Here is a 57,671-nt window from a genome sequence, read left to right as displayed (position 1 = left end):
ACAGAGTGAATTGCCCATATCAATCTACGGTCTCAACAAAGATGAAATCGTCTATAAAACGTGGACAAAACCGGTGGACAGCATAACATCTATTACCATTCCTGCTGAAAATATAAGAAAACTTGCCCTGGATTACGAAGGAAGAATACCTGAATACAACCGAAGAAACAACTTTAAAGCGGTAAAGGGCTTACTGAACAAACCCCTTCAGTTTCGTCTTTTTCAAGATGTGGAAGACCCCAACTACACCCAATTTTTCTTTATGCCAATCTTTGAGTATAATCTTTACGATGGTGTTTCGGCTGGGCTAAGGCTTTACAATAAAACAGTTCTTCCCAAGGCCATCCACTACAGCTTGGAACCTCAATTTGGTTTTCGTTCCAAGACCCTCGTGGGAAGTGCTTCTATAAGCTATACCCAAACTATGGATCAGGCAAATCTGTACGCAATGCGCTACGGGTTCTCGGGAAATTACTACTCTTACGACCGCGGTTTGTTTTATAAAAGATTTACACCCTACATAACTTTTGCTTTCCGAAATGAGGATTTGAGGGATAATGAAAAGCAATTTATAAACCTGCGGAACGTAAATGTTTATCAAGACGAAGATCCCAATAATCCTTTGCAGGAGCCAAACTATAGTGTGTTTAATATGCAATATGTGTATTCAAACCCTAACCTTATTAATTATTTTAGGGGTGTAGCGGACTATGAAATTTCTTCAAAATTCAGCAAACTTTCCGTGGATCTTGAATACAGGAAACTCTTCTTGAGCAATCGCCAATTGAACCTTCGTTTTTTTGCTGGCGTGTTTCTTTTTAATGATACTCGCGAAAATGAAGACTTTTTCAGCTTTGCACTGGACCGTCCCAACGATTACCTCTTTGATTATAATTATTATGGTCGTAGTGAAGATTCTGGGCTTTTCAGCCAACAATTAATTATTGCCGAAGGTGGTTTCAAATCGCAATTGGAACCGGCCTATGCAAACAGTTGGATGGTTACCGCAAATGCCAGCACCAACATTTGGAAATGGATTTACGCTTATGGAGATGTAGGCCTCGTAGCGAACAAAGAGCGCGGAGTAAATGCCGTATTTGACAGCGGGATTCGTCTTAGTTTGGTTGCAGATTATTTTGAGCTGTATTTCCCCATCTATTCAAATTTGGGCTTTGAACCAAATCTGCCACATTATGATGAAAAGGTGCGGTTTATAGTAACTTTAAGTCCCAAAACTTTGCTTAGTCTGTTTACGAGGAGATGGTATTGATCTGTTCAAAATTTCAAATTCATTAAAAAAATGCAACTACTAAACAACTGGCGCATCATCCTTCTACTCTGCCTCACACTAGGTCTAGCTCCTTTTTTCCCTGAGCCACACATTTGGGGAAAGGTAAAATGGATTGCCGGTGGTGCCGAAGGAATGCAGGGCGCAGATTGGTTTGACGTATTACTTCACGGTTTTCCGTTCATTTTACTACTTAGGTTACTGATTGTGAAGTTCATTCCTTTAAAAGCAAAATAGCATTATAAAAAGCCTTATCTTTTAAAATTCCCTATACTCAATTTATCATTGCGAACCACCTTCAATTTCGCTATTTTTGTAATCTTAAAATTCAAATTCATGCACACAGACCCAAAGACCAATAGCGATATTTCCTTTGACGATTTCAAAGAAACAGTTTTAAACGATTATAAGATTGCTGTCACCAGCCGTGAGTGTAGTCTTTTGGGCCGTCGTGAGGTACTTACAGGGAAAGCAAAGTTTGGAATTTTTGGTGACGGAAAAGAGGTGCCACAACTAGCCTGGGCAAAAGCATTTCAAAATGGCGACTGGCGTAGTGGTTACTACCGCGACCAAACATTTATGATGGCAATCGGCAAACTCACTATTGAACAGTTTTTTGCAGGGCTTTATGCGCATACAGATATTAAAGCAGACCCAATGAGCGCCGGAAGACAGATGGGCGGTCACTTTGCAACCCACAGTCTTAATGAGGACGGTAGCTGGAAAAACCTTACACAACAAAAAAACAGTAGTGCCGATATTTCACCAACGGCTGGACAGATGCCACGTTTGTTGGGCTTGGCACAGGCTTCCAAGATTTTTAGAAATGTAAAAGGAATTGAAAATAAAACAAATTTTTCCATTAATGGAAATGAAGTTGCTTGGGGAACCATTGGAAATGCAAGTACCAGCGAAGGGCTGTTTTGGGAAACCATAAACGCAGCTGGAGTATTGCAGGTACCAATGGTAATGAGCGTTTGGGATGATGAATACGGAATTTCCGTTCACGCAAAATACCAAACAACCAAAGAAAATATTTCAGAAATATTAAAAGGATTTCAGAGAACTGAAGATGAAAATGGATTTGAAATAATCCGCGTAAAAGGTTGGGATTATCCAGAGCTTATTGAAGTTTATAACCGTGCTTCAAAAATTGCACGCGAAGAGCATGTTCCCGTTCTCATTCACGTTAATGAATTAACACAGCCTCAAGGTCACAGCACAAGCGGCTCACACGAACGCTATAAAAGTAAAGAGCGTTTAGATTGGGAAGCAAAAAATGACTGTAACGTGAAAATGCGCGAGTGGATGATTACCAGCGACATTGCCACAGAAGAAACCTTGGCTGAAATAGAAAAGGATATAAAGAAAAAAGTTCGCGACGGTAAAAAAGCGGCTTGGGATGCTTTTGTAGCACCTCAGAAAAAAGAGCAGGAAGAAGCGGTTTTATTGCTCGAAAATTTAGCAGAGAATAGTGCAAACAAAAATTTCATTGAAAAATTAAAGAACGAATTGGCTTCGGAAAAAGAGCCATCGCGCAGAAATATTCTTGCCTCCGCCCGTAAAGCATTGCGCTTTGTGGTAGGCGAAGAATCTTCTGAAAAGAAACAACTTCAGGATTGGATCGCAAATTATTTTGAAACAATCCAACCCAAATACAGCGCACATCTTTACAGCGAAGCTGTGGAAAATGGCAAGACAATTAAAGAGGTACTTCCCTCCTATGCTCATGATGCAGAAGAAGTGGATGGCCGTGTAATTATTCGTGACAATTTTGATGCTATTTTCGACAAGCATCCAGATGTATTAATTTTTGGAGAAGACAGTGGGGAGATTGGTGATGTAAACCAAGGCTTGGAAGGTATGCAGGAAAAGTACGGCAAGCTAAGGGTTGCCGATGCCGGAATTCGTGAAGCAACCATTTTAGGTCAAGGAATTGGGATGGCGATGCGCGGCTTGCGCCCTATTGCAGAGATTCAGTATTTAGATTACATATTATATTGCCTTCAAATAATGAGTGACGATTTGGTGACGGTACGTTACAGAACCAACGGAACCCAAAAAGCTCCACTAATTGTTCGTACCCGTGGCCACAGACTGGAAGGTATCTGGCACAGCGGCTCGCAAATGGGCGGTTTGATTCATTTGCTACGCGGAATGTATATTCTAGTACCACGAAATATGACCAAGGCCGCAGGATTTTACAACACATTGCTTGAAACCGACGAACCTGCATTGGTAATAGAATGTCTGAACGGCTACCGTTTAAAGGAAAAAATGCCAAACAATCTAGGCGAACTTAAAACACCAATCGGCGTAGTTGAAACTATTAAAGAAGGAACCGATATCACTTTAGTTTCCTACGGAAGCACGATTAGAATTGTAGAAGAAGCCGCAAAAGAGCTGCAACAAGCAGGAATAAATGCCGAAATAATTGATGTACAATCGTTGCTTCCTTTAGATATAAACCAAGATATGGTTAAAAGTGTTGCAAAAACCAACCGACTTCTAGTTATTGACGAAGACGTTCCGGGCGGCGCTTCAGCTTATATATTGAATCAGATTGTGGAAGTACAGGGCGGCTACAAATATTTAGACAGTAAACCACAAACACTTTCCGCTAAAGATCACCGTCCACCTTATGGAACGGATGGCGATTATTTTACCAAGCCTTCTGTGGAAGATGTTTATGAAAGAGTGTATGAGATTATGCACGAGGCGCATCCAGCGGAGTTTCCGAAGTTAAGATAACGCTAAAGTTCTGTTGTTCTTCAGCTAGGCTCTGTATCTTATAGCTCATTAAAAACATATTGCTATGAGAAACATTTTTACACTACTCCTAATTACAATCATTACGACTATCGTTTACTCGCAAGATGTAAATGATAACGTCCGCTTTATTCCCCAATCAGAAGTGCCCAAAGCAGTCGTGGACCATCAAGAAGAATTGTTTCCCACCAATTTTGTTTCAGAATGGCAGGTACAGGAATTGGATGGTATGCAGGATGCAGGAAATATTAGATATATAGCAAAATTTGAAGAAGATGCCCGACCAGGCTTTTCCGCATCCTATCTTCCCAACGGCATTTTGGTTTTCAACTCTGAATTTATGCCAAGTGAAATTATTCCCTCAGAAGTTAGGCTTAAAGTAGATAGTGAGTATAAAGACTACACAATTCAATCCGCAGATTTCATTACTTTTTACAATCCGAAACGAGAGATTTATATGGTGAAAATATTAAAAGAAATCAGTATGCAATACGTATTTTATAATACCGTAGGAAATAAAATTCCTAGAGAATCACTTCCCCCAGAAATGCTTTTATTGATGAAATAGGCTTCAGAAAAATCTAAAGCTGCAAATTTTCGTAATAATCAAATCCTAAAAAGGGTTTTCAGACCAATTCGGTATAAAAAGTGTATTTCAACGAATTTTTATTTCCTTCAACAATTAATTGAATATTCTTTATAAAATATTAGGAAGTCGTAAATTAATTACATTAAATTAGCATTTCAATTATAAAATAACAAGTTTATGTTTTTCAGCCGAAATACCAACAATAATAATAACCAGCTGCCGTAACAGAAACTTGTCGCGATATATGGCCTGTCAAGTTTTTCTTGACAGGCTTTTTTTTTGAAATAGAACTAACCATTTAAATTATAGAAATTATGTGTGGAATTGTATGTGCATTCAAACTTAAAGAGCCCGCAGACGCTCTCAGACTTCAAGTATTATCAATGGCAAAATGTATCCGTCATCGTGGACCGGACTGGAGCGGAATTTTCAGCAACGATAATGCGATTATGGCCCACGAGCGTCTCGCCATTGTAGATCCCACTTCCGGAAAGCAACCACTTTTCAGTAGTGATCGCAATTTGGTTTTGGCTGCCAATGGCGAAATCTACAACCATACCGAGCTTCGTAAGCAATTCAAAGACTATGACTTTCAAACCAAAAGCGACTGCGAGGTAATTCTTCCTTTATATAAAGAAAAAGGCGTTTCATTTTTGGATGAAATGAACGGCATCTTCGGTTTTGCGCTTTACGATATTGAAAACGACAATTATTTTATAGCCCGAGACCATATGGGCATTATTCCGCTGTATATGGGTTGGGACCAGAATGGAACTTTTTATGTAGCTTCTGAACTGAAAGCTTTGGAAGGTGTTTGTACCAAAATCGAACTCTTCCCACCCGGCCATTATCTGGACAGCCGCGAAGGCGAACTAAAACGTTGGTATTCCCGCGATTGGATGGATTATGAAAACGTAAAAAACAATGCCACCGAAATCGCCGAACTCCGCAAAGCTTTGGAAGCCGCAGTACACCGCCAACTTATGAGCGATGTGCCTTATGGAGTTTTACTTTCGGGTGGGTTAGACAGTAGCATCACTTCCGCCATTGCAAAAAAGTATGCCGAAAAACGCATAGAAAGTGAAGACACCGAAGGCGCTTGGTGGCCACAACTACACAGCTTTGCTATTGGCTTAGAAGGAAGTCCAGACCTTGCCGCCGCGCAAAAAGTGGCAGACCATTTACAAACTGTCCACCACGAAATAAAATTCACCATTCAGGAAGGAATCGATGCGATTCAGGATGTAATTTATCATTTGGAAACTTACGATATTACTACTATCCGCGCCAGCACCCCTATGTATTTGATGGCGCGTGCCATTAAAGCGATGGGTATAAAAATGGTACTCAGCGGTGAAGGTGCTGACGAAATATTTGGGGGCTATTTATATTTTCACAAAGCGCCAAACGCAGAGGAGTTCCATAAAGAAAACGTACGCAAACTGGACAAGCTGCATATGTACGATTGTCTTCGCGCCAATAAATCGCTCGCCAGTTGGGGCATTGAAGGTCGTGTACCTTTCCTTGACAAAGAGTTTATGGACGTAGCCATGCGAATCAACCCGCAGGATAAAATGATAAACGGCGAACGCATGGAAAAATGGGTGCTTCGCAAAGCTTTTGAAGATATGCTGCCCGCAAGTGTTGCCTGGCGCCAAAAGGAACAGTTCAGCGACGGCGTGGGCTACAGTTGGATAGACACTTTAAAGGAAATGGTAAATGAAAAAGTAACCGACGAGCAGCTGGCCAATGCCAAATATAAATTCCCACTACAAACCCCCAGCAGCAAAGAAGAGTTTTATTACCGAAGCATTTTTACAGAACATTTCCCCAGTGATACTGCAGCACTCAGCGTACCATCCGTACCATCCGTTGCCTGCAGCAGTCCCATTGCATTGGAATGGGACGAAAGCTTTAAGAATATGAACGACCCTAGTGGGAGGGCGGTAAAAAACGTACATGCGGATGCTTATGGGAAGTAGTTATGAGTAATGTGTAATGTGTAATGAATAATGAGTAATGAATAATGAGTAATGAGTAATGAGTAATGAGTTTTGAGTAATGAGTTTTGAGTGGTATGGGCTTAAAAAAGTGCCTTTGTTTTTTTTAACTTCCGTACTTTTTCAGCATTTGCCATTATACTAACTCAAAACCAGCGTGCAGCTTTAACGTTTTAAATTATCCAATTAGTTCCGTAAAGTTTTTATAAATTATATCTTGCATAATTAAGTTGCATCTACAACATATTCCTGCTTAAAATTATTAGTAAATGGATTTCACGAACCCTTTAGTTTACGGCGTACCTGTGTTTTTAGGTTTGATTGCATTAGAGCTTTCCTACAGCAAAGTTTTTGATAACAATCAATTATACAAATGGAAGGATTTAATATCAAGTGTATCGCTTGGTGTTGGGTCAGCAATACTGGGTGCACTTATAAAAACGATTTCCATCATCTTAGTTTTTAATTTTGCCTATGACCTTTTCAATCCAATTGTAAATGGGGTTCGAACCAATATAATGGGTTGGGAGTCTTTTGGATATGCCTGGTATATTTGGATAATCTGTATGCTTTTAGATGATTTTACCTATTATTGGTTCCACAGACAAAACCATATGATCAGGTTTCTATGGGCGGCACATATTGTGCACCATTCGTCGGATAATTTTAATTTGGGCACCGCTGTGCGAAATGGATGGTTTACAATTTTTTACAAACCATTTTTTTATGTTTGGATCGTTATTATTGGTTTTCCACCAGAGATGCTAGTAGTTTGTTTGGGCATTGAAGCTTTGTGGCAATTTCAGCTGCATACACAGTATATTAAAAACTTAGGTGTTTTTGAAACCTTTTTAAACACACACACTATGCACCAAGTACACCATGCCCGAAATATTGAGTATATGGATAAAAATCACGGAGGCTTTCTCAATATTTTTGATAGAGTTTTTGGCACTTGGAAAGAACTGGACGATTCCATTGCTATTGAATATGGGGTTTCCAAACCTCCTAACTCTTACAATCTCTATATTATTTTAACCCACGAATACAAAAATATTTGGGAGGACATGGGAAAATCCGAAAAATGGGGTGACAAGTTTATGTATATTTTTGGCCCTCCGGGCTGGAGCCATGACGGAAGTACACTCACCATAAAACAAATACGAGCAAAGCTTAGAGCGGAAGAATCTAAAACTATAAGTTAGCGACCCCGGATAATACCAATGTTAACCCAACTGCTCAATTACCTACCCAACCTAAAATTTTTTGACCTTATACCCTTTTTTGGGTTAAGGCTTCCAAAGGTATGACATTGCTAGAAACCTTATTCCTGCAACCGTGTTTTTCGTGCGAAGAATAAATAGCAATGGCCAAAGAAAATGAGCAATTCCAAAAAATTGTGCCTGTGCTGTTGTTTAACAAATCTTACCTATCTTTAATATCCCATCTAAATCTTTGACCTATGAGCATGTTTCACTACTACAACTTCCCACACTGCGAAGCTTTCATTTTTGATAATTTCTTAATAACACAGATAAGAGAAGGGATTACCATAAAGCCAGAACACAATCAAGAGTTACGGCAAATAATAGACCTTCATTTCTCAAACAAAAATATGGTCTACATCTCCAACAGGTTTTTCTCATACGCCGTAGATCCATTGACATATCTGGGAACTTCCAAGATTCATAATCTCTTGGCGATAGCCATAGTTACGGATAGCGACATTGCAAAGTCAAACGCTTTATTGGAAAGTATGTTTTACGAAAAAAAGTATGCTATCTACCCCACGCTAAGTCAAGCCATCTGCTGGGTAAATACAGTAATTATAGAAGAAGAAAAATAATTACAAGACTTTGTTTAGAAGTATAATAAAAAATAATTACACTTTTTTAAAGACCACCATATCCTGATATTCCGCTTTTGTGGTATCGCGCACTTCATCTTTCCAAAAGCCATCGATAATCGTTATCAATTCAAAATTTTCCCTAGCAAGCATTTCAGAGATTTCCTTTTTATGAATAGCGATATTGCCAGATTTTACATTCTCGTTCATCAATCTATAACCGTCTTTCTTCACAGGAAAACTAAAATCCTTTTTAGTTGAAATAAATGTTTCAGAAGCATCATCATAGAGGAAAAAAGTAGAGAAGCAAACACCGCCAGGTTTCAACACGCGATAAACTTGATTAAAGTAATGCTGAATTTCCTCAATCTGCATATGTGTAAAAACCGAAAATGAAAAAGCAACATCTATCGCGTTATCTGCATAAGGGAAATTAAACTCAGTAGCCTTAAGTGTAGCCGTATTGTATAAATCATTAAACAGCGGAACATACTTAAAGTTGAAATTAAAATGTTCTTTATGAATACGTGAATTGCACCACTGCACGCCCCTTTCTACTACATCAAAACCTTCATAACTCCCACTTTGGCTTAAATAGCCAGTTAAAGCGATTGCCGTTCTACCAATGCCACTTCCAATATCCAGAACTTTATGATTCGGCTGAATATTGGCGTATTCCCTAAGCATCTGCAGTTGGTGTTGGCCTTGTTTTAAATAATCTTCAGCACTCGCTGGCGAGCCTGTGTAAATATAACCGCGCGGTGGCACATATTTATGACGTTTTCCTGTAATACTATCCAAAGTATCTTTTGGTAAATAATATAATCTTCTAATAAAAAAACGTTGGTTGGAGGAAAGGGAATACCAAAAATTACGCAGTTTGCTTGTTTTACTCATTATAAAAGTATGGTTGAATTATTTATTTTTTTAACTGAAAACTGACCACTAACGTCTTGGCGCTTGGCGAAGAAGCGGATTTCGAAGTACTAAACTGTCTGCCCGCACTGAACTTGATACGAAGCACAAAAACTTCATTTAAGCACTGAACCCGCTTTTTTGCCAAACGCCTGTTACTTGCTGTTGTTTTCTGTCATTTGTTTCTCCATTCTATTTGGTGGCAATACTCTGAAAGTCTTTTAAGCAATTCTGTTTCTGATGAGAAACCGAAATGGTTTTGGTCTTTGTCAAACTGCAAATAGACTTGTATGAGAATTTCAAACTTGTCTGGTTGAGCAACGAGGTCTTTTAAATTGTTCTTCATTTCGTCCAACTTCTCTAACAAATGAATTGCGTGCACTTGAAACCTATCCGAATTTACAATTTCTTTTGTTTCGTATGCGAACATCGTCCAAGGTTTTTGTCGTTCAATTGTTTCTATTTGTTTTGTATCAGTGTTAAGTTGTCTGCCAATATACTTTTCACCATTTGTCCAGCCCCGTGTCGGATTAAGTTTCAAAAAGTCAGTCAATGTTTGTAAGTCAAGTGTTTTAGTCTTTATACTAAAAGATATTTCAACGGCTGAATAGTCGTAAAATGTAAAGTCTTGTAATGTCTCATTTTTCATTTCAGATCTGTCTTTCTACAATTGCAAGTAACTACTGGCTACTGGCTACTGAATTTAAGGCAACCACTTTTTATCAAAGTTCGGTTTGCGCTTTTCAAGAAAAGCATCGCGCCCCTCTTTTGCTTCGTCCGTCATATAGGCAAGTCGGGTGGCTTCTCCGGCAAAAACTTGTTGACCCACCATTCCATCATCCGTTAAATTCATAGCAAATTTTAGCATTTTAATAGAGGTTGGACTCTTCGCAAGAATCTCCTGCGCCCATTCGTATGCGGTGTCTTCCAATTCGGAGTGTGGGATTACGGCATTTACCATTCCCATTTCAAAAGCTTGTTGTGCGGAGTAGTTTCTTCCGAGGAAAAAAATTTCACGCGCGCGCTTCTGCCCTACCATTTTTGCCAAATAAGCACTTCCGTAGCCACCGTCAAAACTGGTAACATCGGCATCGGTCTGTTTAAATATAGCGTGTTCTTTGCTTGCCAATGTTAAGTCGCAAACCACGTGCAAACTGTGCCCGCCACCTACGGCCCACCCAGGAACCACGCAGATAACCGCTTTCGGCATAAATCGAATTAACCGTTGCACATCAAGAATATTTAATCTGTGATATCCATCGTCACCCACATAGCCTTGGTGGCCACGCGCCTTTTGGTCGCCGCCGCTACAAAAACTATAAACGCCGTCTTTGGAGGAAGGTCCTTCCGCAGAAAGCAAAACTACCCCAATGGAGATATCTTCCTGTGCATCGTGTAAAGCATCAAGCAATTCAGCAGTGGTTTTTGGGCGAAAAGCGTTGCGCACATCTGGTCTGTTGAAAGCAATTCGCGCTACGCCGTTTGCTTTTTTATAAGTGATATCAGTATATTCTTTAGCTGTTTTCCAATTGGGTGAAGCCATAATTGTTATTTTTGTCTTCAAAGATAGAAGATATTGTCTATTATTATTTTCTATTCTTTATTTCCTTTCTTTAAAAAAGAATTAATAACAATAAGAAATAAAAAATGCGCAGCTTCCTTCTTTTCTTTGGATTTCTATTCACAATAACCCTAACCGCACAAGAAGCTTACAAATTTACAACCGTTACAGACCTTGAAGCAACGCCAGTTATCAGCCAAGGCATTACGGGAACCTGCTGGAGCTTTAGCAGTACTTCGTTTTTGGAGAGTGAAATAATCCGGCTTACGGGAAAGAAGATAGATTTAAGTGAAATGTACCAAGTACGAAATACTTACCCCCTAAAAGCTGAAAACTTCATAATGCGCCAAGGAAAAGCGCAGTTCAGTGAAGGTGGCTTGGCGCACGATGTAATGAATTCTGTAGAAAAAAATGGCTTGGTTCCCGAAGAAGCTTTTAGCGGATTGATTGCTGGAGAAACTTCATTCAATCACGCAGAACTAGTAGCTGTGCTGGAAGCAATGCTAAAAACATACGTTGACAACCCCGGAAGAAAGTTGAGTAAAAAATGGCGCAACGCAATTGACGGAGTTTTGGATGCTTATATTGGCAAAAACGTTCAAAATTTCACATTTGAAGGAAAACAATATACCCCGCAAACCTTTTTGGCAATGACCAAAATACAGCCAGCGGATTATGTGAACATTACCAGTTTTACACAAGCGCCGTTCTATTTAAAATTTATATTGAACATTCCTGACAACTGGAGCAACGGCAGCTTTTATAATGTGCCTTTAGATGAAATGATGGCAACGATTGACAATGCATTGGAAAAAGGCTTTACTATTGAATTGGACTGTGACGTTAGCGAACGCACATTTTCTTCCAAAGATGGCGTGGCTGTTATTCCAGAAAATATTGAAAACAATATAAAAGCTCTACAAGGAATCTATCCTGAAAAGAAAATCACACAAGAATACCGGCAGGATGAGTTTGAAAATTATGAAACAACCGACGACCATTTAATGCATATTACAGGTATGCTTCGCGATCAAAACGGTACAAAATATTACAAAGTAAAAAACAGTTGGGGTACAGATGAAACTAAAGTTGCTAATGGCGGTTATGTTTATTTTAGTGAGGCTTATATGCGTTTAAAGGCGGTAAGTGTTACCGTTCATAAAGGTGCGCTACCAAAAAGTACCGCTAATAAACTACACTTGTAAAAAGACAGACACACAATCAACAATCAACTAATTTAAATTTGGCTTAAATTTTGGTATCTTTGCGAATATGAAAAAGTTATTTTTTCTTATTATAATTTTTCCACTGATTACTTCGGCTCAGTTGGATTTTGAGACCAATAAATATAAATTGGATTTCGTAAAGCTACCCGAAATTGAAAGTTTAATGAGTACTTCACTTCCCTCAAATTCAGATTTTTCGAGGAAAATTTCGAGTAAGCTTCCTTCCTTTAAGATGAATAAAAACAATTATCGTGAGCCAGTGAGTATGTACGAAGCAATGGCGGCCACCGAAAATTATGTTCAGTCTAATATTAGAATTTCGTTAGATCCTAAAGAGTACGGCGTGTACGGGGGCAACAGCAGTTATAGTACAGATGGTTCTACTCAGGTAAGGAACATTGTTTATAAAGAATCCCGAGGCTTTTTAAGACCTGAACTTATGCATTATTCCTACGGTTTAAACCAACGCCCTCGACGAAGTGGTTTTTATGTAGGTTATGGAGTTTACGGCTCGCCTTCACAATAGCTCTATACCATCTTCCTTAATAGCAATCTGCTTGTCTTTATAAAGCGTACCGATTGCCTTTTTAAAACTTTTCTTACTCATTCCCAATAGATTTTTAATTGAGTCTGGATCAGATTTATCATGCAGTGGTAGAAATCCTCCCGCCGCTTCCAACTCTTCACGGATAAAGTTGGCATTCGGTTCTATGCTTTTGTAACCGGGCGTTTGAAGCACAAGATCAATTTTATTATCGGGGCGAATTTTTTTAATGAAAGCCTTCATTCGGTCTCCAGTGCGGATGTCTTCAAAAATATCCTCGATATATATAAGTCCTTTATGGGCACCGTTTACAATTGCATTCGCTCCTTTTTCGGTTAAATGTGTAACCAAAATATCTACTTCCTCAAAAGGTTCTACGGTAAGCGTTTCATTCTGTAAAAAGTGATTTGTTTTGCTGGAACCCACCAAACGATTGGTTTTTTCGTCTATATAAAGATGAACAATGTACCAATTGCCTTTCTTCATAGGGCGCGCCTGCTCTTTAAAGGGAACAAAAAGTTGTTTTTCCAAACCCCAATCCATAAAGGCTCCGTATTCGTTGACATCGCTGCAATTTAGGTATCCAAAAGTGTTTAATTGCAGAAAAGGATCCAGCGTTGTGGCGATAGGTCTTTCCTCATTATCAAGGTAGATGAAAACAGAAATTTCATCTCCTATTTCATATTCCTCTGGTTTATACCTGTGTGGCAAAAGCACCACATTTTCGTCTTCATCGCCCAAGTATAGACCCGGTTCGGTTTCCCGAAGAATCTCTAAAGTATTGTATTCACCCAATTTTATCATAGCTGCAAAGGTAGTATTTTATAACCATAAAAAAATGTGAAACACGTACATGCAATTGAAACTTAAAAAGTAAATTCACTGCAATATGGAACAAATTTCTCAACATAAACTTCCACCGGAATTCCAATTGACCAAAATAATGGAGATGGAAATAGGAAACTATTTCTTCTATGGAAATGTTGTTATAGTTGAGGCGAAGGAAGGAATAATGCTCTCTTACAAAAAAGACCTTTCCGTTATTTTGCTAATTCAGAACATCACCGAAGGCAAACCGTGGGTTTATATCTCAAATAGAGTTAACTCCTACTCCATTCAACCATTAGATTATAAATATTTGAACAAAGTACCATCCTTGAAGGCTTTGGGAGTTGTAAATTTCAGCGAAGTGGGATATCTAAATTCTGAACTGGAAGCTAAATTCTGTAAAAAACCATTTCAAATGTTCTACAATCTTAACGAAGCGGTTATCTGGGGGAAAACTTATTTATGAAATAAACTTGAAGTAATCCAAAAGTACTTTGTCGTTTACGGTTGAAGGGGTAAAAACCTCCAACAGAGATGGACCTTCATTTTCACGAAAAAAATCTTGAAGTTTTTCCACTAGATTTTCTTCTTTATCTGCAGTTTGGTAATTGAAGCCATACATTTCCGAAAGCTGTTTCGCACTTAAATTATGTTTTGTTTCAAAATAAGTTTCGAATAGCAGTGTGTCCTTCTCACCCGGAAGGATTCTAAAAATACCACCACCGCCATTGTTGATTACTATTATTTTAAAATTATTCGGGATGTAATTGTTCCACAGTGCATTGCTATCGTAAAAAAAGCTGAGATCGCCTGTTATTAAAACCGCAGGAAGTTTTGAAACCACTGCAGCTCCCAGGGCGGTACTCGTGCTTCCATCAATGCCGCTAGTGCCGCGATTGCAAAATACTTCAACTGAAGGATGAATATCAAATAGCTGCGCATACCTAATAGTTGCGCTGTTGCTCAACTGCAATTGTATATTTTTTGGAAGCTCGTGGAATATTTCACAAAAAACCATAAAATCTGAATATGGAATCTCGCTTTTATAAACTTGGTGTCGCTCTAGTCTGTGCTGTTTAGCATTGAGCCAATAGTTTTGATAATTACTTTCCACAACGAATGTTTTCTGTAGAAATTCAGCGAAGAAATTATTGATAGTTGTTTTAAAATGATGCTTCAGCACAAAAAAAGTATCGTAAGCAGTTTTTGAATCTACGTGCCAATGCTGTTTTGGCGGGAAACTTCGTAGAAAAGCCTTAATCTTTTTTGAAACTACCATTCCGCCAAAAGTGAGTAAAATATCAGGCTGCAATTTTTTGAAATCTTCATCAGATAAAGGTGCTATAAGTTGATCTATAGCCACGATGAAATTTTCATTATGCAAATTTGAAGTGGTTTCCGTCAATAATAAGACACTTTCATCGTTCGCAATTTGCTCCACAAAGCGCTGTTCCAAACTGTTTGGGGGCAAAACACCCACCAGTATCATTTTGCGTTTACTGTTGTTCCATTCAGTTATAAAAGGGTTTAAATCTTCCTCCAAAATTTCAGCCTTCGCTCGGGGAGCAACGTTTTGTGGCCAAACCAATTGATTTTCGCTGGTGTGATAAAGTGGTTCTGAAAAAGGAACATTTATATGCACGGGACCATTCAGTTCTATTGCAGTGTTCAGCGCTACGTTTATTTCAGTTTCATTTTTAATCTGAAAATCTTGGCCTTCGCTGCAATTGGCGCTGTAAAGAATGTGATTTTGAAATACGTTTTCTTGTCTAATTGTTTGTCCATCACCTATATCAATTCGGTTGGAAGGTCTGTCTCCTGAAATGACAACCAAAGGAATATCGCTATAAAATGCTTCGGCAACTGCAGGATAATAATTGAGCAAGGCCGAACCTGAAGTGCATAAAACTGCAACGGGCTTCTTTAGCTGTTGCGCCATTCCCAAGGCAAAAAAAGCGGCGCAGCGTTCATCTACAATGCTAAAGCACTTAAAATCTGTATGTTCGCCAAAGCCAATAGTTAAAGGTGCATTTCGCGATCCGGGGGAAATTACGATATGAGCTATACCCTTGTCCAAAAATAGCTGAACAAGCGTCTGTGAGAGAATATTATTTGAGAATTTCATGCAATACAAAGGTACGAAGACGCCGAAAATATTATAGCATTGGAGCCAATACTTGTAGCATGGTTTGCATTTTATTTTGGGTTTCCTCCCACTCCTCTTTTGCTTGTGAACCTATGGTTATTCCGCCACCTACAAAAATACGCGCTGTATTGTTCTCTATTTTCATGCAACGAAGGTTTACCAGTAGCATTGCAGTTGCACCATTTTCTTGTATTGGTCCGAAAAAACCAGTATAAAACTCACGATTATAGCCTTCGTTTTGAAGTATAAATTCTTTGGCGAATTTTGGCGGAGTGCCACAAACTGCGGGGGTGGGGTGCAAAGCGGCGGCAATCTTAGTTAATGTGGCTTTGCCTCTTTTCAAAATACCGGTTATGTCTGTCCGTAGATGATACATAGATCCCGCACGATGAGTATGTGGATTTGAAACTTTTAATACCGAAGTAACACGCTGCAGACTATTTGTTATTGCATCCGTAACCAATTGTTGCTCGTCCAATTCTTTAGGACCCCAAATTACTGGTTTTCGGTTTGTAAATGGCTGCGTTCCCGCCAAGGCCATTGTTTTAAACGAATCATTTTCCACCTGCACCAAAGTTTCGGGAGTAGCGCCGCACCATAACCCAGTTTGTGGATGGTACCAAATGTATCGAAAAGCGGTTGGATAAGCAGAAAACAAGCGTGTTAACAATAGTTCAAAAGAGAAGTTGCGTAATGGGAAATCTTTTGGACGTGAGATTACAATTTTATTGGCATTTCGTCTTTTGATATTTTCAATTGCTTTTTGAACCAATTGTAAATGGATTTTCTCTTCGGAGTTGTCTTCATTTACTTTTACTGAAGCCAAATTAATTTCAGATTCAATTAATTCGCTCTGCAACTTTTCAGAATTGCTTTCAGGAATAAAACAGGTCGAGTTTTTATAATCAAATGGTGCAAAAACAAAACCATTGGCATTAAATTCAGAAATATCAAAAAGCTCATTGGTTTTCTGTAACAAAGCCGTCACGGTATTTTGTTGGGGGAATGAATAGACCACCAAGGGCAATTCATCTTTCAATTGTTTCGAAATTTTTTTGATCAGTAGATGAAAATCCATTAATTATTTTTTGGGCAGAGTAAGGGTTGTTAGTTTTACCATTGAGACTAGCGCGCCATCATCATTGGTTATTTTTATCTGCCAGAGTTGTGTTGTTCTTCCTTTATGGAGTATGCTGGCGTGTGCGTAAACATAGCCGTCACGAACGCTTTTAACATGATTGGCAGCGATTTCAATACCTCTAATTACAATTTCTTCTGAATTTAGGAATACGAAAGCTCCAGCACTGCCTATACTTTCCGCTAAAGCTACAGAGGCTCCGCCGTGGAGAACCCCATCTGGCTGATGTACTTTTGGGGTTACGGGCATTCTGGCAATTAGATAATCAGCACCTACTTCAGTGAATTCTATTTCCAGGGTTTCCATCAGGGTATTTGGGCACATTTTGTTGCAGGCGACCAAAATTTCTTCGTTGGTGTACTTCATTGTATTGCTTTACATTTGTAAAAATACAAAATAGAACGCAACAAAATGAGCACCCAAAAAGAAGCTACCTACACCACTATTAATACGTATCACACAATCAATGAATTAACTCCAAAAACAAAGAATATTTGGATGGTTTTCCACGGAATGGGTTATTTGAGCAAGTATTTCATCAATTATTTTTCTGAATTGGATAAAGAAGAAAATTATGTTATTGCTCCACAAGCACCTTCAAAATACTATCAAGATAAGGCCTTTAAACACGTGGGCGCTTCTTGGCTTACGCGGGAAAATACAGAATTGGAAACGAAAAATATACTTAACTATGTGGATACAGTTTTTGAAAAGGAAGTTTCAGGAGCAATTCCAAATTTAATTGTTTTGGGGTACTCGCAGGGAGTTTCCATTGCAACGCGCTGGGTGGCCAGCCGAAAAATCCAGTGCGATAAATTAGTGCTGCACTCTGGAGGAATCCCTAATGAATTGCAGCCACAGGATTTTGAGTTTTTAAAACCAACTGCTCAGGTAATTTATCTCTACGGAAATAAGGACCAATTCATTACCGAGGCCAGAAAAACAGAGGAACATTTAAAAGGCTTTAAACTTTTCCAAGATCGCTTAAATATTGAAGTGTTTGATGGAGTTCATGAAGTGAATAAAACGGCTCTCTTAACAATTTCAAAATAATTTATCGGTTTTTGTGCATTTCATCGAATAATTTTGGGTTTTAACTTCTTTTAGCTTTCTTTTACTAAGCTTTAATAATTAATGGCCCCAAACTATGAAAAAGGCAACACTAACCTGCTTATGTTTTTTGATAGCGTCACTCGCAATTGCGCAAGTGAGCAAACAGGAAAAACAAGTTCTTTTAGATCTATACGTTGCGACCAACGGACTAAAATGGAACAACCAATGGAATCTGGAACAACCAGTTGAAACTTGGTACGGCGTTACGGTCGAGAATAACAAAATAATTGGTATAAGCCTTTTGTTCAACAACCTAAACGGCACTTTGCCTGCTTCTCTAGGACAGTTAAAAAGCTTGGAGAAACTGGAATTATCATTCAATCCTATTTCTGGTTCTATACCTGCTGAGTTGGGAAATCTGCCTCAATTGGAGGTTTTGGCGATAAACGGCACAGCAGTGAGTGGAAGCATTCCAGAATCATTGGGAAATCTTTCAAACCTTAAACAATTGCATTTAAGCAGCAATCAATTAAGCGGAACCGTTCCCGAAAATCTTAGCAACCTTAAGCAAATTGAAGTCTTTAATGTTTTTGACAACGATTTATATGGAGCATTACCGCAAGGATTGGCCAGTTGTCAAAACCTAAAACAGCTCATGGTAGCAGAGAATAATTTTAACAATCCCGATGATTTTTCGGTGGTATTACTGTCTAACTCAGGAGCAAAAATAGATTTATTCAATAACTCCCCACAAATTCAACCAGCCCAATCCATAATAGCTGTGGAGCGGGACGAAAACGAAGATTAACACTATTCTATTTCCTCATTTTCCAAGCGACCCGAAAGGGTCGCTTATTATTTGGAACACGACCAAAAACAGATTTAATCGTTAAAATACATTGATAGTTTAGAAATTATTCGTAGATTGCCCCAGGTTTTTGAACCAAGTGGCCCCCACCCACTCCAAAAGCCTCAAAGCTTAATATTTGGTTAAAAAACAAGCTTTTGAATGGAGCGACTCTTTTAGGGTCGCTCTTTTTTTTATTAAAACCTTAATATTAATTGCTGCTCATAACATTTACTTTTAGAGAAAATCAATACTTTAAATTGTTATGAAAAAAATACTATCTACTTTTCTACTGCTTATTTATTCAATAACTATTTCGGCTCAAAATGATAAAGTTGAGAAACTGGAAATAAATCTTGAGAATTATACATACCCTTTTGAAGTTTCTTTCATAAACGTCGAAAATCAGCAGCAAAATCTGAAAATGGGGTATATGGATGCGATGCCCGAAAACTATAATGGAAAAAATGTTCTGTTGCTTCACGGAAAAAATTTTAATGGGGCTTATTGGCAAACTACTATTAATCAACTTACAAAAGAAGGATTCCGCGTAGTGGTACCAGATCAAATAGGTTTTGGAAAATCATCAAAGCCCGAACATTTTCAATATACTTTTCAGCAATTGGCAGAAAACACCAAAATGTTACTAGACAGTTTGGGAATCAAAAAAATAGCCGTTCTTGGTCATTCAATGGGCGGGATGCTTGCAACGCGTTTCGCATTGATGTATCCAGAAACCACTGAAAAATTGATTCTTGAAAACCCTATCGGACTTGAAGATTGGAAGCTAAAAGTGCCCTATAAAAATGTAGATTGGTGGTATAAAAGCGAACTTGAAAAAGATTACGATAAAATAAAAGCATATCAAAAAGAAAGCTATTACGATGGAAACTGGAAACCTGAATATGAGCCGTGGGTAAAACTCTTGGCAGGTTGGACGCTAAACGAGAATTATCCTTTAATAGCCTGGAATGCAGCTTTAACTTATGAGATGGTTTTCACCCAACCCGTGGTGTATGAATTTCCAAATATTAAAGTTCCCACACTTTTGATCATAGGTACACGTGACCGAACCGCTTTGGGAAAACCATTAGTCTCAGAAGAAGTTCGGAAAACGATGGGACTTTATAATGAATTGGGCAAAAAGACACGTGATGCCATTCCAAATGCTGAGTTGGTTGAAATACCCGACGTTGGCCACTTGCCACATATTGAAGCTTTTCAAGAGTTTATCACTCCCCTTGTTCAGTTTTTGAAAACATAATTTGTCTCAGTTTTTAAAAGGAAAATAAAATATGAATAGTATAAGTGCAATAAAAATTACCGTGGAAAATTCAATAAATGCAGATTCCCAAAAAGTTTGGGAATACTAGAACTAACCCGAACACATTACCAAATGGAACTTTTCCGGTGACGATTGGCATTGCCCAAAAGACACGAACGATCTACGCGTGGGCGGCAAGCTATTTTTCCGAATGGAAACCAAGGAGGGCATTTTTGGGTTTGACTTCAATGTTGTATATGACGAATTGGTACCGCAAAAGAAAATCAGTCACACAAAAAAATTCTATTTTTAAAATAATTCAAAACACCAAAATGGTTAATTGTTGATTAAAGAACGAGCTTATAAAATTAGAGCGGACTTTGCGGATCGCTCCAATTTTATATAAATTTTTCTAATCGCTTTTATGCACACTCCAATATATAAAGATGTTCAGCCTTTGTTTCTATCCAGCTTGCGCTGAATTTTGTTGATTGCCGATTCTATGGATTCCTCGGGTTCGATAACGTTATAGGGGCCCCAAAAATCCGGATCGGAAAATCCGGAAACCGCATCACTCATTACCACCGTGGGTTTCAATCTTTTTTCAATTTGTCCTTTTGTTCCACTGGTATTATTTTCCCAATCTGTAACCGCCATTTCGGTGGCCAAGGTATAAGTGGTATTGAAAAGTTTCCCTCTTTGGTCCACTTTAAAGGTCAGTTGCATATTGCTGTAACCGTAATACCATTTTCCATCCTTTTCGCGATAGTCTACGTGATAAAAAGTTTCTAATGGATAAACATTGATGTCATTGGGTTTCTTTTTTACAAATAGCTTACTGGCTTCTTTTTTGTCCACAATCACCAAACTATAGCTCGCGCTGGTCAGGGCAAGTGTATCGGCATCTATAAACAGTTTTCCCTTGTAATAGGCATCGCCATATGTTTCTTTCTGAATAAATAAAACTACAAGCACCGGTTTGCTGTTAATAGTACTTGGTGGCTCGAAGTTGTAGTTATAGTTGGCAATAGTCTCATTTGTAAACAGATATTCAGGATATTTCATCACATCGAGATATAAGGCCGCGAATGGCCCGCCCTGCAGTTTGAAGGCCACCGTGTCCAGACGGCGGTAATCCGTGCTTTTTCTGGCCTTGTGCAATTCAATCACGTCTTTGGAATTGGACATATATGGTTGTCTATAAAGATTTACCACCGCCTCGGTAAGCGAAACGTTCCGATTGCGTCTTTTGATGGTTTCCCTGTAAAAAGCTGTCATCACCGCAGGATCGTTCAAATTGTTTTGGGCTTTCTTCTCAAAAACTTTTTTTACTAAGGCTTCCGCATTGATGTAAGTCGCAATATTCACTTCCGAAAGTTGCGTTATTTTGGGGTTCAGGGTAATCATGTTCTGCTTATTGGAAAGTGTTTTAATGGCTACCTCCTTTGGTTGGTACCCCAATAGTGTTAATACCAAGGTGCCATCGGTTGCGCTTTCTGGTACCTTTAACACAAAATTTCCGTCCACATTACTGATTGTGTTGATATTGGTATATTTCAAATTTATACTTACCGCCTCAAGGGGATCTTGGGTATTACCGTCTGTAATCTTTCCTTTAAATTCCACATGATTTTTTAGTGCCTGTGCTGTTACCGTCGGTGCCAAAACTATCAAAAAACATAGCAGAACCGCAACGGAAAGTCTTTTTAAAATAATAGTTTTCATAATAGTAAGTTTTAAATTAGTACACTTTAGTGAGTATTTCGTTCTCAGAATGTACCTAAAGATACAACGTAAGCATCCAACTATCAACTAGATACTTCATAGATGACTAAATAATTATAATTCTTTGTTTAATTTTAAAGTTTGTTTGCGATTTCACGGTTTGGGTTGTTTCTTTTTGTACGGCGATACAATTGTATTATTCTTTCGGATAAATAGACGAAACTTCGATTTAATAAATATTATATGAAATACGCTTCTAATATTTGAAAACATGAAACTCATTGTTTTACTTCTTTTGACCTTAATGTTTCAGGAATTTACCGCATTTGGGCAGGCTTTACGTCCGGAACAAATGGTTCAGAGTTATCTCAATATAAAAGACCACAAGATTTATTTTGAAACGTCGGGAAGTGGTCAATCTTTAATTTTAATACACGGCGGCTATTTGGACCACGACATTTGGAATAACCAAGTAACCTATTTAAACAACAACGGATTCAAAACCATTATTTTTGATGACCTGGGCCACGGCAACACGCGGAATGGAAGAGAGGAGCTTTATGGATATGAAATTATTGAACAATTGCGCACCCATCTCAAACTTGGCAAAATCAGTTTGGTAGGACTTTCATGGGGTGCCATGCTTTCAGTGGATTATACCTTGAAATATCCCCAAAACGTAGATAAACTTGTATTGATTTCTCCCGGAATGAACGGTTGGAACTAATAGTATGATTCGTAATTAACCTTAAATACTCTATATTATGAAAAACTATGTATTTGTTTTACTGTGCGTATTTTTGGTCATTGCTTGCGAAAAAGAAGGCAATCCAGACCAAATAAACGAGCTACAACTGGCAACAAGATAAAAATGCTGGCAAAGTTTACGTATGCCATAATGGGCATCTAATCAACGTAAATGTTAATGCCATTCCAGCCCAAAGGGCCCATGGCGATGCCATAGATCTGGACGGCGATGGATATTTCAATCAGGAAAATTTATGTTCGGTCTTGATTGATTGTTATGATGAAAACCCTGACATTCAAGGCACCCTTGATTGGGCGGGAAAGGGTATTGACTCTAATGGAAATATCTATAACATAGCAGTACACATGGCTTGCGACTTTTCCGTCGGGACAGTGGACTACGAGTTTTGCATAGGCTCTTTGACCTTGATGTCTCAAGTTGGCAATACTTATACCTATTCAGAAACCGTTACTGCAGGCTGCGTGAATAATTGCACAGTAACATTACAACTACTCGGTAACGGCTCGCTCAATTTTACAGAAGACTGTGGCTTCGCGGGTGTATTGTCGGCTATTTTACCGCCAATCTAATTTGCAATTTATATTTATTGCGCAGATACCATAAACAGAAAAGTCATTGACCATATTTAATAACGGTTAGTGGCTTTTCACTTTTTTTAGCTCCCCAAAGCATCGAAGAACATTCACTGAGAAAGATTAACCGAAGTCGATTAAATTATTGCTAAGCTTTTTTAACTTCCTCCCATTTCCGACGGCTTGATGATTTTCTTTTTGTGGTATGGATGGAGAAAATATTTAAAAAAATGTTATTCTAATTAAAAAAGCCGCAACCCTCTCAGGTTGCGGCTTTTGAATTTATAATTTTCCAAAACAAACCATTTTCCAAATTCGTTCAGGCAAAATTTTAATTCTATTCACTATATTTCCAATATAGAAAAAATTAACATTCAAAATTATTTTTATGAAAATCATTAAAACAATAGCTTTTATTCTCTTGGTAACAACAGCGAACACTGCATTGATAGCCCAAGAATTTCAGGTGCCAAAGAATGTTATCCTAAACAATGGCCAAGACTACAAAAACTATGAAACCGATGTGGTAAATGCGGTTACTTGGTTAGAAAACACACCTTTAAACCAACAATCAGCTAAAAGAAAACAGGTGAATGGATTTCTACTTCAGTGGATTACCGGTGTACCAGATATAACAATAGATTTAGGAGAATTTCAAACAGGTTTAACTATAGATATCCCAGATTTATTAGTTGCATATTTAGGAGGCTGGATAAAATATGCAATAGAAAATCCATCCGAAAAAAGCAATAAGCTTATGGGCAATCTTGCAGGTGTAAAATGTGTACTAAAAATATATTCGGAAAATGTAGGGAAAGGAATAACTAAAAGTAGAAAACTAGAAAAACTACTTAAGTTGGATGAAACCGCATTACTGGCATATGTTCAAAAAGAGATTCAATAATTTTTAAACCATTTTGATCACAAAAAAACCGCAACCCTCTCAGGTTGCGGTTTTCAAATTAATCTATTTCTGGAAGCTTACTTCACCTCTTCAAAATCTACATCCTCAACATCGCTGTTTTCTTCTCCGTTTGAAGAAGCTTTTCCAGCATCCTGTGAAGCATCACCCTCTGGAGCGCCTTGTTGGCCGTCCGCTTGGGCTTTGTACATTTCTTCAGAAGCGGTTTTCCAAGCTTCGTTTATTTTATCCAAAGCGGGTTGAATGGTTTCAACTTCCTTGGTTTCGTACGCTTTTTTCAGTTCTTCCAAAGCATCCTCGATTGGTTTCTTTTTATCGTCAGATAATTTTTCACCAAACTCTTTCAGTTGCTTTTCAGTCTGGAAGATCATGCCATCAGCTTCGTTCAATTTATCCACTTTTTCTTTCGCGGCCTTATCGTTTTCAGCATTTGCTTCTGCATCGGCTCTCATCTTTTTGATTTCATCTTCTGTAAGTCCAGAAGAAGCCTCAATACGGATATCCTGCGTTTTATTGGTAGCTTTATCGGTAGCGCTTACTTTAATGATACCGTTGGCATCAATATCAAACGTTACTTCAATTTGTGGCGTACCGCGCTGAGATGGTGGAATTCCGTCTAAGTGGAAACGACCGATTGTCTTATTATCGTTTGCCATTGGGCGCTCACCTTGCAATACGTGAATCTCAACACTCGGCTGATTGTCTGCCGCAGTAGAGAATACCTGGCTTTTCTTGGTAGGAATGGTTGTGTTGGCCTCAATTAATTTGGTCATTACACTACCCATAGTTTCAATACCAAGTGAAAGTGGGGTAACATCTAAAAGTAGTACGTCTTTCACATCTCCGGTCAAAACACCACCTTGAATTGCAGCACCTACGGCCACAACTTCGTCTGGGTTTACACCTTTGCTAGGCTTTTTTCCGAAGAATTTTTCTACAGCTTCCTGAACTGCAGGAATACGGGTGGAACCACCTACCAATATTATTTCGTCAATATCGCTTTTGCTCAATCCAGCAGCTTTCATTGCTTTTTCGCAAGGCGCAATGGTTCTTTTTACAAGAGGTTCTATCAATTGCTCAAACTTTGCGCGTGTCAAGGTTTTTACCAAGTGTTTTGGTCCGCTGGCAGTAGCCGTTACGTATGGCAAGTTGATTTCAGTTTGCGTAGTAGAAGAAAGTTCAATTTTCGCTTTTTCAGCAGCTTCCTTCAAACGCTGAAGTGCCATTGGGTCTTTGCGAAGATCAAAATCTTCTTCTGCTTTAAATTCATCTGCCAACCAATTAATGATTTTTTGGTCAACATCGTCACCACCCAAATGGGTATCACCATCAGTCGCAAGTACCTCAAAAACGCCGTCGCCCAATTCAAGGATACTAACATCGTGCGTACCACCACCAAAGTCAAAAACCACAATTTTTTGGTCGATTCCTTTTTTGTCAAGACCGTATGCAAGTGCTGCTGCGGTTGGTTCGTTTATAATTCTTTCTACTTTAAGACCAGCAATTTCACCGGCTTCTTTAGTTGCGTGACGCTGACTGTCGTTAAAATATGCAGGAACCGTAATTACCGCACGAGTTACTGGCTGACCCAAGTAATCCTCAGCAGTCTTCTTCATTTTCTGAAGAATCATAGCGCTCAATTCCTGTGGAGTGTAAAGACGTCCGTCAATGTCCACACGGGCGGTGTCGTTATCACCTTTTACAACTTTATAGGTTGCGTGTTCCGCTTCAGATTTTGATTCTGAATATTTGTTCCCCATAAATCTTTTTATGGAGCTGATGGTCTTTGTAGGGTTTGTTACCGCCTGTCTTTTAGCGGGATCTCCTACTTTAATTTCGCCACCTTCCACAAATGCAATTACGGAAGGAGTTGTTCTTTTTCCTTCGGCATTAGGAATAACCGTTGGCTCGCTACCTTCCATTACGGCAACGCAGGAGTTGGTTGTACCTAAGTCGATTCCAATTATTTTACTCATCTTTTTAATTTTTTATTGTTATTATTTATTCCGAACAATCGCTACAAGCGCATTGCGAAGGAATCTATTCTTTTTTATTTACGGTCTGTTTAAGACAATGATTGTGCCAGCACACGGATTATGACAAGCTGTCAGAAAAGCAGGATTTTTATAAGAACTTGGGTGTGCCCCTAAGTCGTGTCGGCCTTTAACTCAACTCTATTGTTTTATTAGATTCGTTGAATACTTCATATTTCAGCGCTACACGTTAGCGTCTTCTATAACTCAGGCAAATCCTGACTACACTCCAACTTTAGAATTATATAGTCTTCATTTTAGGAATTAACGTTCTCTTAAAACAAAAACTTACTCACAATTCGTACTTTTAAAATCCTCAGAAAACTCACAATCCCGATAGCTATCGGGACATAAACTCAAAATATGAAAGCAGTACAAGTACCAAAAGCCGGAGCCGATTTCAAAATAGTAGAAATGGACAAACCCACCCCAAAAGATAACGAAGTATTAATAAAAGTAGAAGCTTGCGGAATTTGCCACAGCGACAATTTTGTAAAAGAAGGTGGTTTTCCCGGACTTGAATATCCACGCGTTCCCGGCCACGAAGTTGTAGGAATTGTTGAAAAAGCGGGTAAAGACGTAAAGAACTGGAAAAAAGGACAGCGTGTTGGCGTTGGTTGGCATGGAGGTCATTGCTTTACTTGCGAACCTTGCCGAAGAGGAAATTTTATAAATTGTGAAAATGCGAAAGTCGCCGGAATTTCTTATGATGGCGGTTATGCAGAATATATGTGCGCTCCACAGGAAGCCGTGGCAAACATCCCCAAAGAATTATCAAGTGAAGAAGCCGCGCCACTTTTATGTGCCGGCATCACAGTTTACAACGCGATGCGAAACAGTAACATTCGCCCCGGAGATGTGGTGGCAGTACAGGGAATTGGAGGTCTCGGCCATCTCGCTGTTCAATACGCAAACAAAATGGGAATGCGCACCGTTGCCCTCTCCCACTCTGACGATAAAGAGAAACTTGCAAAAGATCTCGGCGCTCACCATTATATAAATACCGAAAAACAAGATGCCGTAAAAGAACTCCAAAAATTGGGTGGTGCTAAACTTATCGTCGCAACCGCCCCCCACGCCGATGCCATTAGCGCAGTGATTGACGGTTTGGGAATTGACGGACAGTTAATCTGCATCGGCGCCACGGGAGATGCAATCGAAGTCTCGCCAATGCAGTTGCTCCAAAAGAGAAAATCCGTTTCCGGATGGCCCAGCGGAACTGCGATTGATAGCGAGGACACGCTGAATTTCAGCGCACTCACCAACACCAAACCAATGATTGAAACCTATAAATTGGACGATGTGGAAAAAGCGTTTAAAAGGATGATGGACAACAAAGCAAGATTCCGCGTTGTATTGGTTCCATAAAATATGTCACGCTGAGCGCAGTCGAAGCGCTCTTTGAAAACTGAATACTGAATACTGAATACTGAATACTGAATATGTGGAATTTAAAAAATAAAAAAGTCGTCATAACTGGTGGCACCAAAGGAATAGGAAAAGCAACGGTTTTGGAATTCCTTTCGCTTGGCGCGGAAGTAATTTTTACCGCCCGGAATAAAAAAGAAGTTAATGCTTTTGAAAAAGAGCTTCAAAAAGACGGCCACAAAGCTTATGGAATTGTGGGCGATATTTCAGAAAAGGATAGCATCGAAGCCATTTTTTCCGAAGTGGAAGAACGTTGGGATACTTTAGATATTTTGGTAAATAATGCGGGTATAAACATCCGAAAAGCTGCGGTGGAATATTCCGAAGAAGAATACCAAAAAATAATCAGCATCAATCTTACCGCACCTTTTCTCTTGAGTAGAAAATTATATCCTTTTCTGAAAAAATCCGGGAATGCTTCCATTGTGAATGTAGCTTCAGTATCTGGCGTAATGGACACAAAAACCGGTTCGCCCTACGGAATGTCCAAAGCCGGATTAATTATGCAAACCAAAAACTTGGCTACGGAATGGGCAAAAGACGGAATTCGCGTAAACGCAATGTCGCCGTGGTTTACCGAAACACCATTGACCAGCGATCTTTTAAAATTAAAAGAGCGTATTGATCCGGTTTTAAAACATACGCCAATGGGGCGCATTGCCCAAGCTGACGAGATGGCAAGTGTAATCGCTTTCTTTGCGATGGATAAATCATCTTATGTTACCGGCCAAAATCTGGTTGTTGATGGAGGGATAACCAGTACGGCTATTTAGAAGAAAAAGCAACGAATATCAAATCGCAAATTCCAAAAAATAATCTTGGGATTTGGGATTTTTTTATTTGTAATTTGTTTTAGTTGTTGGAAATATTCCATAATTTTGGAATAAATCCAACACAGATGTTTTTGAATTGCCACACATACTATAGCCTCCGTTACGGAACCTTGAAAATCAGGGATTTGTTGAGTTTAGGCCAACAGAATAGAGCTATTTTTATGGCACTTACAGATATTAATTCCACCTCCGCTTGTTTGGAATTTATCCGAATTGCTTCGGAATATAACGTGAAACCAGTGATTGGCGTCGATTTCCGAAATGATGCGAAACAACATTTCATAATGCTAGCTGAAAACAATGAAGGCTTTCAGAATATAAATGAATATCTGTCAGCATTTCTCCATCAGCGCCAAGGAACCAAAAACGCTGAAATTCCTTCCAAAGCAAAGCAGCTTCCCAGCACATTCGTAATTTACCCATTCGCTTCTTTTGAAGGCGAAACCCTTGCGGAAAATGAATTTATCGGAGTAAGAATGGACGATATCAATCGTTTAAAATTTTCACCTTGGAAAGATAAGCAGAGCAAACTGGTCATTCTCCAAACGGTAACTTTTCAGAATAAAAAAGGGTTCAACACCCACCGATTACTTCGGGCGATTGACAACAACACCTTGCTGAGCAAATTGCCAACTTCCGAACAAGCCAGCGAAAACGACGTATTTATTTCCGAAGAAAAACTAAAAAAAGCATTTGAGGAATTTCCGCAGCTTATTAAAAACACTGAAAACCTTTTGAACCGTTGTTATATCTCCTTTAATTTTTCAAAGGAAACCACTTGCAACCAAAAATCCTATACTACAAGTGAAGATCTGGATTTTCGATTGTTGAAAAAATTGGCTTATGCCGGAATTCATTATCGTTACAAACGTCCGGGCGAACGCGTGATGCTGCGGATGGAAAAGGAATTGGGAATAATAAAAGAAAAAGGGTTTGTCTCCTATTTTCTCATCAATTGGAAAATACTGAAATACGCCCGCAGCAAAGGCTATTTCTACGTGGGCCGCGGCAGTGGCGCCAATAGTATTATAGCTTATTTACTTAGAATTACAGATGTTGATCCCGTGGAACTCGACCTTTATTTTGAGCGATTTATAAACCTATATCGAAAAAACCCACCCGATTTCGACATTGATTTTTCGTGGCAGGATCGCAACGATATTACCGATTTTATTTTCAATACTTTTAAGAATACTGCGCTTATCGCGGTTTACAATACTTTTAAATTTAAAGCGTCGGTGCGGGAATTGGGGAAAGTTTTCGGCTTGCCAAAAGAAGAGATCGATAGACTTTCTACCCAGGATTGCAACTTTAAAACGCTGGATAAACTTTCGCAATTGGTGATTGTTTACAGCCAATATATTCAGGGTTTTCCAAATTATTTAGGAATCCACGCTGGCGGAATTTTGATTTCGGAAAAACCAATCCATTATTACACCGCCACATTTATGCCTCCAAAAGGCTACGCTACTACACAGTTTGATATGGTAATTGCCGAAGATATCGGTCTTTATAAATTCGATATTTTGAGTCAGCGTGGATTGGGTAAAATAAAGGATGCCGTGGAGATTGTAAAACAAAACCATCCCGAAAAAAAACCTATTGATATTCACGATATAAAACGTTTTAAGGAAGACGAACGCATCAAGGATTTACTGCGGAATGCAAAAGCCATCGGCTGTTTTTACGTGGAATCGCCGGCAATGCGGATGTTGCTTAGAAAATTACAAGTGGATGATTATTTGGGCTTGGTGGCGGCGAGTTCCGTGATTCGCCCAGGCGTTGCAAAAAGTGGGATGATGCGCGAGTATATTCTGCGTTATCGTTTCCCCGAAAAAAGAAAGGAAGCGCATCCCGTTTTGCTGGAAATTATGCCCGAAACCTATGGCGTAATGGTCTATCAGGAAGATGTGATAAAAGTTGCGCACCACTTTGGCGGATTGGATTTGGGCGAGGCAGATATGCTGCGACGTGGAATGAGCGGCAAGTTCCGTTCGCGGGAGGAATTTCAAAAGGTGAAGGATCAATTTTTTAACAATTGTAAAAATTCCGGAAAAGCGGAAGCATTTACCACCGAGGTTTGGCGACAGATTGAAAGCTTTGCAGGCTATGCTTTTGCGAAGGGCCATTCCGCTTCATATGCTGTTGAAAGCTACCAAAGTCTTTTTTTGAAAGCTTATTTTCCGTTGGAATATATGGTCGCTACGCTCAATAACGGCGGCGGTTTTTACAGTGTGGAGCTTTACGTTCACGAAGCGCGGATGCATGGCGCAAATATTTTGCAACCCTGCGTCAACAAAGGTTACGGCGCAACTATTATTGACGGAAAAGATATTTATATAGGCTTCGATTTTTTGCAGTCTTTGGAATCAAAACTTATTGATAGAATAATAACCGAACGCAATAAAAACGGTGCTTTTGAAAGCTTAGACAATTTTTTGGAACGCGTTTCTATCGGGATGGAACAAGTGACAATCCTTATAAAAATAAATGCTTTTAGGTTCACCGGAAGAAATAAACGCGAACTGCTTTGGGAAGCCTATATGAAAATAAACAAAGTGAGTTTTGAGGAAAATGTTTACACACTTTTCAAACAAAAAAAGATTGATTACAAAACCCCTTCCCTACCGCACACCGCGCTCGAAGGTGCTTTTGATGAAATGGAACTGCTGGGTTTTCCGTTGTGCAGTCCTTTTGAATTGCTCTCGGTAGCTTCAGAAAATAAAGTTCGTGCAACGCATCTTCCTAATTTCACAGGAAAAACGGTGACTATTGAAGGTTATTTGGTCACTACAAAACGAACAAAAACCACCAATGGACAGCAAATGTATTTCGGCACTTTTGTGGACCGCAATGGCGACTTTGTGGATACGGTGCATTTTCCTCCGGTGGCCAATCAATATCGTTTCCGCGGAAAAGGAATTTACAGTATCACCGGAAAAGTAATTGAGGAATTTGACTGTATAAATATTGAAGTTATAAAAATGGAACGATTGGCGATTATTCAGGATCCGAGATATAGTTCTGCAACCGTTTTAAAAAACTCGGATGGCAAAGACAAAACTGTTACGGATAATAGACGCAAGACAGTGAAACATATGCCGTAAAACTTTGTGTTCTCTGTGCCTCTGTGGTTTAATATTCACCGCAAAGGCACAAAGAACGCAGAGAAAAAACAATAACCTAAATCCTTTATCTCAAATCTAACGTCTCACGTCTCAAATCTGTTATGAACGACAAAAGAAACATAGTACACATGGATTTGGACACATTTTTTGTGTCCTGCGAACGCTTGCTGGATAGTAAATTGATAGGAAAACCCGTATTGATTGGTGGTACGACTGACCGAGGCGTGGTGGCTTCCTGCAGTTACGAAGCCAGAACTTTTGGAATCCACTCTGCAATGCCGATGAAACTGGCGCGCCAATTATGCCCCGAAGCGATCGTGGTTCGCGGTGATGCCAGCACTTACAGTAAGTTTTCAGAAAACGTTACCGATGTCATCAAAGAAAGTGTGCCGCTCTATGAAAAAGCTTCAGTAGATGAATTTTACATCGACTTAACGGGGATGGATAAGTTTTTCGGATGCGAAAAATTGGCTTCGGAATTACGACAGCGCATTATAAAAGAAACCGGATTGCCCATTTCCTTTGGGCTTTCGGTAAATAAGACGGTTTCAAAAATAGCTACGGGTGAAGCAAAACCCAACAATCAAATCCACATTTTAAAAGGTACAGAAAAACCCTTCCTTTCGCCTTTACCCGTAAACAAAATACCTATGGTGGGTGAAGTTACCTATCGCGCTTTATGCGATCTTGGCATAAAACAGATAAAAACAATACAGGAAATGCCGGTGGAAATGATGGCAAAGGTTTTCGGAAAAAACGGGCAGACCATTTGGCAAAAGGCCAACGGGATAGACAATACACCCGTGGAGCAATATACCGAACGAAAGTCCATTTCCACCGAACGCAGTTTTGATCGCGATACTACCGATGTAAAAAAACTGGAAGGAATTATAATCGCAATGGCAGAAAATCTGGTTTTCCAACTTCGGCGCGGCAATAAACTTACTGCATGCGTAACGTTCAAAATAAGGTATTCAGATTTTCAAACCTATACCATTCAGCAAAAAATACCGTACAGCTCGGCAGACCATAAGATTCTTCCTGTGATAATGGAACTTTTTAAGAAACTGTACCAACGCAGACTGTTGGTGCGTATGGTGGGCGTGCGGCTCAGCCATTTGGTAGAGGGCGGATTTCAAATAGACCTCTTTGACGACAACGAAAAAATAATCAATCTCTATCACGCAATGGACAAGATGCGGGATCGCTACGGCGACCGTGCCGTAATGCGTGCGGCGGGCATGGAAGCCAAGAGCATTGGCCGCTGGAATCCATTTACGGGAGCTCCGCCGCCATTGTTGCCGAATAGGAGAAGGTAAAATTCAGGTTCCATGATTTCTAAAAATAAATTCATAATTCTAATTTCATTATTTAGAATTAAATAAGATGCTATCTTTGTTTTTAAAAGAATTTTGAATGGAAAGTATCAGTGTTTTTGATATGTTGAAAATAGGTGTTGGGCCATCGAGCTCGCACACTTTGGGACCGTGGCGCGCGGCATTACGTTGGATTGGTGAACTGAAAGAGAAAAACCAGTTTGAAGATGTAGCTGAAATTTCAGTGGATCTGTACGGCTCCCTTTCGCTCACCGGAAAAGGTCACGCTACCGATCTCGCTTTGATGCTGGGTCTTACGGGTTTTGATCCTGTAACATTTCCTATTGAAAACATAGAAAAAGAAATTGCTTTTATCAATTCAGAAAACAAACTGAAACTGAATGGCGAACTGGAAGTTCCATTCTTTCCCAAAGAAAATATCATCTTCAACAGAAAGTTTTTGGAGTTTCACCCAAACGGAATGACCTTTAAAGCTACGCTGAAAAATGGCTCCAAAAAATCTTCATCGTTTTATTCCATAGGCGGTGGTTTTACCGTGAAAAAAGAACGAATACGCAAAAAAATAAAGCTGGCAAAGTTTGCTCAGTTCCCCTTTCCTATTGAAAAAGGGACAGAACTTTTGGCATATTGCAAAGCTGAAGGTAAAAGCATTTCAGAAATAGTTTTCGAAAACGAGAAATTCCTAAGAAGTGAAGCTGAAATAAACGACGGCCTACAGAAAATCTGGAACGTAATGCTGGATTCTATGTACGTGGGAGCACACACCGAGGGAACATTACCTGGCGGGTTAAACGTTACCCGAAGAGCATTCGCTATGAATAAAAATCTTATTGGCGATCACAAATACACGAATGCCGAAGAATGGATTGGTGCCATAAGAAACACCGAAGTAAAATTTCGTCAAATCCTGAAATGGGTTTCGTGTTTTGCCCTCGCTGTGAACGAAGTAAATGCTTCATTGGGGCGCGTGGTTACTGCGCCCACTAATGGTAGTGCAGGTGTAATGCCTGCCGTGATGATGTATTATATGGTCATAGAAAATCATGACGCCAATTTTGACGACGTTCGTAAGTTTTTGCTCACCGGGGGTGAAATTGGAAGTATTTTCAAAAAAGGTTCTACCATTTCTGCAGCTATGGGCGGTTGCCAGGCAGAGATTGGCGTTTCATCATCTATGGCAGCCGGAGCCCTCTGCGAATTAATGGGCGGAACTCCCGAACAATGCCTTATGGCAAGTGAAATTGCAATGGAGCACCATCTTGGTATGACCTGTGATCCCATTGCCGGTTTGGTTCAAATTCCGTGTATTGAACGAAACGCAATGGGTGCTATAAAAGCTATTAACGCTTGTGAGATGGCTTTGGACAGCGACCCTTCCAAAGCAAAAGTTCCACTTGACAAAGTGATTGCAACTATGTGGGAAACTGCAAAGGATATGACTTCAAAATATAAAGAAACCAGTGAAGGTGGATTAGCCGTTCAAGTGAATATTAGCGATTGTTAAAGAAGGAATTTATTCTTTATTACAGCTCCCAATGCGTATGGAATCTATAATATTCAAAATTTTCCAGCTTTCATCCGTATAGACTAATGTAAAAGAATTTGCGCCACAATGGCTGAATTTTCCATCCTTAAAATATTCATAGGAGGCCCAAACATGAGCAACATTGCCGTCGCTGTTCACAATATAATCGGTAAGTTTCTCCTCCCATACCTGCTCTTTTCCAGTTGTTGCTGCATATTTAAGTAAATCTGAAGATTTAATAAATATCAAAATATTTTCCTGTTCATTACTCAAATATGCACGATTCATAGTCATATTTGCATGCATAACAGATTTCATCTTTAAAGTATCGCCCGCTTGATAGCCATCCATAAAAATATCAACAATTATCTTTCCATTAGCAGTGGACAATGCTTCTTGAGAAAAGCCTACAATACTCATAAACATTGATAAAAAAAACAATGTATATTTCATAATTAAAAAATTTAATTGGTTACTACTCAAAAATAGTATTTTTACACTTCAATATATTCATTTTTAAGAAATATGTCAACAGCCAAAAAAGAATACAAGCGTATCACCACCAAGACTTTGGTAGATATGAAAAAGAAAGGCGAAAAAATATCCATGCTCACCGCCTATGATTTTACAATGGCTAAAATCGTGGATAGCGCAGGCATAGATGTGATTTTAGTAGGTGATTCAGCATCAAACGTAATGGCTGGTCATGAAACTACTTTGCCTATTACGCTAGACCAAATGATTTATCACGCCGCTTCGGTGGTTCGTGCCATTGAAAGAAGTTTAGTTGTGGTAGATTTACCTTTTGGAAGCTATCAAAGTGATCCAAAAGAAGCACTGCGCTCTGCTATCAGGATTATGAAAGAGAGTGGTGGTCACGCTGTGAAACTTGAAGGTGGAAAGGAAATAAAAGAATCTGTAAAGCGAATTCTAAATGCTGGAATTCCTGTGATGGGACATTTAGGTTTAACACCCCAATCCATTTATAAGTTTGGAACATATACTGTTAGAGCCAAAGAGGAAGAAGAAGCCGAAAAATTAATTTCAGATGCGCTCTTGCTTGAAAAAGCAGGCTGCTTCGCCATTGTTTTAGAAAAAGTTCCAGCGAAGTTGGCTAAAGAAGTTGCCGAAAAAATTAGCATTCCCGTAATTGGCATTGGTGCTGGAAATGATGTGGACGGGCAGGTTCTAGTAACTCACGATATGATTGGGATGACACACGAATTTAATCCGCGTTTTCTGCGTAGATATCTCGATTTATACACAGAAATGAAAAATGCTTTCAGTCAATACAGCACAGATGTGAAAAGCGGCGATTTTCCGAATGATAGCGAACAGTATTAGATGGTTTAGATTGTTGGATAATTAGATTTTTAGACTAATCCGACAATCGAGCAATCCAACAATCCAACAATCCAGCAATCCAACAATCTAACAATCTAATTATCCAACAATCCAATCTACATAGCACAAAAGACAATCTTCAAGTCTTGTTTGAGGACAATCATTTAATTGTTATAAACAAACGCCCAGGAGATATTGTACAAGGCGATAAAACGGGCGACATGCCTCTTTCCGAAGTTGTAAAAGAATACATTGCTGAAAAATATAACAAGCCTGGCGCTGTGTATCTTGGGGTAGTTCACCGTTTGGATCGTCCCACTAGTGGGATTGTTGTTTTTGCCAGAACTTCTAAAGCATTGGCGCGTTTGAACAAAATGTTTTCTGAAAGGGAAACCGAAAAGATATATTGGGCAATCGTGAAAAACGCTCCACCCAATACAGAAGATACACTTACGCATTATTTAAAAAGGAATCCGAAACAAAATAAATCCTACGCGCACATTAAAGAAGTGCCAGAGAGTAAAAAAGCAGTACTTCACTATAAACTTCTAAAAAAACTAGACAACTACTATTTGCTGGAAGTAAATTTAGAAACTGGGAGGCATCATCAAATTAGGTCACAACTTTCAGCTATTGGTTGCCCAATAAAAGGAGATTTAAAATATGGATTTGACAGAAGTAACACGGATGGAAGTATTCATCTTCACGCAAAAAAGCTTTCATTGATTCATCCCGTGCAGAAAGAAGAAATTAGCATAGAAGCTCCTCCACCAGAAGATTCTATTTGGAATGCCTGTTATTAAAGCTGAATCAGGTTTTTTTTCAGAGCAAAAATGACCAGTCCTACCCTATTTTTAATTTTTAGCTTTTTGAAAAGATCTTGACGGTAACCATCAATAGTTTTTGGGCTTAGATCCATTATGTCTGCTATTTCCTTATAGGTCATCTCTGAACAAGCAAGTTTTATAAATGTAAGTTCGTTTTCTTTGAAATCAATGATCCTGCCCTCCTCATCGGGAGTTAGTGAATGCAACAAGGTTTCTGAAACTTTTTCGGAATGGTAATACCCTTTTTCAAGTAATTCCTTAAGGGCGGTATTCAAGATTTGTGGTTGGATATCTTTGAGCAAATAGCCTTTTACGCCTTTTCGCAACATTTTTAAAATGGTTTGCTCATCGTCTTCCATGGAAAGGGCTAGAACCTTTATTTCGGGATGATTTAGGGTGAGCCATTCTGCAGTTTCAAAACCATCCATAACCGGCATATTAATATCGAGAAGAATTAACTGAGGCAAGACACTTCTTTTCTCAATTTTTTTCTGCAGTTCCACCCCATTTTTTGCATGAAAAACCACTTTAAAGTCTGAAAATGAATTGATAAGTTTTTCCAATGAACGTGCAAAGAGAGAATGATCATCAACAATCGCAACTGTGTGTTTTCCTTCTGGGTTCATATTGTATTTTTATAAGGATAACTTAAAAATAATTCAGTGCCTTTTCCTATTTCAGAAACAATTGAAAAATCTGCGTTCAAAAGTGCTGCCCGACTCCCCATGGTCTCCATTCCCGAACTGTCGGTTTTTACTGAAGTATTAAAACCAACACCATCATCAACCGCGGTTACAGCAAGCGCCCTTTCTTTATAATCTAAATGTACGAATAATTTTGACGCCTTGGCGTGTTTAATGACGTTTGAAAGGAACTCCTGAAGAATACGGAAGATAATTATTTCGCTGGAACTATTTAAGGGTATTATGTCTCCAGATATTTTTAGGGAAGCGTCCAAATAACCCAGCCGCTTAAATCTATCTAGCTCAACTTGCAGCGAGGCCAACAATCCATTTTTAAGAACTACATCATTATTGAGCACTTTGGAAAGGGAGCGTATTTCCTGAACCGTTTCCTGCACCACTTCTTTTGTTTCTTTTATTTGGTTGTGATAGGTTTCGGGAACGGTACTCATCAATACATTCAGCTGAATGTTCGCTACAGATAGTAATTGCCCTACATTATCGTGAAGTTCCCAAGCAATGTTTTTTAGTGTCTGTTCTTGGATTTCAATCTTTGAATCGGCAAGTTCACGCTGGTACCGCTGCTCTGCTTCATAACGTTCTTTTAGAAAACTATTTTTTCTACGCTGAAAGGCTATAACAACAGTAATCGCAAAGATTGTAAAGAACAACAGTACAGCAATAAAATAAACTATTAAAAGTTTTTCTTGAGGAAGTAAGGGTCCTTTTTCCGTAAGCATATCAAAAATCCGGCTATATAGATAGAGTATAGTAAGTAGTTAGTTCCAAAGATAACCTGTCTATATAAACTGACAAAGCCAGGGTCAATAGAATTGCTATAATAAGCGCTGTATAGAAATAAAGGCGTAGTACATAGATGAAAAATCAATGCTCCAACCGAAACATAAAACGGCAAACTTTTATGCACTTGGAGGATATGGTCGCTTTTTAACAGTTCCAAATAGTAAAAAGCTATACTTAAGAAAACTAGTAATGTTCCAAGAATGTTGGAAATTGGCATAAATTTTACAAAGAAACCTTTGGAAAATAAAATTTCCAAAATACTAACTGCCAGAAAAACAACAGATACACGGTTGAGAATATGTATGGAGTTTTTAGACGATAGATACCATTTGAAATAATTAATATAGAACAAATAACTTATTATGGAATAAATATTTGATGACCAGTAATTACTATCAAAAACAGTGTCTTTTAAAAAATATAAAGGACCATTACTTATCAATACTACGTACCATCCGAAAATTTCAAAAAAAACGGTAATTCCCAAAAACCAAACCAAGTAATATGTTGGTCTGGATTTATTTTTAAAATAATAGAAAAGCCCAGCGAGAAATGCTAAAAACTCGAGAAGATGTATAATTAATATTGCCAACACCCCAGTTAATAATTTTTCGGAGGATGGCCACCAATACTTTTATTCAAAGGCTCCAAATTATAATTATTTGGTGAACCTTCCGTAATGCCTAAAGTTGGAGCTAAAAATACGGTCGCTTTGTCTGAAGCATCATTATCATACGCTCCAAAATAAATACGCACGCCAGGCTGCGGCCCCATGCTGGAACTATTTTTTATGTAATTCAAAAACTGCTCAAGTTCCGCAACGCTGAACAAAAATTCACGAGTATCCGCAGAACCCATTGCGCGCTCAATATCTACCGCACGTGTTGCTACCCAGTTATCCTGTAGTTGCCTCGCTTGAACGACGGTAATACAATTTGATGGCTTTGACATAATTGTTAATGGTTTAGAAGTTAATAGGAACGAATGTAGTAAAAACAATCAAAAAAGTGCTTTTTGAAGCTAATAAACAGGGAAAACCCCCTATGATAATAGGAATTTTCCTATAAGTTTAAAAGGGTTTTCCCTATGAAGCAAACAGTGAAAACCCCCTAAAAATTTCAGGTAAAATACTGTTGTATAGTTTATTACTATGAAATATATTTGGGTTTTAGAATAGTTTTAAAAGGTTCCTCCCAAAAATGATTTACGAAACCCTCGAAATAGTAAAAGATCAAGTTTCAAAATATTTGGAGCAAAAAACTACAGAAGCAAATCTTGTGGTTCTGGAAAATGTTTCCAAACATGATGATCCGGAACTCAATACCATGAATGATAAAATAGTGTTATCACTTTTAAACATAGAGGAAGAAGTTGCTCTTAAAAACAATCCAAACGTAAAATTCAAAAATGGGGAGACAATCTATAAAAATGCTCCCATTAATCTTAATGTTTTTGCGCTTTTTTCGGCTAACAGAAGTACTTATACCCGCTCGCTAACTGCCATCTCTTTAATTATAGAATTCTTCCAGTCTAAAAAAATATTCACACAAGTAAATACGCCCCTAAACCCTGCAATTCCTGCATTGGAAAACATAAAAGAGTTCCGCTTCATTGCCGAACTCTACACGCCAACATTCGAACAGCTAAACTATATCTGGGGCACAATGGGTGGGAAAGCCTTGCCCAGTGTACTCTATAAAATAAGCGTTGTTAAAATTGATAGCAATGCAATTCTTGAAAAAGGAAAACCAATTATCGAAATCTCCGGAATTCTTAATAATAATACCTAATGAGTTTCACTATAACATATCGCAAACTGTTTAGCGTAAATGTTTACCACCATTATTTTTTGGATGATGGCAGTATGGCTTTCGACGGTAACCCGATATTAAAAGAACAACAACTCAGTAAATATAATTTTGAGGATTTCTGCCAAATAATTCCTTCTGAAGAAACACAAGAGATATTTAAAGGAAACAGACTCGTTTTCAAAACTATTAACAACGGCTTTACAATTTATGCAAAAGCGGAAGAAACAGCACCCAATTCAGGAACTTACAGAACTTTAATAAATCTTCCACAAACAACAGTTTTGAAATTTTTGATTTGTGTGAAGGATTCTCTTTTCGAAAATTATTCGACTGTAAATTCAAAACCGCTAATTCCCTATTATTTCTCAAACAAAAAACCAGCTACGGAAGGTGGTTCTTTCAACTATTTAGATCTGGAAACTACTACCATGCCTATTGAAGATTTCACCATAAACCAAACTAGTTATGCTGAAATAGGGAAAGTCTTTTCCGAAAAGGAAAAAATTGGGCTTTTCGCAATTATTTCTTTGGAAATGGCTGGCGACAACACAATTCCTTTTGACGGAAATACACGAAATATTTTGAACGTAAACGGAACAATTCCCGCTAATCCCAAAACTTTCAAATTACAAATCAAAAATCGAAGCACCATTTGGAATTATCGCAATGCAGTAGACAGCAGTCTGCTTCATTCCACAGAACCAACGGAACTGCCCTTAGTTAAAAACGGAATAATTGCTTACAGCTTTGGCGGCGAAGAAAGACCTTCAGCGTTTCCCTCCCGACTTATATTTGAAAAAGACGGCGGTGGAAACATTATAAAAACTATTTCAGAAATTTATATTAATCAATAACAGAAACTATGGCAACTACTTACAAAACACCCGGGGTCTATGTGGAGGAAATATCAAAATTTCCACCATCGGTGGCACAAGTGGAGACAGCAATTCCAGCCTTTATAGGCTACACGCAAATCAGTGATACAACTGTTCAGAACAAACCAAAACGTATCGTTTCGCTATTGGAGTACGAAACCTATTTTGGGAAAGCCCAAAACGAGGCTGCAATTACTGTAACCATTAAAGATACCATCAACAGTGGACCGCCAATTAAACTATTGGCTCAAAAGTTTAGTGTGGCTATGCCTACGTTAAGTCCTTTTGTGATGTACTATGCAATGCGCATGTATTTTGATAATGGTGGCGGGCCTTGCTACATCTGTTCAGTCGGAGATTATACGGGTGGCAGCGTAAGCCAACTGGCTCTTGTTGCTGGTTTGAACGAGCTTGAAAAATTTGATGAACCTACATTATATGTCTTTCCAGATGCAATGGCTGTTTCAACCACCGATAGCTACTATTCACTTATTAACAAAGCCTTGATGCAGTCTCAAAAGCTAAAAGATCGTTTTGTTATTATTGATGCTTTTGCAAACAATAGCGATAATATTCGCAATACAGCATCATTGGGCAATGGTGTAGATTTATTGAAATACGGTGCCGCTTATCATCCTTTCTTGAAAACGGTTTATAGCTATGCTTATAATGATGCAGATATAACCCTGGCTCACAGTATTACTGACGAAACGAATACAACTTCTACAGGCGTTTATGATACAAAAAAGCTTGACGAACTTGCAGATAGTGCCGATAGTGATTTCAACTTAATACTATACAATAAAATAAAAACGGAGTTGGAAAAGCAATATGTTACGCTTCCACCAAGCAGTGCAATGGCTGGCATCTATGCTCGTGTAGATAGCAATCGTGGAGTTTGGAAAGCACCCGCAAACGAATCTGTTAGTGCAGCCGTGGAGCCAACTATTAAAATTACCCACGAGGCCCAACAGGATTTGAACATTCATACTTCTGGAAAATCTATTAACGCCATTCGCTCCTTTACAGGTAAGGGTATTTTGGTTTGGGGTGCACGCACACTTGCCGGTAACGATAACGAATGGAAATACGTTCCAGTGCGTCGTTTTTTCAATATGGTAGAGGAATCTGTTGAAAAAGCTACAGCACAATTTGTTTTCGAACCTAACGATGCCAACACTTGGGTAAAAGTGCGCGCAATGATTGAAAACTTCTTAATTCTTCAGTGGCGCGCAGGAGCCCTTGCCGGAGCCAAACCTGAACAAGCATTTTATGTGCGGGTTGGTTTGGGAGAAACCATGACCGCAGACGATATTCTAAACGGAATTATGAATATTGAAATAGGCATGGCAGCAGTTCGTCCTGCAGAATTCATCGTTCTCAAATTCTCTCATAAAATGCAAGAAGCCTAATTTAGTAATTAGTAAAAATAATTCCAAAGATTGAGAAGTCACCCATTGGGAGGTTTAAGGAGACAATAACTTTTTAACGCAATAACTTAAAACATAGAAAAAATGGCCAACACATATCCTTTAGTAAAGTTTCATTTCTCAGTGGACTGGGGAGGAACAAACATAGGTTTTACCGAAGTAAGTGGACTAGATGTAGAAACCGAACTTATAGAATACCGTCACGGTGCAAGCCCAGAATACAGCAAAATTAAAATGCCGGGGATGCAAAAATATAGCAACATTACTTTAAAGCGTGGATCTTTTGCGAACGACAATGAGTTTTACCAATGGTGGAATACCGTAAGCCTAAACACAATTGAACGCCGAGACATAACCATTTCTTTACTAAACGAGGAACACGAACCTGTAATGGTTTGGAAAGTAAAGAATGCCTTTCCACTTAAGGTGCAATCTACAGATTTAAAGGGCGACGGCAACGAAACCGCTATTGAAACGCTAGAAATTGCACACGAAGGTTTAACAATTCAAAACGGAGATTGATGAGCGATCCATATCCTCCAGTAAGTTTTCATTTTAAGGTGGAATTCAACGGAATTTCCTCGCAAGATAAAGATGTTCAGTTTCAATCGGTATCTGGTCTTTCCGTAGATATTGAGACCGAAGAATTTGCCGAGGGTGGCGAAAACAGATTCAAACATAAACTTCCGGTAAGGTCAAAATTTCCAAACCTGATTTTAAAAAGGGGAATGGTTACAAATTCTGAACTTATAAAATGGTGTCAAAGTGCCATTGAAAATTTTCAGTTTGAGCCTGTCGATCTTACAGTGAAATTACTGAATGAAAAACACGAACCACTCGTTACTTGGAATGTGGTTCACGCATATCCGGTAAAGTGGGATATCGCAGAACTAAATGCTGAAGAAAGCAAAGTGACCATTGAAACTATTGAGTTAGCGTATAACTATTTCAGACTCGTATAAAATGCCTATCGAAATCAAAGAACTTCACATAAAGATAAATGTGAATGGTAACGAACAATCCAATGTCTCCCAAAACAAAAAACTGGAAGGCAAAATGGACGATTTAATAAAAACCTGTATAGAAGAAGTTTTCAATATTAAATCCCGTAAAAAAGAACGATAATGAAAGGCGAACTAACAAACCTTAAAATAATAGCGTATCGCGATAATAAATTCACCCAATTAGTGGGTGACGGTATTTTTTCTTCACTATTGAATCCAGAAAAATACGCATTCAAATATAAAGTTGAGTACACCGAAGCACAAGGCCAAGGTACCAGCGCTACACAGCCTAAGTACGTGCGTTCGCTGCCAGAAGACTTAACTCTCGAATTTCTCTTTGACAGAACAGGGGCTGTTAAAGGACACGCCAATACATTGGGGGTAGGAATAGTTGCAGATATTGAACGGTTCAAAAGAATAGTTTTTGATTACAATGGCGACGAGCACAAGCCAAACTATTTAATGATTGGTTGGGGTACACTTCTCTTTAAAGGCATTTTATCTGAAATGTCTATTGAGTACAAACTATTTTCACCAGATGGAGTTCCGTTGCGTGCCGTTGTTACAGCTAGTTTTAAAGGAGTTGTGGACGAGCTGTTGCGATTGGCTAGAGAGAATAACAATTCTCCCGATCTCACACACATCAGGATTGTGAAGGAAGGCGACACCCTGCCTTTAATGACTTTCAAAATTTATGGTGATTCAAAATATTATTTACAAGTAGCCGCCGCTAATAATCTGACAAATTTCAGAAGATTAAAACCTGGACAACAAATTAAATTTCCACCCATAGAAAAAGTATCTTAAAATGAATAACAATAGAACCATAGAAACCTCCCGTAGTGCTGATTTGGTCACCTTCAGAATTTTGATTGAAGGCACTGAGATTTCTGCTGTTCATCAAGTAAAAAATATTTCGGTTGAAAAGGAAATCAATCGCATTCCCTTTGCACAAATTGTGTTTCTTGATGGTGAAGCGGCTTCGCAAAATTTCAGTTTAAGCAATGAAGAATTACTTATTCCAGGAAAAAATATAGAAATAAAAGCAGGTTATCACAGCGATGAAGAAACTATTTTCAAAGGAATTATTATAAAACACAGTATAAAAATTAGAAAGCGTAATTCAGTATTAATTGTGGAATGCAGGGATGAAGCAGTTAAAATGACCATTGGCAGAAAAAGTAATTATTATTACGAAAGCAAGGATAGCGATATTATTGAAGAAATATTAGGAAAATATAATCTGCAAAGCGATATCGAATCCACTTCATTTACAAATAAAGAAATGGTTCAATACCGCGCTTCCGATTGGGATTTTATAATGACACGCGCCCAAATAAACGGGCAAATTTGCACCGTTGATGACGGAAAAATAAAAATTTCAAAACCCGATTTGTCCCAAGATGCTATCGAAACCGTTGCATTTGGTGCTACCCTACTCGATTTTGATGCCGAAATGGATGCCCGTAACCAGTTCAATACAATTACCGCTTACGGTTGGAATCCTTCGGAACATGAAATTGTGGAAGCCGAAGCCACTGATCCCGGAATTTCTTTGAACGGAAATATTTCAGTTTCAGATTTGGCAGAAATAATCGATCTCGAAAACCTTGAATTGAAACACGGTGGAAATTACAATTCAACTCAATTACAAAATTGGAGCGACGCGAAAAGTCTTTTTCAGCAACTTTCAAAAACTCGCGGACGCGTAAAGTTTCAAGGAATTCCAGCAGTAAAACCCGGAACGATGCTAAAGCTGGAAGGCGTTGGCGACCGCTTCAACGGAAAAATATTCATCAGTGCCGTTCGTCACGAAATAGCAGAAGGTAACTGGACGGTAGATGCTGAATTCGGAATGAACCCAAAATGGTTCAGCGAAACCTATGACGTTTCAGAATCACCAGCTTCTGGAATAATCCCCGCGGTAAGTGGATTGCAAATTGGTGTGGTTTCACAATTAGAATCAGATCCCGATGGTGAGGACAGGATTTTAGTAAAAATACCAATCATCAACAATGACGAACAAGGCATTTGGACTCGAGTTGCCACTTTAGACGCTGGGAACAATCGTGGTTCTTTCTTCTTACCTGAAATTGGCGATGAAGTAATTGTCGGTTTTATAAACGACGATCCCAATCACGCTGTTATTCTTGGAATGCTTCACAGCAGCGCAAAACCGGCACCATTTACAGCTTCCGATGACAATCACCAAAAAGGTTTTGTTACCCGAAGCGAAATGAAATTAATTTTCAATGACGATAAAAAATCCATAATAATAGAAACTCCAGCTGGTAAAAAAGTCACAATCGATGAAGATTCGGGAGTTATCAAAATTGAAGATGACAATAGAAATGCAATAACAATGGACAGTGACGGAATTGCTATTGAAAGCGGAAAAGATTTCAGCATAAAAGCAACCGGAGATTGCACCATTGAAGCAATGAACGTAAACATAAAGGCCAACGCCCAATTTAAAGCCGAAGGCAGTGGCGGCGCAGAAGTTTCAACCAGCGCTATTGCAGTTTTAAAAGGATCTTTGGTTCAAATAAATTAAAAAAAACTAACACCAATAACTATTAACCAACAACCAACTATGCCTCCAGCAGCCAGAATAAACGATATGCACGTTTGCCCAATGGCAAACCCAAACGGAAGTCCACACGTGGGTGGACCAATACTTCCTGCCGGAGAGCCAACCGTTTTGATTGGTGGAATGCCCGCGGCAAGAGTTGGAGATATGGCAACCTGTGCAGGGCCCCCGGATTCAATTATTATGGGCTCATCATCGGTTCTTATTGGCGGAATGCCAGCAGCACGTTTGGGTGATAGCACAGCACACGGGGGAAGCATCGTTTTAGGAGAGTTCACGGTTTTGATTGGTGGATGATAAATGACGGATGACGGAAATAAAGAATAGAAACAGAAAATAATTAATATGAATACATCAGAAATATTTTTAGGCGAAGGATGGAGTTTTCCACCGCATTTCGACAAGAAAACGGGCGGATTGGTAACTACAACAGGTGTAGTTGACATCAATAAAAGTCTTGAGATTCTATTGTCTACAAGATTGGGCGAACGCGTAATGCTTCCCAATTACGGATGCAATTTGGAAGAGCTTTTATTCCAACCGCTAGATGTAACCCTAAAAACTTATATAAAAGAATTAATAAGTAACGCAATCCTTTATTACGAACCACGGATTGAAACTCAAGAAATAACATTAGACGCAACAAACGAACTAAACGGTGAAATTCTTATAAAAATTGAATACGTTGTTCGAATCACAAATTCTCGGGCAAATATGGTTTTTCCATTCTATAAAACCGAAGGCACCGAAGTATAAAAAACCATGGCAAATAACTGCGAAAATAAATTTCTGATAAACCAAAAGGGTACCGAACAGACCCAAAGGTCCATCAGCGCCATGCTTCCAGAAAATCTGAATTTGAACGATTTTTCAACGGAAGATTGGATGAAATTTGCATATAATTTTGCTTTCGAAGTCAATTATTTTTCAATAGAAAATGCTACAATTCCTTCGGGAAATTGGAAGTCATTTTTTATTGAAAAAAGTAAAATCAAAAATTTCCTTTCAGAAGCCGAAACTTCCAACCGCCTGTCTCCGCACCTTACGCTTTTTGTATGTTTTCTGAAATTGCTGGAAATTTCCAAAACGCATTTTAACGCAATCACCAAAAGACATTTGGTTTTCTATTACAACGAAATTCTTCAAATTGATAAAAAAGCTCCGGTTGCCGATAGTGTTCATCTAATTTTTGAATTGGCCAAAAATTTTTCTGAATCCAAAGTAGATGAACATACGCTACTGGAGGCCGGAAAAGATCTTTTGGGAAAACGCATTCAATATGCAACTGACAAAGAAGTGGTAATCAACAAAGCTAGTGTTGTCGCCTTAAAAAGTGTTTACCATCATAGAAAAGCAAACAGTTTAAATCCGAATGAATTCAACGGACTTTTTGCCGCGCCGGTAGTAAATTCAGCAGATGGCAAAGGCGAGCCCTTTAAAAGTGATGCAAATTGGTTACCCTTTGGTTATCCAACACATTTTAAACCTTTATCTCCATTGGAAACTCCCAATTTGGGTTTTGCAATTGCTGCTCCAACTTTAAATTTGGTCGAAGGTGAACGCATCGTTCAAGTGATTTTCAATCTTGAAAAATCAATTCCTATTTTTAATATTCCACAGGTTATTGATTGTATCGACGTTTTCGCAACGGGCGAAAAAGGATGGTTAGGGCCGTTTAAAATTTCAGCTTCTGTCAATGGTTTTACATCTTCCATCGGAAATAAAACAATCCAACTTTGCTTGAAAATCGATAAAACAGAAAAAGCAATCGTTTCCTATAACAAAGAAATTCACATAGAAAATTTTGAAACGGAGCAACCTGTATTTCGATTTCTTTTAAAAACAAAACAACCAGAATTCACCGTCGGGTATAATCTTTACACCGAATTGCTTCAGAAAAAAGTAAAAAAAGCAACCGTAAAAATTTCGGTTTCGAAAGCTAAAAAACTTCAGTTGAAAAACGATTTTGGCAATCTTGCGGCAGATAAACCTTTTTTTCCATTCGGAACACAACCAATGGAGCGTTCCGCGTTTTATATTGACTATCCGGAAATGTTCAGCAAAAAATGGGACACTGTATCTCTAAATGCTACGTGGTTAAGCACACCAGCAGGTTTTAAGCAACATTACATAGCATACCGAAGAGATGAAAACAATCTCAACCTCTCGCCAAACCTTTATTTTCAAACGCTTTATTTCGACTTTAATGCAGCTACAAAAAAATATGTAAAACCTGCAGGATTGACTTTAAATTTGACAACCAGTCCAAGCAACCTTTATGTAACGGGAAACGATTATTTTAAGGCAAAAGTTTCTATTGAAAACAATGAAAATTTGGTTTCAATAAATGATGCCTTTACGCTTTTCACCAAAAATGGGGAAATATTTGAAAGCAATCTTTCCGTTAGCAATGCAAATTATACAGCTGGTAAAAACGGTCCTATAAAATTATCACTGAACCAATCATTTTTACATTCATTATTTCCAAAAGTTTACGCTTTGGCCTTAACCACGGAAGAAGACACCGTGCTTCCCAATGAACCATACACACCTATTATTGAAAAAATTGAAATCGCATATAGCGCAAGTCAAGAGATTGAATTTGGTGTTTCTGAAACTGCTAATCTCGAAAAAATCCAACTTTTTCACGAGCATCCTTTTGGGCAAGTGGAAACTTCCGAAACTTTGGTTCCATCCTATTGTGCCGGCGGCGAACTCTATATAGGGCTCGAAAATACCGAAGCATTAAAGCAAGTTCAGCTTTTGTTTCAGTTGCTGGAAGGAACTGAAAATCCATTGGCAGAAAGTTTTTCTTCTTCTGAAAAAATTTCTTGGTCTGTACTTTCAAACAATTCTTGGATGGAACTTTCGAGCGATTATCTATTGGGAAATACAACCGATAATTTCTTAAAAACTGGAATCGTAACCATTGCAATTCCTCGGGAGGCCACAAATAACAATACGTTGCTGAGTTCAGGTTTGGTTTGGTTACGCGCGAAAAGTCTAAAAAGTTTTGATGTGGTTTGCAGATTTATTGAAATTCACGCACAAGTCATTACTGCAACTTTTGCAAATAACGGCAACGAGCTTTCGCATCTTGAAACCGGTTTGCCAGCGGAAACAATCAGTAAACTTACCGAGCGCCATTCCGCAATAAAAAGTGTTTTGCAACCCTACAATTCCTTTGGCGGAAAACCTGAGGAAAACGATGAAAGCTACTATCGCCGTGTGAGCGAACGAGTCCGTCACCGAGACCGCGCCATTTCATTGTGGGATTATGAGCATTTAATTCTTGAAAAATATCCGGAAGTTTATAAAGTGAAATGTCTTAATCACACCAAAGGGAATGATTATCACGCACCGGGAAATGTTGCTATTGTTGTAATTCCAGATATTAAGAATAACAATGCCTTCGATATTTTTCAACCCCGTTTAAGCACTGCGAAGCGAAATGATATTCAAAATTATATCAATGAATTGAACACATTTTTCGTTTCCGCAGAAATTATAAATCCAGATTATGAAGAAGTTGAGGTTACACTCGGCGTGAAATTCAATATAGGTTTTGATGAGAATTTCTATACAAAACAATTGGAGGAAGACATCAAAAAATACCTGTCGCCCTGGGCATATTCTGAAACTTCTATACTGAATTTCGGGGTAGCCTTTCACAAAAACAAACTCATTTCCTATTTGGAAGACCAGCCGTATGTTGACTTTTTGGATGATGTGATTGTGAAGCACAGAACTTCTGAAACATCAGCATATATTGAAAAAACGAACGTAATTCCGTCCAGTCCAAAAGCAATTTTGGTTTCTGCCAAAAAGCATTTTATGACAGCAGTCCAATCAAAATGCAGTGTACAAGCCCCTAAAAAACCCGTCGTATGTCTTCCGTAAAAACATACAGCACCATTGCAAAGAATACGTCCACACAGGATGATCTTGATTTCGAATACCTTCGAAAAAAAGGAATCGAATACATCGAGGCTTTGGGAAGTGGTTTGTGGACGGACTATAATGCCCACGACCCAGGAATCACCATTTTGGAAGTTTTGTGTTATGCGATTACAGATTTGGGTGCGAGACTTTCCCTTCCATTAGAAAATATTTTGGCCGAAGAAAACAATCCAAGTTTTTTAGATGACCAATTTCTGACGGCCGAAAATGCATTGCCAATAAAACCCGTAAATGCGCTGGATTACCGAAAATTGTTTATAGATATTGAAGGTGTGAAAAATGCTTGGCTGAAAAAATGCGAAAAGAAAATATTCGCAAACTGCAAAGAAAATAAGCTTTCATATAAACCTTTCGAAATAAAAGAAAAATATAAAAAGGAATTCATTTTAAATGGATTGTATGATGTTTTGGTTGAACTGGATGCGCTTGACCTTGAAATTTTCAACACCGAAGCAAAGCAAATCAAAGAAATAAAACGACTTAAAAAGGAAGTTCGAACTGTTTATCACACCCATCGAAACCTTTGTGAAGACATTATTGGAATCGAAGAAGTAGAAAACCATCCCGTTGCCATTTGTGCAATTATAGAATTGAAGCCAGAAGCCGATGAAGAAAAAGTACACGCTGAAATTTTATATATTATTGATGAATATCTTTCCCCTTCCCTCCGCTTCTATTCGTTGAAAGAAATGTTGGAAAAAGGGTATGCTTCCGATGAAATTTTTAACGGACCGCTTTTAAATAATGGATTTATTGACGATTCTGAACTTCGAAAAACAGAGCTTCGGAAAGAAGTAAGGTTGACAGATTTGATAGATTTAATCCAAAAAATTGAAGGTGTTGACGTTATTCGTGATATAACAATTAATAATTGCGACGGAAAAACGGAGAGCAAAAAAATATGGAACCTTTGTGTTCCCCCTGGGAAAAAACCAAAACGTTGTCATAAAAGTTCTTTCAGTTATTACAAAGGATTTCTTCCGTTGAACATAAACAAGCAAGCAGTTGAAGATTATTTGGAGACAATTTATGATGAAATTGAAGCGAATATTCTCGATATCGCTTCTCAAAAAAAATCATTAGAATTGCCTTTGGGAAGTTACTCAGGCGTTGGCGATTACAGTACAATACAAAATGATTTTCCCGAAGTTTACGGCGTTGGTGAACTTGGCGTAAAAAGCACAGCTACCATTGCAGACAGGGCGAAAGTGAAAGAACTTAAGGCTTATCTTTTATTTTTTGATCAAATTTTCGCTAGTTATTTCGCACACCTAAAAAATGTAAAAGACATTTTTTCAATCAATGGAGAACTAGACAAAAGTTACTTCACACAAATGATTGAAAATGTAAAAGATCTTTCGGAATTGGTTTCTGCTAATTATACAACCGATGAAAATATTACAGAAATTTTGTTTTCAGACTTGGACGAAAAAGTGGTGCGCAGAAACAAAATGCTCGACCATTTGCTTTCCCGTTTTGCAGAAAATTTTAGTGAATATGCTTTTTTGATGAAGCAATTGTACGGCAGCAATACCGATGCCGCGGTAATTAAAACGAAGGAACGTTTTCTACAGCAATACGGAATGATAGGTTGCGAACGGCCGTTGAGTTTTAATTATTACGAACAGGAAGATGCCAATTTGTGGGACACGGGCAATATTTCGGCATTTCAAAAACGGATCGCGCTTTTGAGCGGTAACCCAAATTTTTTCCGTAGAAATTTTTCCGACGACCCATTGGAAATCTATGAAGAGATTGACACTGATGGAATTATTGAGTATCGCTTCCGTTTCCGAAGTAAAAACAAGGAAATACTTTCATCTTCCAGCAAGCATTATCACAATTTGGCTTCGCTTTACAAGGAAATTTTGGATGTGAAAAATTATGGACGGTTTGCTGAAAACTATGAAATAAAAGTGAATATAGCTGGTAAATTTTATTTCAACCTCACCAATCCAAATATTCCCGAAACAACAGGTGAAGATCACGTAATTGCTAGAAAAATTTCAAGCTATGCAACACAGTCGGCGGCTGAAACTGCAATTACCAAAACAGTGACATTTGTAAATACTCTCGATTTCAACGAAGGAATGTACGTAATTGAACACATTCTTCTTCGTCCCGACGTAACAACTGATACGGCGCCCGAAAATACTTTTTTGCCAATCTGTTCGGATAACTGTGAAGGTTGTGAAGGTGTTGACCCTTACTCTTTCAGGGTTTCCATCGTTTTGCCAGGTTGGACCGAACGCTATAGCAATGTGGATTTCAGAAGGTTTTTGGAAGAGTTGATTCAAAAGGAATTGCCTTCGCACATTTGGGCGAAAATCTGTTGGATTGGTTACCCAAAAAGCTACGATACCAAAGACGATGAAAATGAAATGGTGGAACTGGAAGAGGCTTACAAATCATGGATCCTTGCAAAAACTGATTTAGGTCAAAAACAGCCAACCACAAAACTGAAACGACTCATAAAAATAATGAGTACGCTCCACACAATTTATACACAGGGAAAACTTCACGATTGTGATGATGACGAAGAACAACAAGATATTATCCTGGGCAGGACCAACCTGGGCAAACTTTAAATACCAAAGTTATGAGCACTAAATTAATGGAGATTACTCCACAGTACCGCTCCTTCGTGGACGATCAAGTACTGACCTCCGGGCAGCTGAACGAATTTATTGAATATTTTGAAGACCAAGATCGACTGACGCGTGTATGCCTTGTGGGCGTTGGTGTAGCTTGCGGGTTTAAGGTTTCAGTGAATAATCAAAATTCGTTGATAACGATTACGCAGGGTTGTGGCATTACAACCGATGGCGATCTGCTGAAACTTCAGAAAAGCATTAAAGATTCTTCCGATACTTCCATTGTTTTGGAAAGCATAAAGTATTCACATTTTCACGATTTTGATGATGATAAAGCGAAGTACAAACACTTCAAAAACGGAAGTGCCACCATTGATCTTTGGGAATTAATTCCGCAGGAAAAAGTTGATTTGGAAGCTGGTCATCTTCCCATTAATTCACAATTGCTCAATGAAAAAGTTGTCGTTCTTTATTTGGAATGTTACCCAAAAGAAGCAGATATATGCACAACCACAAACTGCGATAATCAAGGTCAGCCAAATATTCAAAATTTAAGGGTTTTGCTGATTGACAAAGACGATGTTGAAAATCTGGTCAATCCCAAAGATGGAATTTATACGAAACACAATGTTTACGAAGCATTTACAAATCTTCCACAAACTGCTGTTCCGAAGGTAATTTTGAATGGGAATAATACAAATTCCTATACCAAATTGTCTGCGGCATATAAATCTGCCATCACTTCCTCAAAGAACAATTTACATTCCGCGTTTACAGAATTGTTTCAAGCTTTTTCTGAAATACTCGGCATTTTGGACGGCACTTCAAACACAATGTTGAACCAGATCAACAATTTGGATGATTTCAACACAAATGAAAAGGTTCAATATCGCTATGATTTGGTAAAGGATTTAAGTGATACTTATAATGAATTGGCCAATATCCTTTTGAAATTGAAAACTGAATGTTGCCCAAATATTGAAGCATTTCCAAAACATTTATTACTGGGCGCACTTTCTTCCGAAGAAATTTATCCAGAACTACGTCACGATTTTTACCATTCGCCAACAAATAATGAATACGCCAAACACCTTAAAATGGCAAAAAGTTTGGTTCAGCGTTTGGTTTTGGTTTTGGACAATTTCAACCTTTCTAATGAAAATCAAATAGATATCACTCCTTCAAAAACATGTGGAAATTTAGGCGAAAAAGCCATCCCAGTTTATTACGAAGTTGACAATGAAATGCTCACCGCTTGGGATTTCAATAAAACTGAAAACTATAAACAACGTTTTAATGTAAGCTACCACAAAGAAAACCTAGCGCCGAATAGTTGGGTGCAAAATCCATTGAATTTTGAATTGGATTGCAATGATTTTTACAGAATTGAAGGACATTTCGGGCATCCCGCGCAGGACAGCCGCAATGTAATAAATAGTTCAAAAAATGACCACGGATTGGATTTTGACTGTTTGCTTTTTGATCTTCAAAAAGACCAACAAGCGTTTACTACCTTTTTAAAAGAAAATCCTTCAATAAGCCATAAAGGGGGTGTTGAAAAAGGTGGAACTTTTGTTTTAGTTTCTGAAAGGGAAAATGTTGTGGCGGATTTTTGTATTTCGAATAAAATCAGCGCTTCTTCCGATGGTTGCTGTTCGTTGATGGAATGCACCTATCCTTGGATTAGTTCATTAAAATATATGAACAATCTTTCCCGCAGCCTAAAAGGAACGCAAAGCCGAAGGAGTGCAATGCCGAAAAACTACATTCTTCAAATTATTGAATACAGAATAAATGGCGAACCGCTTATAAATACAACTACAACGATAACTATTCCTTTAGAGCAAATTTTCCTCCGAAGAATTCATGCAGTTACAGAAGCGCTCAACAAAAAATTTGACAAAGGAGTTGTTTTCGATTTTAATGAAAGCCAAAAACGTTTGGTTGTTACACGTGCTAAAGAAGATACATTTACTATTCGTTTGCGCGAGATTTCACAGGCAAATAATAATGCAACCTATACGTATAGTAACAGTGGAATGTTCAGAAATAATAAAATTTTCCGCCCAGATGCAATGCGATGCCGTGATTTGAAAAGCTATCGGGAAGCATTCTATCAAAAATTACACGCTCAGATTGCGCCCGTCAATAAAGACGATGATTATGGAACTTTTGATGAGAAATGGGCAAAATGGAGTTACTTGACTCAACGGTTAGTAAATAATTCCGTTCTTCGTCAAGCTGGTTTAACAAGGATGATATCCGAATTTGCCCAACTGCCGCCGGAAATACGAACCTTGGTCCAAACAATAAAAAGAGATTTCCAAGTTGCAGGAACTGGCGTAAACCTTCAATTCCGTTTGGATGGTGATTGGGTCAATGGCACTTGGGTGAACAAATTTATGCTGGATCATCACAGAGCCAACAAGAAAAATACCCACGATGACATTGTCTTGTTTGTGAATTTGAGAAAATTTCTTCACAATGAAACTGGCGTTACTAAGCTTTCAATTTACATTCCAAATTTTGATTATTCCCAAGTTTTGGATGCCGCAATTGCTAAACATAAAACCGTAGCCGATTTCTATTTTGGAACGCCAACAGGAGAAAATGCAATGAAATTATGACAAAATTTACTGAAATAAGCGCAATAAAAGAAGGGTATCAGTCGGTAAAATTGTACAATCCGAATGATACCCCTATGGGTTAAAACACTAAAGAACTAGCACTACAAGTAAGACTAAAGATCAACGATAGTAAACCTAACGAGAGAACTAAAATACAAACTATAAAAGAACTTGAACTAAAATATACACAACCCAGTAATTCATCTCTGAATCGAGGAATAAATATAAGCCTAAAAAACTAAATAGCAAATGATTACGCAAAAAAATATCATAAAAAAAGTACACATTGTGGTTAATGCTCCTTCGCTTGCAAATGGTATGCAACTAAAAGATGAGTTAGCTACTTTTTTTAATAATGAGGTCTTTACGGAAATGGATCGGTATTTCAATTCAATTCAAAAAAATGAGACAGAAATTATTCGGTTTGATACTATTTCGTTGGAAATTTCTATCGAAGAAAAAGATTCTTTGAATAATATAAAAGCACTTATAATTAGAGACCTGAAAAGCAAAATTAAGAACGAAACGAATTCAATAAAAGCATCAGAAAATTTTAAAATAACAAGTCCTGCGCAAAACGAAACTGAAGCCTTTTTTTATTTTTTAGAAAACGGCATATTACCTTGGTGGTTTGAACAAAAGCCAAAAATTTTGGATGAGTTGTTCATAAACATCACACATGAAGTTGAAGCTTTAAAGAAGTTAAAAGCTCTTCTTTCAAAAGCCGAGATTCGCAAAAGATTTATTTCTCAGTTCAATGAAAATCAAATGTTTAAAATAATTAACTCGTTCTTAAATATTCCAAAAACAGGAAGTTTTGAAACTAAGCTTCCACTAAAGTCTAGACCCCTATTTTGGGAAGCGGTGCTGCTTTATTCAATTCATAAGAACGAGGATGAAATTGGAAATATTTTTCAATACATTCCTCTTAAAGAAGCTTCTAAATTATTGCAAATCTTGAAGGAAAACTTTGGGTTGAAAATACTTTCCGATGCAAAAAGTATTCAAAATAAAAGTACGGAAAATGAAACTTTCCTTAAAACTGAAAAACCACAAAAAGAAATAGAAAATAGCACTTCCGAAATAGAAATTGAAACTGATAAAGAAGGAATATTGATACAAAATGCGGGATTGATTTTACTGCATCCATTCCTGAAAATGTTTTTTGAAAAAATGGATTTACTATCAGAAAACACTATTAAACCTGAAAAAAAGGACGAAGACGTTCACTTGCTCCATTATTTGGCAACCGGTAGAGAAAAGGCTTATGAATATGAACTTATTTTTGAGAAATTTCTTTGTAATATTCCCTTTGACCAAACAGTAGATCGCCACATTTTTTTAACTAAAGAGCAAAAGATGTCTTGCGAGATATTGCTAGAAGCAGTGATGGGCCATTGGACGGCTCTTAAAAGTAATTCCACTGAAATACTTCAAAATGAATTTCTTCAAAGAGAAGGAAAGCTCCTAATTTCTGGGGGAAAACAACAGCTTTTTATACAACGAAAAACACAGGATATCCTTCTAGATAAGCTACCATGGAATGTGCATTTAATAAAAATTCCGTGGAAGAAGAAGATTATTTTTGTGGAATGGTAAAATCTAATAGAGCCAAAACGTGCGTTGTTGAAGGAAAACAGAACACACTAAATTATTTGCCATGTAACTCATTAAGCGCATAAATTGCAAAACTGCCCAACCAATGTCCGCCTTCGTAGCTATCGCCCACCAAATTTGGGTAAGAGTATGCTACGTGTTCATTCGCAAGGTTTTCAAGATGTTTGTATTTTGGGTATTGATTAGCCAAACCGTAAAAAACCCAAGCTCTGCTAAAATTAAGTCCGTCCAAATGAACAAGTTTTCCGTCGGTACGATCGCTTACTTCTCCTACTTTTAAATGATAAGTTTCTTCCGCGAGCTGCGGTAAAAATTTATCCATCCAGCTTATAAATTCTTCAGAAGAAAGAATACGCCGCATAATATTAATTTCTTCTAAACAGGGCGAAAGAAAATCATAACCGCTGGGTTCCCAAGTTATCGGGCAATTCTCGTCATTGAAATAAAAATCTCTTGCGCGTTTTTCAATTAGCTGCTTCAGTTCTACATCGCCAACAGCTTCGGCATAATCAAAAGCCAATGTGAGTCCGAAAGCCGTATTGGTATGCTCACCAACTCGGATTGGGTAATTCAGTTTTGGTAAAAATGCTTTATAACGAAGCGCGATAATATCGGCTAACGGTTTTAGATTTTGCTCCAATTCCTGCGCCATCGGGTCGTTCCAATTGTGAAGCTCTTCGGAAAGTTTTAAAAGCCATGCCCAGCCGTAAGTTCTTTCAAAAGATTTATTAATTGGCTTTTTAAAAAATGCCACTTCAGTTGCGACGTTTTCAGTAGTAATTTTTTGTGTGAGTAAATTGCGAACTTCATCTGCTTTGTCCATTTCAGGGAATTGCTTCAATAAACTAACCATAGACCAATAACCGTGCACTGCACTATGCCAGTCAAAACAACCGTAAAATATAGGATGGACAGCAATTGGCTCCACTAAATCTGCTTTGCTTTCTAAAGTTTCGCCAGGTTTGTAAGGATATTCAGTTGCCACACAATGTAAAGGAAGCTCTATAAGTTTATTGGCTTCGGCCAGCGTGAAAATTGGCTCAGGAAACTTTTGAACAGAAATTACCTCATTTTCGGTAGTTTCAGAAATTTCTGGTTGTTTGTTTTTACAGCTAAACAGAAGGGTTATAGAAAAGAAAAGCAGAAAAAATTTATTCATAACACTGAAAATTTCAAATAAAGATAAAATATAAAAACACGAATGCACGAATAAAAATAA

The 57,671-nt window shown here is 38.3% G+C and carries 52 protein-coding genes (1 of these 52 cut by a window edge); 38 read left to right on the top strand and 14 right to left on the bottom strand.

Annotated features, from left to right (window positions below; translation table 11 throughout):
- The 7 genes from ESV24_RS07510 to ESV24_RS07480 form a co-directional block, all read left to right on the top strand.
- On the top strand, positions 1–1,270 hold the final stretch of the coding sequence (locus ESV24_RS07510; protein WP_111815766.1) for a gluzincin family metallopeptidase. It extends 1,544 nt beyond the left edge of the window; only the last 1,270 of its 2,814 coding nucleotides appear in the window; the start codon falls outside the window, past its left edge; its stop codon occupies positions 1,268–1,270.
- Positions 1,271–1,300: 30 nt separating this feature from the next.
- On the top strand, positions 1,301–1,525 hold the full coding sequence (locus ESV24_RS07505) for a hypothetical protein (protein WP_111815765.1): 225 nt from the start codon (positions 1,301–1,303) through the stop codon (positions 1,523–1,525).
- Positions 1,526–1,624: 99 nt separating this feature from the next.
- On the top strand, positions 1,625–4,039 hold the full coding sequence (locus ESV24_RS07500; RefSeq protein ID WP_111815821.1) for an alpha-ketoacid dehydrogenase subunit alpha/beta: 2,415 nt from the start codon (positions 1,625–1,627) through the stop codon (positions 4,037–4,039).
- A gap of 64 nt (positions 4,040–4,103) precedes the next feature.
- Positions 4,104–4,625 (top strand): hypothetical protein, encoded by a 522-nt coding sequence (locus tag ESV24_RS07495; RefSeq protein WP_111815764.1) that lies wholly within the window; start codon positions 4,104–4,106, stop codon positions 4,623–4,625.
- 335 nt (positions 4,626–4,960) lie between these two features.
- Complete coding sequence (gene asnB / locus ESV24_RS07490; protein WP_111815763.1) at positions 4,961–6,628, top strand: asparagine synthase B; 1,668 nt, start codon at positions 4,961–4,963, stop codon at positions 6,626–6,628.
- A 287-nt stretch (positions 6,629–6,915) separates the two neighbouring features.
- Complete coding sequence (locus ESV24_RS07485; protein WP_111815762.1) at positions 6,916–7,851, top strand: sterol desaturase family protein; 936 nt, start codon at positions 6,916–6,918, stop codon at positions 7,849–7,851.
- Between the two features lie 257 nt (positions 7,852–8,108).
- The gene (locus ESV24_RS07480) at positions 8,109–8,492 is read left to right on the top strand and encodes a hypothetical protein (protein WP_111815761.1); all 384 of its coding nucleotides are present in this window, start codon (positions 8,109–8,111) and stop codon (positions 8,490–8,492) included.
- Positions 8,493–8,528: 36 nt separating this feature from the next.
- Here ESV24_RS07480 and ESV24_RS07475 read toward each other — a convergent pair whose 3' ends face one another.
- The 3 genes from ESV24_RS07475 to ESV24_RS07465 all read right to left on the bottom strand — a co-directional run bounded on the left by ESV24_RS07475 (position 8,529) and on the right by ESV24_RS07465 (position 10,950).
- Positions 8,529–9,389 (bottom strand): class I SAM-dependent methyltransferase, encoded by an 861-nt coding sequence (locus ESV24_RS07475; protein WP_235004009.1) that lies wholly within the window; start codon positions 9,387–9,389, stop codon positions 8,529–8,531.
- A 193-nt stretch (positions 9,390–9,582) separates the two neighbouring features.
- On the bottom strand, positions 9,583–10,056 hold the full coding sequence (locus ESV24_RS07470; protein ID WP_111815760.1) for a DUF4279 domain-containing protein: 474 nt from the start codon (positions 10,054–10,056) through the stop codon (positions 9,583–9,585).
- Positions 10,057–10,110: 54 nt separating this feature from the next.
- On the bottom strand, positions 10,111–10,950 hold the full coding sequence (locus ESV24_RS07465) for a 1,4-dihydroxy-2-naphthoyl-CoA synthase (RefSeq protein WP_111815759.1): 840 nt from the start codon (positions 10,948–10,950) through the stop codon (positions 10,111–10,113).
- 104 nt (positions 10,951–11,054) lie between these two features.
- On the opposite strand from ESV24_RS07465, the gene ESV24_RS07460 reads away from it, so the two are divergent.
- On the top strand, positions 11,055–12,173 hold the full coding sequence (locus tag ESV24_RS07460) for a C1 family peptidase (RefSeq protein ID WP_111815758.1): 1,119 nt from the start codon (positions 11,055–11,057) through the stop codon (positions 12,171–12,173).
- A gap of 67 nt (positions 12,174–12,240) precedes the next feature.
- Positions 12,241–12,720 (top strand): hypothetical protein, encoded by a 480-nt coding sequence (locus ESV24_RS07455; RefSeq protein ID WP_111815757.1) that lies wholly within the window; start codon positions 12,241–12,243, stop codon positions 12,718–12,720.
- Here the strand turns inward: ESV24_RS07455 and ESV24_RS07450 are convergent.
- The gene (locus ESV24_RS07450) at positions 12,712–13,542 is read right to left on the bottom strand and encodes a CvfB family protein (RefSeq protein WP_111815756.1); all 831 of its coding nucleotides are present in this window, start codon (positions 13,540–13,542) and stop codon (positions 12,712–12,714) included. The genes ESV24_RS07455 and ESV24_RS07450 overlap by 9 nt on opposite strands.
- A gap of 85 nt (positions 13,543–13,627) precedes the next feature.
- Between ESV24_RS07450 and ESV24_RS07445 the strand changes: the two genes are divergently transcribed.
- Complete coding sequence (locus ESV24_RS07445) at positions 13,628–14,032, top strand: hypothetical protein (RefSeq protein WP_111815755.1); 405 nt, start codon at positions 13,628–13,630, stop codon at positions 14,030–14,032.
- Here ESV24_RS07445 and menD read toward each other — a convergent pair.
- From menD to ESV24_RS07430, 3 genes are read right to left on the bottom strand one after another with little or no spacing between them, the layout of a single operon-like run.
- Entirely contained in the window at positions 14,027–15,691 is a 1,665-nt protein-coding gene (gene menD / locus ESV24_RS07440; protein ID WP_111815754.1) for a 2-succinyl-5-enolpyruvyl-6-hydroxy-3-cyclohexene-1-carboxylic-acid synthase, read from the bottom strand. The genes ESV24_RS07445 and menD overlap by 6 nt on opposite strands.
- A gap of 31 nt (positions 15,692–15,722) precedes the next feature.
- On the bottom strand, positions 15,723–16,790 hold the full coding sequence (locus tag ESV24_RS07435) for an isochorismate synthase (RefSeq protein WP_111815753.1): 1,068 nt from the start codon (positions 16,788–16,790) through the stop codon (positions 15,723–15,725).
- 3 nt (positions 16,791–16,793) lie between these two features.
- Complete coding sequence (locus ESV24_RS07430; RefSeq protein ID WP_111815752.1) at positions 16,794–17,216, bottom strand: PaaI family thioesterase; 423 nt, start codon at positions 17,214–17,216, stop codon at positions 16,794–16,796.
- Positions 17,217–17,261: 45 nt separating this feature from the next.
- Here ESV24_RS07430 and ESV24_RS07425 point away from each other — a divergent pair, with 45 nt between their 5' ends.
- From ESV24_RS07425 to ESV24_RS07410, 4 genes are all read left to right on the top strand, one after another.
- The gene (locus tag ESV24_RS07425) at positions 17,262–17,903 is read left to right on the top strand and encodes an alpha/beta hydrolase (RefSeq protein ID WP_111815751.1); all 642 of its coding nucleotides are present in this window, start codon (positions 17,262–17,264) and stop codon (positions 17,901–17,903) included.
- A 127-nt stretch (positions 17,904–18,030) separates the two neighbouring features.
- The gene (locus tag ESV24_RS07420; protein WP_170227872.1) at positions 18,031–18,711 is read left to right on the top strand and encodes a leucine-rich repeat domain-containing protein; all 681 of its coding nucleotides are present in this window, start codon (positions 18,031–18,033) and stop codon (positions 18,709–18,711) included.
- 304 nt (positions 18,712–19,015) lie between these two features.
- Positions 19,016–20,014, top strand: coding sequence for an alpha/beta fold hydrolase (locus ESV24_RS07415; RefSeq protein ID WP_200829523.1), 999 nt, complete (start codon positions 19,016–19,018; stop codon positions 20,012–20,014).
- 124 nt (positions 20,015–20,138) lie between these two features.
- Entirely contained in the window at positions 20,139–20,327 is a 189-nt protein-coding gene (locus tag ESV24_RS07410) for an SRPBCC domain-containing protein (RefSeq protein ID WP_235004016.1), read from the top strand.
- Between the two features lie 137 nt (positions 20,328–20,464).
- Here the strand turns inward: ESV24_RS07410 and ESV24_RS07405 are convergent, their stop codons facing one another.
- On the bottom strand, positions 20,465–21,739 hold the full coding sequence (locus tag ESV24_RS07405; protein WP_111815748.1) for a carboxypeptidase-like regulatory domain-containing protein: 1,275 nt from the start codon (positions 21,737–21,739) through the stop codon (positions 20,465–20,467).
- A gap of 271 nt (positions 21,740–22,010) precedes the next feature.
- On the opposite strand from ESV24_RS07405, the gene ESV24_RS07400 reads away from it, so the two are divergent.
- The 3 genes from ESV24_RS07400 to ESV24_RS07390 all read left to right on the top strand — a co-directional run bounded on the left by ESV24_RS07400 (position 22,011) and on the right by ESV24_RS07390 (position 23,984).
- Entirely contained in the window at positions 22,011–22,466 is a 456-nt protein-coding gene (locus tag ESV24_RS07400; RefSeq protein WP_111815747.1) for an alpha/beta fold hydrolase, read from the top strand.
- A 284-nt stretch (positions 22,467–22,750) separates the two neighbouring features.
- Positions 22,751–23,077, top strand: a complete 327-nt coding sequence (locus ESV24_RS07395) for a hypothetical protein (RefSeq protein ID WP_111815746.1) — start codon at positions 22,751–22,753, stop codon at positions 23,075–23,077.
- Positions 23,078–23,468: 391 nt separating this feature from the next.
- Entirely contained in the window at positions 23,469–23,984 is a 516-nt protein-coding gene (locus ESV24_RS07390; protein ID WP_111815745.1) for a hypothetical protein, read from the top strand.
- 77 nt (positions 23,985–24,061) lie between these two features.
- Here the strand turns inward: ESV24_RS07390 and dnaK are convergent, their stop codons facing one another.
- On the bottom strand, positions 24,062–25,978 hold the full coding sequence (gene dnaK / locus ESV24_RS07385; RefSeq protein WP_111815744.1) for a molecular chaperone DnaK: 1,917 nt from the start codon (positions 25,976–25,978) through the stop codon (positions 24,062–24,064).
- 420 nt (positions 25,979–26,398) lie between these two features.
- Here dnaK and ESV24_RS07380 point away from each other — a divergent pair, with 420 nt between their 5' ends.
- From ESV24_RS07380 to ESV24_RS07360, 5 genes are all read left to right on the top strand, one after another.
- Positions 26,399–27,403, top strand: a complete 1,005-nt coding sequence (locus ESV24_RS07380) for an alcohol dehydrogenase (protein WP_111815743.1) — start codon at positions 26,399–26,401, stop codon at positions 27,401–27,403.
- A gap of 74 nt (positions 27,404–27,477) precedes the next feature.
- Positions 27,478–28,236, top strand: coding sequence for an SDR family oxidoreductase (locus ESV24_RS07375; protein WP_111815742.1), 759 nt, complete (start codon positions 27,478–27,480; stop codon positions 28,234–28,236).
- Positions 28,237–28,361: 125 nt separating this feature from the next.
- On the top strand, positions 28,362–31,403 hold the full coding sequence (locus ESV24_RS07370; protein WP_111815819.1) for a DNA polymerase III subunit alpha: 3,042 nt from the start codon (positions 28,362–28,364) through the stop codon (positions 31,401–31,403).
- A 122-nt stretch (positions 31,404–31,525) separates the two neighbouring features.
- Positions 31,526–32,743, top strand: coding sequence for a DNA polymerase IV (dinB, locus tag ESV24_RS07365; protein ID WP_111815741.1), 1,218 nt, complete (start codon positions 31,526–31,528; stop codon positions 32,741–32,743).
- Between the two features lie 97 nt (positions 32,744–32,840).
- Positions 32,841–34,265 carry an L-serine ammonia-lyase gene (locus ESV24_RS07360; protein ID WP_111815740.1) on the top strand — a complete coding sequence of 475 codons (1,425 nt, stop codon included), beginning with the start codon at positions 32,841–32,843 and terminating at the stop codon, positions 34,263–34,265.
- A gap of 9 nt (positions 34,266–34,274) precedes the next feature.
- Here ESV24_RS07360 and ESV24_RS07355 read toward each other — a convergent pair whose 3' ends face one another.
- Positions 34,275–34,739 carry a hypothetical protein gene (locus tag ESV24_RS07355; RefSeq protein WP_146743147.1) on the bottom strand — a complete coding sequence of 155 codons (465 nt, stop codon included), beginning with the start codon at positions 34,737–34,739 and terminating at the stop codon, positions 34,275–34,277.
- Between the two features lie 72 nt (positions 34,740–34,811).
- On the opposite strand from ESV24_RS07355, the gene panB reads away from it, so the two are divergent.
- Positions 34,812–35,630 (top strand): 3-methyl-2-oxobutanoate hydroxymethyltransferase, encoded by an 819-nt coding sequence (panB, locus tag ESV24_RS07350; RefSeq protein ID WP_111815738.1) that lies wholly within the window; start codon positions 34,812–34,814, stop codon positions 35,628–35,630.
- Positions 35,631–35,776: 146 nt separating this feature from the next.
- Positions 35,777–36,433, top strand: a complete 657-nt coding sequence (locus ESV24_RS07345) for an RluA family pseudouridine synthase (protein WP_235004008.1) — start codon at positions 35,777–35,779, stop codon at positions 36,431–36,433.
- On the opposite strand, the gene ESV24_RS07340 is transcribed toward ESV24_RS07345, so the two are convergent.
- The 3 genes from ESV24_RS07340 to ESV24_RS07330 form a co-directional block, all read right to left on the bottom strand.
- The gene (locus tag ESV24_RS07340; RefSeq protein ID WP_111815736.1) at positions 36,430–37,083 is read right to left on the bottom strand and encodes a response regulator transcription factor; all 654 of its coding nucleotides are present in this window, start codon (positions 37,081–37,083) and stop codon (positions 36,430–36,432) included. The two genes, ESV24_RS07345 and ESV24_RS07340, sit on opposite strands and share 4 nt — an antisense overlap.
- Entirely contained in the window at positions 37,080–37,880 is an 801-nt protein-coding gene (locus tag ESV24_RS07335; RefSeq protein ID WP_111815735.1) for a sensor histidine kinase, read from the bottom strand. Before ESV24_RS07335 ends, ESV24_RS07340 begins: the two co-directional genes overlap by 4 nt.
- Before the next feature lie 664 nt (positions 37,881–38,544).
- Entirely contained in the window at positions 38,545–38,895 is a 351-nt protein-coding gene (locus ESV24_RS07330; RefSeq protein WP_111815733.1) for a hypothetical protein, read from the bottom strand.
- 248 nt (positions 38,896–39,143) lie between these two features.
- Here ESV24_RS07330 and ESV24_RS07325 point away from each other — a divergent pair, with 248 nt between their 5' ends.
- The 14 genes from ESV24_RS07325 (at position 39,144) to ESV24_RS07265 (ending at position 56,434) form a co-directional block, all read left to right on the top strand.
- Positions 39,144–39,734, top strand: coding sequence for a Pvc16 family protein (locus tag ESV24_RS07325; protein WP_111815732.1), 591 nt, complete (start codon positions 39,144–39,146; stop codon positions 39,732–39,734).
- A complete protein-coding gene (locus ESV24_RS07320; RefSeq protein ID WP_111815731.1) occupies positions 39,734–40,609 on the top strand; it encodes a hypothetical protein in 876 nt (291 codons plus the stop codon). The genes ESV24_RS07325 and ESV24_RS07320 overlap by 1 nt, the downstream gene beginning before the upstream one ends.
- 8 nt (positions 40,610–40,617) lie before the next feature.
- Positions 40,618–42,042 (top strand): phage tail sheath family protein, encoded by a 1,425-nt coding sequence (locus ESV24_RS07315; protein WP_111815730.1) that lies wholly within the window; start codon positions 40,618–40,620, stop codon positions 42,040–42,042.
- A 102-nt stretch (positions 42,043–42,144) separates the two neighbouring features.
- Positions 42,145–42,582 carry a phage tail protein gene (locus tag ESV24_RS07310; protein WP_111815729.1) on the top strand — a complete coding sequence of 146 codons (438 nt, stop codon included), beginning with the start codon at positions 42,145–42,147 and terminating at the stop codon, positions 42,580–42,582.
- Positions 42,582–43,022: a phage tail protein gene (locus ESV24_RS07305; RefSeq protein WP_111815728.1), complete on the top strand. Its 441-nt coding sequence runs from the start codon at positions 42,582–42,584 to the stop codon at positions 43,020–43,022. Before ESV24_RS07310 ends, ESV24_RS07305 begins: the two co-directional genes overlap by 1 nt.
- A 1-nt stretch (position 43,023) precedes the next feature.
- A complete protein-coding gene (locus ESV24_RS15280) occupies positions 43,024–43,185 on the top strand; it encodes a DUF5908 family protein (RefSeq protein ID WP_170227871.1) in 162 nt (53 codons plus the stop codon).
- Positions 43,185–43,871 carry a CIS tube protein gene (locus ESV24_RS07300; RefSeq protein WP_235004007.1) on the top strand — a complete coding sequence of 229 codons (687 nt, stop codon included), beginning with the start codon at positions 43,185–43,187 and terminating at the stop codon, positions 43,869–43,871. Before ESV24_RS15280 ends, ESV24_RS07300 begins: the two co-directional genes overlap by 1 nt.
- A gap of 1 nt (position 43,872) precedes the next feature.
- A complete protein-coding gene (vgrG, locus tag ESV24_RS07295) occupies positions 43,873–45,618 on the top strand; it encodes a type VI secretion system tip protein VgrG (RefSeq protein ID WP_111815726.1) in 1,746 nt (581 codons plus the stop codon).
- 39 nt (positions 45,619–45,657) lie between these two features.
- A complete protein-coding gene (locus ESV24_RS07290) occupies positions 45,658–45,951 on the top strand; it encodes a PAAR domain-containing protein (protein WP_111815725.1) in 294 nt (97 codons plus the stop codon).
- 48 nt (positions 45,952–45,999) lie between these two features.
- On the top strand, positions 46,000–46,410 hold the full coding sequence (locus ESV24_RS07285) for a GPW/gp25 family protein (protein WP_111815724.1): 411 nt from the start codon (positions 46,000–46,002) through the stop codon (positions 46,408–46,410).
- A gap of 6 nt (positions 46,411–46,416) precedes the next feature.
- Complete coding sequence (locus ESV24_RS07280) at positions 46,417–49,554, top strand: baseplate J/gp47 family protein (RefSeq protein ID WP_111815723.1); 3,138 nt, start codon at positions 46,417–46,419, stop codon at positions 49,552–49,554.
- Positions 49,542–52,202: a YegP family protein gene (locus tag ESV24_RS07275; RefSeq protein ID WP_111815722.1), complete on the top strand. Its 2,661-nt coding sequence runs from the start codon at positions 49,542–49,544 to the stop codon at positions 52,200–52,202. The genes ESV24_RS07280 and ESV24_RS07275 overlap by 13 nt, the downstream gene beginning before the upstream one ends.
- 11 nt (positions 52,203–52,213) lie before the next feature.
- Positions 52,214–54,835 (top strand): hypothetical protein, encoded by a 2,622-nt coding sequence (locus ESV24_RS07270; protein ID WP_146743146.1) that lies wholly within the window; start codon positions 52,214–52,216, stop codon positions 54,833–54,835.
- Between the two features lie 249 nt (positions 54,836–55,084).
- Positions 55,085–56,434, top strand: coding sequence for a contractile injection system tape measure protein (locus ESV24_RS07265; RefSeq protein WP_111815720.1), 1,350 nt, complete (start codon positions 55,085–55,087; stop codon positions 56,432–56,434).
- 52 nt (positions 56,435–56,486) lie between these two features.
- Here the strand turns inward: ESV24_RS07265 and ESV24_RS07260 are convergent, their stop codons facing one another.
- Positions 56,487–57,611 carry a DUF2891 domain-containing protein gene (locus tag ESV24_RS07260; RefSeq protein ID WP_111815719.1) on the bottom strand — a complete coding sequence of 375 codons (1,125 nt, stop codon included), beginning with the start codon at positions 57,609–57,611 and terminating at the stop codon, positions 56,487–56,489.
- Positions 57,612–57,671 lie beyond the last annotated feature (60 nt).

Origin of the sequence: Aequorivita lipolytica, assembly GCF_007997135.1 — a bacterium.
Classification (GTDB): Bacteria; Bacteroidota; Bacteroidia; order Flavobacteriales; family Flavobacteriaceae; genus Aequorivita; species Aequorivita lipolytica.
This window is presented reverse-complemented; position numbering and strand designations above follow the sequence as displayed.

Excerpts from the sequence above, each read along its gene's own strand:
- ESV24_RS15280 (WP_170227871.1), top strand. The coding sequence starts at position 43,024 with ATGCCTATCGAAATCAAAGAACTTCACATAAAGATAAATGTGAATGGT.
- ESV24_RS07330 (WP_111815733.1), bottom strand. The coding sequence starts at position 38,895 with ATGTCAAAGCCATCAAATTGTATTACCGTCGTTCAAGCGAGGCAACTA.
- dinB (WP_111815741.1), top strand. The coding sequence starts at position 31,526 with ATGAACGACAAAAGAAACATAGTACACATGGATTTGGACACATTTTTT.
- ESV24_RS07475 (WP_235004009.1), bottom strand. The coding sequence starts at position 9,389 with ATGAGTAAAACAAGCAAACTGCGTAATTTTTGGTATTCCCTTTCCTCC.
- ESV24_RS07380 (WP_111815743.1), top strand. The coding sequence starts at position 26,399 with ATGAAAGCAGTACAAGTACCAAAAGCCGGAGCCGATTTCAAAATAGTA.
- ESV24_RS07435 (WP_111815753.1), bottom strand. The coding sequence starts at position 16,790 with ATGGATTTTCATCTACTGATCAAAAAAATTTCGAAACAATTGAAAGAT.
- ESV24_RS07425 (WP_111815751.1), top strand. The coding sequence starts at position 17,262 with ATGAGCACCCAAAAAGAAGCTACCTACACCACTATTAATACGTATCAC.
- ESV24_RS07415 (WP_200829523.1), top strand. The coding sequence starts at position 19,016 with ATGAAAAAAATACTATCTACTTTTCTACTGCTTATTTATTCAATAACT.
- ESV24_RS07400 (WP_111815747.1), top strand. The coding sequence starts at position 22,011 with ATGAAACTCATTGTTTTACTTCTTTTGACCTTAATGTTTCAGGAATTT.
- ESV24_RS07275 (WP_111815722.1), top strand. The coding sequence starts at position 49,542 with ATGTCTTCCGTAAAAACATACAGCACCATTGCAAAGAATACGTCCACA.
- ESV24_RS07480 (WP_111815761.1), top strand. The coding sequence starts at position 8,109 with ATGAGCATGTTTCACTACTACAACTTCCCACACTGCGAAGCTTTCATT.
- ESV24_RS07335 (WP_111815735.1), bottom strand. The coding sequence starts at position 37,880 with ATGCTTACGGAAAAAGGACCCTTACTTCCTCAAGAAAAACTTTTAATA.
- menD (WP_111815754.1), bottom strand. The coding sequence starts at position 15,691 with ATGAAATTCTCAAATAATATTCTCTCACAGACGCTTGTTCAGCTATTT.
- ESV24_RS07370 (WP_111815819.1), top strand. The coding sequence starts at position 28,362 with ATGTTTTTGAATTGCCACACATACTATAGCCTCCGTTACGGAACCTTG.
- ESV24_RS07500 (WP_111815821.1), top strand. The coding sequence starts at position 1,625 with ATGCACACAGACCCAAAGACCAATAGCGATATTTCCTTTGACGATTTC.
- ESV24_RS07495 (WP_111815764.1), top strand. The coding sequence starts at position 4,104 with ATGAGAAACATTTTTACACTACTCCTAATTACAATCATTACGACTATC.
- ESV24_RS07300 (WP_235004007.1), top strand. The coding sequence starts at position 43,185 with ATGAAAGGCGAACTAACAAACCTTAAAATAATAGCGTATCGCGATAAT.
- ESV24_RS07320 (WP_111815731.1), top strand. The coding sequence starts at position 39,734 with ATGAGTTTCACTATAACATATCGCAAACTGTTTAGCGTAAATGTTTAC.
- ESV24_RS07375 (WP_111815742.1), top strand. The coding sequence starts at position 27,478 with ATGTGGAATTTAAAAAATAAAAAAGTCGTCATAACTGGTGGCACCAAA.
- ESV24_RS07285 (WP_111815724.1), top strand. The coding sequence starts at position 46,000 with ATGAATACATCAGAAATATTTTTAGGCGAAGGATGGAGTTTTCCACCG.
- ESV24_RS07455 (WP_111815757.1), top strand. The coding sequence starts at position 12,241 with ATGAAAAAGTTATTTTTTCTTATTATAATTTTTCCACTGATTACTTCG.
- ESV24_RS07265 (WP_111815720.1), top strand. The coding sequence starts at position 55,085 with ATGATTACGCAAAAAAATATCATAAAAAAAGTACACATTGTGGTTAAT.
- ESV24_RS07465 (WP_111815759.1), bottom strand. The coding sequence starts at position 10,950 with ATGGCTTCACCCAATTGGAAAACAGCTAAAGAATATACTGATATCACT.
- ESV24_RS07260 (WP_111815719.1), bottom strand. The coding sequence starts at position 57,611 with ATGAATAAATTTTTTCTGCTTTTCTTTTCTATAACCCTTCTGTTTAGC.
- ESV24_RS07430 (WP_111815752.1), bottom strand. The coding sequence starts at position 17,216 with ATGAAGTACACCAACGAAGAAATTTTGGTCGCCTGCAACAAAATGTGC.
- ESV24_RS07390 (WP_111815745.1), top strand. The coding sequence starts at position 23,469 with ATGAAAATCATTAAAACAATAGCTTTTATTCTCTTGGTAACAACAGCG.
- ESV24_RS07460 (WP_111815758.1), top strand. The coding sequence starts at position 11,055 with ATGCGCAGCTTCCTTCTTTTCTTTGGATTTCTATTCACAATAACCCTA.
- ESV24_RS07315 (WP_111815730.1), top strand. The coding sequence starts at position 40,618 with ATGGCAACTACTTACAAAACACCCGGGGTCTATGTGGAGGAAATATCA.
- ESV24_RS07310 (WP_111815729.1), top strand. The coding sequence starts at position 42,145 with ATGGCCAACACATATCCTTTAGTAAAGTTTCATTTCTCAGTGGACTGG.
- ESV24_RS07505 (WP_111815765.1), top strand. The coding sequence starts at position 1,301 with ATGCAACTACTAAACAACTGGCGCATCATCCTTCTACTCTGCCTCACA.
- ESV24_RS07450 (WP_111815756.1), bottom strand. The coding sequence starts at position 13,542 with ATGATAAAATTGGGTGAATACAATACTTTAGAGATTCTTCGGGAAACC.
- ESV24_RS07340 (WP_111815736.1), bottom strand. The coding sequence starts at position 37,083 with ATGAACCCAGAAGGAAAACACACAGTTGCGATTGTTGATGATCATTCT.
- ESV24_RS07360 (WP_111815740.1), top strand. The coding sequence starts at position 32,841 with ATGGAAAGTATCAGTGTTTTTGATATGTTGAAAATAGGTGTTGGGCCA.
- dnaK (WP_111815744.1), bottom strand. The coding sequence starts at position 25,978 with ATGAGTAAAATAATTGGAATCGACTTAGGTACAACCAACTCCTGCGTT.
- ESV24_RS07305 (WP_111815728.1), top strand. The coding sequence starts at position 42,582 with ATGAGCGATCCATATCCTCCAGTAAGTTTTCATTTTAAGGTGGAATTC.
- vgrG (WP_111815726.1), top strand. The coding sequence starts at position 43,873 with ATGAATAACAATAGAACCATAGAAACCTCCCGTAGTGCTGATTTGGTC.
- panB (WP_111815738.1), top strand. The coding sequence starts at position 34,812 with ATGTCAACAGCCAAAAAAGAATACAAGCGTATCACCACCAAGACTTTG.
- ESV24_RS07405 (WP_111815748.1), bottom strand. The coding sequence starts at position 21,739 with ATGAAAACTATTATTTTAAAAAGACTTTCCGTTGCGGTTCTGCTATGT.
- ESV24_RS07325 (WP_111815732.1), top strand. The coding sequence starts at position 39,144 with ATGATTTACGAAACCCTCGAAATAGTAAAAGATCAAGTTTCAAAATAT.
- asnB (WP_111815763.1), top strand. The coding sequence starts at position 4,961 with ATGTGTGGAATTGTATGTGCATTCAAACTTAAAGAGCCCGCAGACGCT.
- ESV24_RS07355 (WP_146743147.1), bottom strand. The coding sequence starts at position 34,739 with ATGAAATATACATTGTTTTTTTTATCAATGTTTATGAGTATTGTAGGC.
- ESV24_RS07445 (WP_111815755.1), top strand. The coding sequence starts at position 13,628 with ATGGAACAAATTTCTCAACATAAACTTCCACCGGAATTCCAATTGACC.
- ESV24_RS07470 (WP_111815760.1), bottom strand. The coding sequence starts at position 10,056 with ATGAAAAATGAGACATTACAAGACTTTACATTTTACGACTATTCAGCC.
- ESV24_RS07485 (WP_111815762.1), top strand. The coding sequence starts at position 6,916 with ATGGATTTCACGAACCCTTTAGTTTACGGCGTACCTGTGTTTTTAGGT.
- ESV24_RS07290 (WP_111815725.1), top strand. The coding sequence starts at position 45,658 with ATGCCTCCAGCAGCCAGAATAAACGATATGCACGTTTGCCCAATGGCA.
- ESV24_RS07280 (WP_111815723.1), top strand. The coding sequence starts at position 46,417 with ATGGCAAATAACTGCGAAAATAAATTTCTGATAAACCAAAAGGGTACC.
- ESV24_RS07270 (WP_146743146.1), top strand. The coding sequence starts at position 52,214 with ATGAGCACTAAATTAATGGAGATTACTCCACAGTACCGCTCCTTCGTG.